Origin of the sequence: Caballeronia telluris, assembly GCF_001544495.1 — a bacterium.
GTDB lineage: Bacteria > Pseudomonadota > Gammaproteobacteria > Burkholderiales > Burkholderiaceae > Caballeronia > Caballeronia telluris.
In genome coordinates this window covers 1-55104 of sequence record NZ_FCNZ02000021.1, presented here as the reverse complement: position 1 = coordinate 55104, position 55104 = coordinate 1, and the positions used below count along the sequence as shown (strand labels likewise).

General features: G+C 64.0%; 58 protein-coding genes, 1 tRNA gene and 1 riboswitch (1 of these 60 only partly in view). Of the genes, 53 read left to right on the top strand and 6 right to left on the bottom strand.

What is annotated here, in order from left to right:
* Positions 1-5, bottom strand: the 5' end (the start) of a protein-coding gene (gene lptM, locus AWB66_RS23720) for an LPS translocon maturation chaperone LptM (RefSeq protein ID WP_087632554.1). It extends 322 nt beyond the left edge of the window; the window shows 5 of its 327 coding nt (coding positions 1-5); it begins with the start codon at positions 3-5; its stop codon lies beyond the left edge, outside the window.
* 35 nt (positions 6-40) lie between these two features.
* Between lptM and cyaY the strand changes: the two genes are divergently transcribed.
* A complete protein-coding gene (cyaY, locus tag AWB66_RS23715) occupies positions 41-358 on the top strand; it encodes an iron donor protein CyaY (RefSeq protein ID WP_087632553.1) in 318 nt (105 codons plus the stop codon).
* Between the two features lie 49 nt (positions 359-407).
* Here cyaY and AWB66_RS23710 read toward each other — a convergent pair whose 3' ends face one another.
* Positions 408-2810: a penicillin-binding protein 1A gene (locus AWB66_RS23710; RefSeq protein WP_087632552.1), complete on the bottom strand. Its 2403-nt coding sequence runs from the start codon at positions 2808-2810 to the stop codon at positions 408-410.
* Between the two features lie 202 nt (positions 2811-3012).
* On the opposite strand from AWB66_RS23710, the gene pilM reads away from it, so the two are divergent.
* The 13 genes from pilM (at position 3013) to ugpQ (ending at position 15470) form a co-directional block, all read left to right on the top strand.
* Positions 3013-4008 (top strand): type IV pilus biogenesis protein PilM, encoded by a 996-nt coding sequence (gene pilM, locus AWB66_RS23705; protein WP_087632551.1) that lies wholly within the window; start codon positions 3013-3015, stop codon positions 4006-4008.
* A complete protein-coding gene (locus AWB66_RS23700) occupies positions 4005-4655 on the top strand; it encodes a PilN domain-containing protein (RefSeq protein ID WP_087632550.1) in 651 nt (216 codons plus the stop codon). Before pilM ends, AWB66_RS23700 begins: the two co-directional genes overlap by 4 nt.
* On the top strand, positions 4652-5521 hold the full coding sequence (gene pilO, locus AWB66_RS23695; protein WP_087632549.1) for a type 4a pilus biogenesis protein PilO: 870 nt from the start codon (positions 4652-4654) through the stop codon (positions 5519-5521). Before AWB66_RS23700 ends, pilO begins: the two co-directional genes overlap by 4 nt.
* A complete protein-coding gene (locus AWB66_RS23690) occupies positions 5518-7104 on the top strand; it encodes a type IV pilus secretin PilQ (RefSeq protein WP_407642310.1) in 1587 nt (528 codons plus the stop codon). The genes pilO and AWB66_RS23690 overlap by 4 nt, the downstream gene beginning before the upstream one ends.
* 98 nt (positions 7105-7202) lie before the next feature.
* Positions 7203-7754 carry a shikimate kinase AroK gene (gene aroK / locus AWB66_RS23685; RefSeq protein ID WP_087632548.1) on the top strand — a complete coding sequence of 184 codons (552 nt, stop codon included), beginning with the start codon at positions 7203-7205 and terminating at the stop codon, positions 7752-7754.
* On the top strand, positions 7754-8839 hold the full coding sequence (gene aroB, locus AWB66_RS23680; protein ID WP_200819051.1) for a 3-dehydroquinate synthase: 1086 nt from the start codon (positions 7754-7756) through the stop codon (positions 8837-8839). Before aroK ends, aroB begins: the two co-directional genes overlap by 1 nt.
* Positions 8840-8905: 66 nt before the next feature.
* Positions 8906-10105, top strand: a complete 1200-nt coding sequence (locus tag AWB66_RS23675; RefSeq protein WP_087632547.1) for a deoxyguanosinetriphosphate triphosphohydrolase — start codon at positions 8906-8908, stop codon at positions 10103-10105.
* 67 nt (positions 10106-10172) lie between these two features.
* Positions 10173-11498 carry a sn-glycerol-3-phosphate ABC transporter substrate-binding protein UgpB gene (gene ugpB / locus AWB66_RS23670; protein ID WP_087632546.1) on the top strand — a complete coding sequence of 442 codons (1326 nt, stop codon included), beginning with the start codon at positions 10173-10175 and terminating at the stop codon, positions 11496-11498.
* A gap of 63 nt (positions 11499-11561) precedes the next feature.
* Positions 11562-12446 (top strand): sn-glycerol-3-phosphate ABC transporter permease UgpA, encoded by an 885-nt coding sequence (ugpA, locus tag AWB66_RS23665; RefSeq protein WP_087632545.1) that lies wholly within the window; start codon positions 11562-11564, stop codon positions 12444-12446.
* Positions 12443-13288 (top strand): sn-glycerol-3-phosphate ABC transporter permease UgpE, encoded by an 846-nt coding sequence (ugpE, locus tag AWB66_RS23660; RefSeq protein ID WP_087632544.1) that lies wholly within the window; start codon positions 12443-12445, stop codon positions 13286-13288. Before ugpA ends, ugpE begins: the two co-directional genes overlap by 4 nt.
* A gap of 17 nt (positions 13289-13305) precedes the next feature.
* Positions 13306-13617, top strand: a complete 312-nt coding sequence (locus tag AWB66_RS23655) for an antibiotic biosynthesis monooxygenase family protein (RefSeq protein ID WP_087632543.1) — start codon at positions 13306-13308, stop codon at positions 13615-13617.
* Between the two features lie 3 nt (positions 13618-13620).
* Positions 13621-14706 (top strand): sn-glycerol-3-phosphate import ATP-binding protein UgpC, encoded by a 1086-nt coding sequence (locus AWB66_RS23650; RefSeq protein WP_087632542.1) that lies wholly within the window; start codon positions 13621-13623, stop codon positions 14704-14706.
* A 20-nt stretch (positions 14707-14726) separates the two neighbouring features.
* The gene (ugpQ, locus tag AWB66_RS23645) at positions 14727-15470 is read left to right on the top strand and encodes a glycerophosphodiester phosphodiesterase (RefSeq protein WP_087632541.1); all 744 of its coding nucleotides are present in this window, start codon (positions 14727-14729) and stop codon (positions 15468-15470) included.
* A 42-nt stretch (positions 15471-15512) separates the two neighbouring features.
* Here the strand turns inward: ugpQ and AWB66_RS23640 are convergent, their stop codons facing one another.
* Together AWB66_RS23640 and AWB66_RS23635 are read right to left on the bottom strand one after the other, a co-directional pair.
* Positions 15513-15890, bottom strand: a complete 378-nt coding sequence (locus AWB66_RS23640) for an ElaB/YgaM/YqjD family protein (RefSeq protein ID WP_087632540.1) — start codon at positions 15888-15890, stop codon at positions 15513-15515.
* 286 nt (positions 15891-16176) lie between these two features.
* Positions 16177-16902 carry an OmpW/AlkL family protein gene (locus AWB66_RS23635; protein WP_087632584.1) on the bottom strand — a complete coding sequence of 242 codons (726 nt, stop codon included), beginning with the start codon at positions 16900-16902 and terminating at the stop codon, positions 16177-16179.
* Between the two features lie 202 nt (positions 16903-17104).
* Here AWB66_RS23635 and AWB66_RS23630 point away from each other — a divergent pair, with 202 nt between their 5' ends.
* From AWB66_RS23630 to AWB66_RS23620, 3 genes are all read left to right on the top strand, one after another.
* Complete coding sequence (locus AWB66_RS23630; protein ID WP_087632539.1) at positions 17105-17812, top strand: transposase; 708 nt, start codon at positions 17105-17107, stop codon at positions 17810-17812.
* 322 nt (positions 17813-18134) lie between these two features.
* Entirely contained in the window at positions 18135-22838 is a 4704-nt protein-coding gene (locus tag AWB66_RS23625) for a glutamate synthase-related protein (RefSeq protein ID WP_087632538.1), read from the top strand.
* Between the two features lie 90 nt (positions 22839-22928).
* A complete protein-coding gene (locus AWB66_RS23620) occupies positions 22929-24395 on the top strand; it encodes a glutamate synthase subunit beta (protein WP_087632537.1) in 1467 nt (488 codons plus the stop codon).
* 88 nt (positions 24396-24483) lie between these two features.
* Here the strand turns inward: AWB66_RS23620 and AWB66_RS23615 are convergent, their stop codons facing one another.
* The gene (locus AWB66_RS23615) at positions 24484-26226 is read right to left on the bottom strand and encodes an ABC transporter ATP-binding protein/permease (RefSeq protein ID WP_087632536.1); all 1743 of its coding nucleotides are present in this window, start codon (positions 26224-26226) and stop codon (positions 24484-24486) included.
* A 305-nt stretch (positions 26227-26531) separates the two neighbouring features.
* Positions 26532-26652: riboswitch (TPP riboswitch) on the top strand.
* Positions 26653-26836: 184 nt separating this feature from the next.
* Between AWB66_RS23615 and AWB66_RS23610 the strand changes: the two genes are divergently transcribed.
* The 29 genes from AWB66_RS23610 to tatC all read left to right on the top strand — a co-directional run bounded on the left by AWB66_RS23610 (position 26837) and on the right by tatC (position 48357).
* Positions 26837-27994, top strand: coding sequence for an FAD-dependent oxidoreductase (locus tag AWB66_RS23610; RefSeq protein WP_087632535.1), 1158 nt, complete (start codon positions 26837-26839; stop codon positions 27992-27994).
* A 16-nt stretch (positions 27995-28010) separates the two neighbouring features.
* Positions 28011-28208: a sulfur carrier protein ThiS gene (gene thiS, locus AWB66_RS23605; RefSeq protein ID WP_087632534.1), complete on the top strand. Its 198-nt coding sequence runs from the start codon at positions 28011-28013 to the stop codon at positions 28206-28208.
* A gap of 19 nt (positions 28209-28227) precedes the next feature.
* The gene (locus tag AWB66_RS23600) at positions 28228-29046 is read left to right on the top strand and encodes a thiazole synthase (protein ID WP_235021214.1); all 819 of its coding nucleotides are present in this window, start codon (positions 28228-28230) and stop codon (positions 29044-29046) included.
* Positions 29043-30122 carry a thiamine phosphate synthase gene (gene thiE / locus AWB66_RS23595; protein ID WP_087632532.1) on the top strand — a complete coding sequence of 360 codons (1080 nt, stop codon included), beginning with the start codon at positions 29043-29045 and terminating at the stop codon, positions 30120-30122. Before AWB66_RS23600 ends, thiE begins: the two co-directional genes overlap by 4 nt.
* A gap of 104 nt (positions 30123-30226) precedes the next feature.
* Positions 30227-31042 (top strand): ABC transporter ATP-binding protein, encoded by an 816-nt coding sequence (locus AWB66_RS23590; RefSeq protein WP_087632531.1) that lies wholly within the window; start codon positions 30227-30229, stop codon positions 31040-31042.
* Entirely contained in the window at positions 31039-31806 is a 768-nt protein-coding gene (mlaE, locus tag AWB66_RS23585) for a lipid asymmetry maintenance ABC transporter permease subunit MlaE (RefSeq protein WP_087632530.1), read from the top strand. Before AWB66_RS23590 ends, mlaE begins: the two co-directional genes overlap by 4 nt.
* Positions 31807-31898: 92 nt before the next feature.
* The gene (gene mlaD, locus AWB66_RS23580) at positions 31899-32468 is read left to right on the top strand and encodes an outer membrane lipid asymmetry maintenance protein MlaD (RefSeq protein WP_087632529.1); all 570 of its coding nucleotides are present in this window, start codon (positions 31899-31901) and stop codon (positions 32466-32468) included.
* Between the two features lie 10 nt (positions 32469-32478).
* Entirely contained in the window at positions 32479-33429 is a 951-nt protein-coding gene (locus AWB66_RS23575) for an MlaA family lipoprotein (protein WP_087632528.1), read from the top strand.
* A 123-nt stretch (positions 33430-33552) separates the two neighbouring features.
* Complete coding sequence (locus tag AWB66_RS23570) at positions 33553-34182, top strand: MlaC/ttg2D family ABC transporter substrate-binding protein (RefSeq protein WP_087632527.1); 630 nt, start codon at positions 33553-33555, stop codon at positions 34180-34182.
* 5 nt (positions 34183-34187) lie between these two features.
* Entirely contained in the window at positions 34188-34505 is a 318-nt protein-coding gene (locus tag AWB66_RS23565; RefSeq protein WP_235021213.1) for an STAS domain-containing protein, read from the top strand.
* 214 nt (positions 34506-34719) lie between these two features.
* A complete protein-coding gene (locus tag AWB66_RS23560) occupies positions 34720-35646 on the top strand; it encodes an ABC transporter ATP-binding protein (protein WP_087632526.1) in 927 nt (308 codons plus the stop codon).
* The gene (locus AWB66_RS23555; RefSeq protein ID WP_087632525.1) at positions 35643-36398 is read left to right on the top strand and encodes an ABC transporter permease; all 756 of its coding nucleotides are present in this window, start codon (positions 35643-35645) and stop codon (positions 36396-36398) included. Before AWB66_RS23560 ends, AWB66_RS23555 begins: the two co-directional genes overlap by 4 nt.
* Positions 36399-36416: 18 nt before the next feature.
* On the top strand, positions 36417-36656 hold the full coding sequence (locus AWB66_RS23550) for a BolA family protein (RefSeq protein ID WP_062638200.1): 240 nt from the start codon (positions 36417-36419) through the stop codon (positions 36654-36656).
* Positions 36657-36758: 102 nt separating this feature from the next.
* Positions 36759-38030, top strand: coding sequence for a UDP-N-acetylglucosamine 1-carboxyvinyltransferase (gene murA / locus AWB66_RS23545; protein ID WP_087632524.1), 1272 nt, complete (start codon positions 36759-36761; stop codon positions 38028-38030).
* On the top strand, positions 38027-38719 hold the full coding sequence (gene hisG, locus AWB66_RS23540; RefSeq protein WP_087632523.1) for an ATP phosphoribosyltransferase: 693 nt from the start codon (positions 38027-38029) through the stop codon (positions 38717-38719). The genes murA and hisG overlap by 4 nt, the downstream gene beginning before the upstream one ends.
* 57 nt (positions 38720-38776) lie before the next feature.
* Positions 38777-40102 carry a histidinol dehydrogenase gene (gene hisD / locus AWB66_RS23535; RefSeq protein ID WP_087632522.1) on the top strand — a complete coding sequence of 442 codons (1326 nt, stop codon included), beginning with the start codon at positions 38777-38779 and terminating at the stop codon, positions 40100-40102.
* A 71-nt stretch (positions 40103-40173) separates the two neighbouring features.
* A complete protein-coding gene (gene hisC / locus AWB66_RS23530; RefSeq protein WP_087632521.1) occupies positions 40174-41244 on the top strand; it encodes a histidinol-phosphate transaminase in 1071 nt (356 codons plus the stop codon).
* Between the two features lie 34 nt (positions 41245-41278).
* Positions 41279-41866: an imidazoleglycerol-phosphate dehydratase HisB gene (gene hisB, locus AWB66_RS23525; protein ID WP_062638205.1), complete on the top strand. Its 588-nt coding sequence runs from the start codon at positions 41279-41281 to the stop codon at positions 41864-41866.
* A gap of 64 nt (positions 41867-41930) precedes the next feature.
* Positions 41931-42551, top strand: coding sequence for a MarC family protein (locus AWB66_RS23520; protein ID WP_087632520.1), 621 nt, complete (start codon positions 41931-41933; stop codon positions 42549-42551).
* Positions 42548-43189, top strand: a complete 642-nt coding sequence (hisH, locus tag AWB66_RS23515) for an imidazole glycerol phosphate synthase subunit HisH (RefSeq protein WP_087632519.1) — start codon at positions 42548-42550, stop codon at positions 43187-43189. Before AWB66_RS23520 ends, hisH begins: the two co-directional genes overlap by 4 nt.
* Before the next feature lie 153 nt (positions 43190-43342).
* Positions 43343-44095: a 1-(5-phosphoribosyl)-5-[(5-phosphoribosylamino)methylideneamino]imidazole-4-carboxamide isomerase gene (hisA, locus tag AWB66_RS23510; protein ID WP_087632518.1), complete on the top strand. Its 753-nt coding sequence runs from the start codon at positions 43343-43345 to the stop codon at positions 44093-44095.
* Positions 44096-44189: 94 nt separating this feature from the next.
* Entirely contained in the window at positions 44190-44963 is a 774-nt protein-coding gene (gene hisF / locus AWB66_RS23505; protein WP_087632517.1) for an imidazole glycerol phosphate synthase subunit HisF, read from the top strand.
* Between the two features lie 3 nt (positions 44964-44966).
* A complete protein-coding gene (hisI, locus tag AWB66_RS23500; protein WP_087632516.1) occupies positions 44967-45371 on the top strand; it encodes a phosphoribosyl-AMP cyclohydrolase in 405 nt (134 codons plus the stop codon).
* Positions 45368-45736, top strand: a complete 369-nt coding sequence (locus tag AWB66_RS23495; protein ID WP_087632515.1) for a phosphoribosyl-ATP diphosphatase — start codon at positions 45368-45370, stop codon at positions 45734-45736. Before hisI ends, AWB66_RS23495 begins: the two co-directional genes overlap by 4 nt.
* A 33-nt stretch (positions 45737-45769) precedes the next feature.
* Positions 45770-46162, top strand: a complete 393-nt coding sequence (locus AWB66_RS23490) for a DUF4870 family protein (RefSeq protein ID WP_087632514.1) — start codon at positions 45770-45772, stop codon at positions 46160-46162.
* A 62-nt stretch (positions 46163-46224) separates the two neighbouring features.
* Positions 46225-46587, top strand: coding sequence for a histidine triad nucleotide-binding protein (locus AWB66_RS23485; protein WP_087632513.1), 363 nt, complete (start codon positions 46225-46227; stop codon positions 46585-46587).
* Positions 46588-46747: 160 nt separating this feature from the next.
* The gene (gene tatA / locus AWB66_RS23480; RefSeq protein WP_062638213.1) at positions 46748-46975 is read left to right on the top strand and encodes a Sec-independent protein translocase subunit TatA; all 228 of its coding nucleotides are present in this window, start codon (positions 46748-46750) and stop codon (positions 46973-46975) included.
* Between the two features lie 36 nt (positions 46976-47011).
* Positions 47012-47533 (top strand): Sec-independent protein translocase protein TatB, encoded by a 522-nt coding sequence (tatB, locus tag AWB66_RS23475; protein WP_087632512.1) that lies wholly within the window; start codon positions 47012-47014, stop codon positions 47531-47533.
* 47 nt (positions 47534-47580) lie between these two features.
* Entirely contained in the window at positions 47581-48357 is a 777-nt protein-coding gene (tatC, locus tag AWB66_RS23470) for a twin-arginine translocase subunit TatC (RefSeq protein WP_087632511.1), read from the top strand.
* Between the two features lie 95 nt (positions 48358-48452).
* Here the strand turns inward: tatC and AWB66_RS23465 are convergent, their stop codons facing one another.
* Positions 48453-49676 (bottom strand): S1C family serine protease, encoded by a 1224-nt coding sequence (locus AWB66_RS23465; protein ID WP_087632510.1) that lies wholly within the window; start codon positions 49674-49676, stop codon positions 48453-48455.
* Between the two features lie 20 nt (positions 49677-49696).
* Here AWB66_RS23465 and AWB66_RS23460 point away from each other — a divergent pair, with 20 nt between their 5' ends.
* The 7 genes from AWB66_RS23460 to AWB66_RS23430 all read left to right on the top strand — a co-directional run bounded on the left by AWB66_RS23460 (position 49697) and on the right by AWB66_RS23430 (position 54791).
* Positions 49697-50443 carry a Nif3-like dinuclear metal center hexameric protein gene (locus AWB66_RS23460; protein WP_087632509.1) on the top strand — a complete coding sequence of 249 codons (747 nt, stop codon included), beginning with the start codon at positions 49697-49699 and terminating at the stop codon, positions 50441-50443.
* Between the two features lie 214 nt (positions 50444-50657).
* Positions 50658-51278: a ubiquinol-cytochrome c reductase iron-sulfur subunit gene (petA, locus tag AWB66_RS23455; RefSeq protein WP_087632508.1), complete on the top strand. Its 621-nt coding sequence runs from the start codon at positions 50658-50660 to the stop codon at positions 51276-51278.
* Positions 51278-52660: a cytochrome b gene (locus AWB66_RS23450; protein ID WP_087632507.1), complete on the top strand. Its 1383-nt coding sequence runs from the start codon at positions 51278-51280 to the stop codon at positions 52658-52660. Before petA ends, AWB66_RS23450 begins: the two co-directional genes overlap by 1 nt.
* A gap of 22 nt (positions 52661-52682) precedes the next feature.
* Positions 52683-53438, top strand: a complete 756-nt coding sequence (locus AWB66_RS23445; RefSeq protein ID WP_087632506.1) for a cytochrome c1 — start codon at positions 52683-52685, stop codon at positions 53436-53438.
* A gap of 99 nt (positions 53439-53537) precedes the next feature.
* A complete protein-coding gene (locus AWB66_RS23440) occupies positions 53538-54149 on the top strand; it encodes a glutathione S-transferase N-terminal domain-containing protein (RefSeq protein WP_031362199.1) in 612 nt (203 codons plus the stop codon).
* A gap of 65 nt (positions 54150-54214) precedes the next feature.
* Positions 54215-54697 carry a ClpXP protease specificity-enhancing factor gene (locus AWB66_RS23435; RefSeq protein ID WP_087632505.1) on the top strand — a complete coding sequence of 161 codons (483 nt, stop codon included), beginning with the start codon at positions 54215-54217 and terminating at the stop codon, positions 54695-54697.
* Positions 54698-54715: 18 nt separating this feature from the next.
* A tRNA-Thr gene (locus AWB66_RS23430) sits at positions 54716-54791 on the top strand.
* Positions 54792-55104 lie beyond the last annotated feature (313 nt).

Sequence of the window (55104 nt, the reverse complement as noted above, 5' to 3'; positions counted from 1 at the left end):
CGCATGACTGTCCCTGAATAAATAATCGCTGGAGTTTAGCATGACCGACCAGGAATACCTGACCCTCGCCGAGGCCGCGCTGACGGCCATCGAACGCTCAGTGGACAAGGCGGAAGCGGATATCGAATTCGAGCGCAGCGGCAATGTTCTGACGCTGGAATTCGAGAATCGCACGAAGCTGATCGTCAATTTGCAGCCGCCGAAACACGAGATCTGGCTGGCCGCGAAGGCGGGCGGATTTCACTACAAATTCGTCGACGGCCAGTGGCGCGACACGCGCGACAACTCCGAATTCTTCGCGACGCTGACGAAATACGCGACGGAACAGGCGGGCGAGCCGGTCAGTTTTTCGGCCTGACCGGCGCGCTCAGGCAAGCGCGCGGTTCGCGCGCCTGCCCGAGGCTGCGTTATTGGCTCTTGAACAGGTTCATGATGTCCTGCTTTTCCTGCTCGCCGACGTCGGGCGTCGGCGCCGCCACGCCCGCGACGCCTCCTTCCGACGGCTGCGCCTGACTCACACCGATCGTCGCGACAAAGCCGTGTCCCGGCGTCATGTCGTCGTAATACAGTTCGCCGCCGAGCGATGTCACGTCGGGCGGCTGCTGTGCGCGCCATTCCGGCACGCCGCGCAACGCGCGCGACATGTAATCCATCCACACCGGCAGCGCGAGCCCGCCGCCCGTTTCCTTGTCGCCGAGCGTGCGCGGATTGTCGTAGCCGATCCACGCAATCGCCACGAGCGAATGCTGGTAGCCCGCGAACCAGGCATCGCGTGAATCGTTCGTCGTGCCCGTCTTGCCGGCGAGATCGCCGCGCTTCAACTCATTCGTCTTCGCGCCCGTGCCGCGCTGCGCGACGCTCTGCAAGAGGCTGTTCATCACATACGCGTTGCGCGGCGGGATCGCGAGCGGCGCACTTTCTTGCGCGACGAGCGGCTGCGGATGCGAAACGACGGCGCCGCGCGGATCGGTGATATCGGCGATCAGGTACGGATTCACGCGATATCCGCCGTTCGCGAACACCGAATATGCGGTCGCCATCTGCAACGGCGTGACGAGACCGGCGCCGAGCGCCATCGGCAGATAGGCCGGATGGCGGTCGGCGTCGAAGCCGAACTTCGTGATGTACTGCTGCGTGTATTTCGTGCCGATCTGGTTCAGGATGCGGATCGACACCAGGTTGCGCGACTTCTGCAGCGCCTGACGCATGCTCATCGGGCCGTCGAAGCCGCCGCCGTAGTTCTTGGGCTCCCACGGCTGGCCGCCGGTTTCGGCGGCGCTGAAGAAAAGCGGCGCGTCGTTGATGATGGTCGCGGGCGACAATCCCTTTTCCAGCGACGCCGAGTACACGAACGGCTTGAAGCTCGACCCCGGCTGGCGCCAGGCCTGCGTGACGTGGTTGAACTTGTTCTTGTTGAAGTCGAACCCGCCGACGAGCGCGCGGATCGCGCCGTCCTGCGGTACCACCGACACGAGCGCGCCTTCCACCTGCGGCAATTGCGTGATGATCCAGGCGCCGTCGTCGTTTTTCATGAGTCGGACGATCGCGCCCGGCCGGATGCGCTGGTTCGGCTGCGCGCGCGTCGAGAGCGCGTTCGACACGAACCGCAGATTGTTGCCTTCGATCGTCGCCACGTTGCCGTCGATGAAGCTCGCCTTCACCTGCTTCGTGCTCGCGGACGTCACCACCGCCGCGACGAGTTCGCCGTTGTCCGGATGCTCGGCGAGCGCGTCGTCGATGGCCTGTTCGCGCTCGTCGGCGTTCGCGGGCAGCTCGATGAAACCCTCCGGCCCGCGATAGCCGTGACGGCGCTCGTAATCCATGAGGCCCTTGCGCACCGCGCGATAGGCGGCGTCCTGGTCGGCGGAATCGATGGTCGTCACGACGTTCAGGCCGCGCGTATAGGCTTCCTCGCGGTACTGCGCGTACATCATCTGCCGGACCATTTCCGCGACGTACTCCGCGTGCACGCTGAACTCGCGGCCGGCGCCCTTCACGACGAGTGGCTGCTTCGCCGCCTGGTCGTACTCGTCCTGCGTGATGTAGCGCAGCTCCAGCATCCGCTGCAGGATGTACTCCTGGCGCACCTTCGCGCGCTTCGGATTGACCACCGGGTTATACGCGGACGGCGCCTTCGGCAGGCCCGCGAGCATCGCCGACTCGGCGAGCGACACGTCCTTCAGGTCCTTGCCGAAATAGACGCGCGCGGCGCTCGCGAAACCGTACGCGCGCTGGCCGAGATAGATCTGATTCATGTAGACCTCGAGAATCTGATCCTTCGTCAGCGCCCGCTCGATCTTGTAAGCGAGCAGCATCTCGTAGATCTTGCGCGTGTAGGTCTTCTCGCTCGACAGGAAGAAATTGCGCGCCACCTGCATCGTGATCGTGCTCGCGCCCTGCGACGCGTGCCCGTTCGTCAGCGCGACGGTGCCCGCGCGAAGGATGCCGGTCAGATCGACGCCGCCGTGGTCGTAGAAGCGCGCGTCCTCGATCGCGAGAATCGCTTTTTTCAGATGATCGGGCACGTCCTGGATGCGCACGACGCTGCGCCGTTCCTCGCCGAATTCGCCGATCAGCACGTGATCGGCCGTATAGATTCGCAGCGGCACCTTGGGCCGGTAGTCGGTGAGCGCGTCGAGCGACGGCAGGTTCGGCTGGGCCACGACGAGCGCATAACCGAGGACGAGCCCCGCACTGATGACCAGCGCGAAAATACAGACGAAAAGTCCCAGAAAAAGCCGCAGCAACAGCGGGCGCTTCTTCCGCTTGGGCGGCTGGGACGGCGGGGTCGACGGGGTAGAGGATTGCATAGCACCACCAAAAAACGGTCCCGCGATTATAGCTGCCTGGCTTTACCGGCTTTGTCATGAAGGGTACGCAGCGCGCGGCGCACGCGACGCGTAACGCTTGCGTTGGCCATTCGGACGAATGTTCGCCGGGCGCTGCCCTCACCACAATTCTCCTACTGCAAGCGGCCGAACGGTTCGGCGCGATGAAACGTAGGAGGCGGGAATGAGCGGGAAAGAAGCGTTGCGCGGATCGGTGCTGGCGGTCACGCGCCGGTACGCAGCGGGAATCGATGTGAGCGAACGGGCGGTGCGCGTGGCGGTGGTGAGCCGGCGGCTGCGGGCGAACGGGCCGGTGTGCGTCGAGCATCTGGAGTCGGTGCCGCTCGAAGCGGGGGCGGTGATCAACGGCGATTTCATCGACCGTCACGCGGTGGCCGCCGCCTTGCGCGAGGCGTTCGGGCGGCTGCCCGCGCGCGGCACGTGGCGCGCGCTGCGTTGCGCGATCGGACTGCCGGCATCCGCGACGCTGATGACGCGCGTGCCGATCTCGCGGCTGATCGAGGCGCACGAGAGCGCGACGGGCGGCCGCGATCCGCTCGGGCTGCTCGAACCGGCGGTGCTCGCCGAAGCCGAGCGCGCCGCGGGCATCGAGCGCGCCGCGCTGGCGGTCGACTGGTCGGTCGAACCGCAGGACGACGGATGCGCGCAGGTGTCGATTGCGGCGACCGCGCGTCAGCACGTGGAATCGCGTGTCGAGACGGCGGCCATGGCGGGCATCTCGCTGTCCGCGATCGACGGCGAACCCGCTGCCGCACTGCGCGCGATGCGTCACGCGGGCACGATCGAAATCGATTCGCGTGACCATTACATCGCGTGCTGGGCGGATGGAACCGGACTCTACGCGTGGCTCGTCGGCGAGGACGGCGTGGAGAACGAACTGCGCTATCCGGCGCCCGAATATTCCTCCGTCATGGACGCGCTGCGCGATCTGGTCGGCGAGAAAGGGCCGCCTGACTGGGTGTTCATCGGCGGCGATGTCGACCTGCTGACGCGTGCCGGTTGCACGCCGGCGCAGCTTGCCGAAATCCTGCGCTGCCCCGTGCTGCCGTTCGAATGCGCGCCGTTCTGCAACGGCGCGAGTGCCATCGACGAAACGCTGCGCCACTCGCCGCGCTTTGCGGTCGCGTTCGGACTTGCGCTCCGCGAGGTGATGCAATGACTGGCCTCGTACTGGTCGATGGATTCAACGTCCTGCCGTACCGGACGAAAAAGCGGCGGGAAGCGCGCAACCGGCGGCTCACGGCGCTCGCCGCCGCTGCGCTCGCGGGCTGCGCGGCCGTCGGCGTGGCGGCGGGCTGGGACGCGTTGGACCGCGCGCGGCTCGACGAGCGGCGCCTGGCGCTCGAAGCGTCCTTGCGCGCGTCGGGCGCGAAAGTGGCCGAGCACGGCCGCCTGACCGAAGCCGAAGCGCAGCGGCGCCGCGCGCGCGATACCGCCGTGCCGCTCGCCGCGCCGGCGGCGCGCTTTCTTGCGTTGCTCGATGCGCTCGCCGAAGCGCAGCAGGGCGGCGTCGCTTTGCAGCGCGTGTCGCAGCAGACGAACGCGGTCGAACTTGCCGCGTTCGCGTCCGATTCGCAGGCGGCGGCGCGCTGGCTCAAGCTTCTCGAGGCCGTGCGCGGCGTGGAGGCGGTCGAAGTCGTCGAAATGAAGCGGCCGGTTCCGGCGCCGCTGCGTGGGAAAGCGGCGCCGACGCCCGGTATCGCGAGCGGCTACGAATTCACCGCGCTCGTGCGATGGACGGTCGAGACGCCGCTCGCGCAACAGAAGAAGGCTCTTATGGCATCGGCCAAAAGGAGTTCGAAATGAGCACGCTCCCGATCAATCTCAACCGACCGATTCGGCGTGACAGCCGTCTCAAGCGACTGATCCTTGAACCGATCGACTTGTGGAGCCGCAGGCGGATGATTCTCAGCGCGGTCGCGATCGGCGTGACGATGGGGGCGCTTGGCCTGTACGCGTACCGGACGTCGGGCGCGAGCGGGCTGGACGCCAGCCGCGCGGCGCTCGATGAAGCGCAACAGCGCACGCAGCGAACCAAAAAAATGCTCGACGCCCTGCCGGAGTTGCGCAGGCGCGCGGCCTTGCCCGAGAACGCGTCCGCGCGCTGGAGCATGGCCGATGCGCTGCACGCGGTCTCGACGATAGCCGGGCAAGGCGGGCTGCGGCTCGGCTCCATCGTGCCCGTCGCGGCTGCGAAGAGCGGCACGCCGGAGGGCGAGCGGGCGCTGAAGCTGCGGGCGGAGGGCACGTTTGGCGAAGTGCGCCGTTTTCTCGACGCGCTCGGCGCGTTGCCGCGCCTCGTCGTCGCCGATGCCGTGCAGTTGAAGCGCGGGCCGGATTCGCTGACGTTCGAGGCGACGTTGCGCGTTTTCGACACGCTGCCCGCGGTCGCGCGCCGTGCGAACGCCGACGCTCGCGATGCCTCGCTCATCGATCCGTTCGGCAAGGAAGGCCCCGGGTCAGGACTGGCGGGCGACATGCTGCTCGTCGGGACGCTGCTCGGCCGCGAGCGCGCGATGGCGCTGATCGAGACGGCGAAGGGCGTCGATGGCTTTGCGATCGGCCAGATGATCGGTGACGAACGGCTCGGTCGCGTCCACGTTCGTTCGATCGACGTTTCGCGCGACGGCGGCGGCTCGCGTTCAGTGTCCTTCGTGGAGGATCGCCCGTGAAAGCGCATGCATCGATCAAGACGCGGCGGCGAACGCTCGCCGTCGCCGCCGTTCTGCTGTGCCGGGCGCTCGCCGCCGAAAGCGCGGTTCCGCCGCTGCCGCCGCTGCCCTCGTTGAACGATACGCTGTCGACCGACCAGTTCGCCGTCGACACGACCGTGCCGCCGGTTCCTGTTGTGGCATCGACGGAACCGGGCGACGCCGACGCGCCGGATTCGGCGTGGCTCGCGCCCGCCGAGAAGCCCGCGGCGCCGGCCTCTCCTGCGGCCGCGAATGCCGCGGCCATCGACGCAGCGCCGCTGGAAGGTCCGCCGGTGCCGCTGCCGCCGCTCCAGCGCTTGAGCCGCGCCGACACATCGCCGGCGAACGCAAGCGGCGACGGCAAGCCGATCACGCTGAACCTGAAAAACGCCGATTTGCCCGCGGTGCTTCAGACGTTCGCGAAGTTCTCGGGGCTCAACATCGTCGCGAGCGAGAAGATTCGCGGGCTGGTCACGATCAATCTGACGAACGTGCCGTGGCGGCGCGCGTTCGACACGCTGCTCGAAGTGAACGGCCTCGCGATGGAGCGCCACGGCGACGTGATCTGGGTCGCGCCACTCACGGAACTGGCGGCGCGCGAAAAGCTGCGCTTCGAGGCGCACGCGCGCGCGGCCGATCTCGAACCACTCGCGAGCCGCACCTTCGCGCTGCGCTATCCGCGCGCCGAGGATGTCAAGAAGCTCCTGACGGGCACGGGTAGCCAGCGCGTGCTGTCCAAGCGCGGCGCGGCGATGGCGGATTCGCGCACCAACCTGCTCTTCGTCACCGACCTCGACGCGCGGATCGCGCAGATCGCGGAACTGATCGCGCGCATCGACAAGCCGACGCCGCAAGTAATGATCGAGGCGCGCATCGTCGAGGGCGACGCCGGCTTTTCGCGCAATCTGGGCGTCAAGCTGTCGATGACGGCGCCCGGCGATTCGCCGCGCGGCGTCGTGGGCGGCAAGGACGGCGCGATCTACGACCTGTCGGCGCGGCCGATTTCCGGTTTCGACGCCGCGACGGCCGGTCTCACTTTGTTCGCCGCGCAGGCGACGCGGCTCCTGAACGTCGAACTGAGCGCGCTGGAGGCGGAGGGGCGCGGGCAGATCGTGTCGAGTTCGCGCGTCATCACGGCGGATCGCGTGAAGGCGCTCGTCGAGCAGGGGACGGAGCTTCCTTATCAGGCGAAGGTCGGAAACGGCGTGTCGGGGGTGCAGTTTCGGCGCGCTGCGCTCAAACTGGAGGTCGAACCACAGATCACGCCGCATGGGCGCGTGATCCTGGACCTGGATGTCTCGAAGGACAGCGTCGGCGAAGAGACCGCCGCCGGGCCCGCGATCAACACGAAACACGTGCAGACGCGCGTCGAAGTGGAAGACGGCGGGACAGTGGCGATCGGAGGCATCTATTCCGCAGACGAGAGAGACGACGTGACGGGCGTGCCGCTGCTGTCGAAAATCCCGGTCGTCGGCTGGCTTTTCAGGCACGACGCGCGACGCAGCTCGAAGAGCGAACTGGTGATCTTCATCACGCCGCACGTCGTGACGCCGCCCGGCTGACGAACCCTGCCGGAAGGGCGCCCAGACTCGACAAAGCGGGCGGTTTGCCCTTAAGCTGCCGCACGAACAAAATTCAGATTCACCTTAAAGGAACCGAGTTGCAGGCCGGGCACGCGAACGCGAACATCTTTTTTGTCGGACTCATGGGGGCGGGAAAAACCACCGTGGGCCGTGCGGTTGCGCGCCGTTTGCAGCGATCGTTCATCGATTCCGACCACGAGATCGAGGCGCGCACCGGCGCGCGGATTCCGGTCATCTGGGAACTGGAAGGCGAGGAAGGATTCCGGCAGCGCGAGGCGAGCGTCATCGACGAACTGTCACAGCGCGACGGCATCGTGCTCGCCACCGGCGGCGGCGCGATACTGCGTCCGGAGAATCGCGAAAATTTGAAAAATCGCGGCATCGTCGTTTATCTGCGTGCAAATCCGCATGATCTCTGGCAGCGCACGCGCCGTGACAAGAATCGCCCGCTTTTGCAGACTGACGATCCGCGCGGAAAGCTCGAAGCGCTCTTCGCGACGCGCGATCCGCTCTATCACGACTGCGCGCATTTCGTCGTCGAGACCGGGCGTCCGACCGTGAACGCACTCGTCAATATGGTCCTGATGCAACTGGAGATGGCCGGCGTCGTCAAACCGGCTGAGTCATAATGTCCGCCATGATTACCGTCAACGTCGAACTGGGCGAGCGCGCCTATCCCATCCATATCGGTGCCGATCTCATCGGGCGGACCGAACTCTTCGCGCCGCACATCGCCGGATCGTCGGTCGCGATCGTCACCAATTCCACCGTCGATCCGCTTTACGGCGAGACGCTGCGCGCCGCGCTCGCGCCGCTCGGCAAGAAAGTGACGACTGTCGTCCTGCCGGACGGCGAGGTGCACAAGAACTGGGAAACGCTCAACCAGATCTTCGATTCGCTGCTGACCGAACGCGCCGACCGCAAGACGACGCTGATCGCGCTCGGCGGCGGGGTCGTCGGCGACATGACGGGTTTTGCCGCGGCGTGCTACATGCGCGGCGTGCCCTTCATTCAGGTGCCGACCACGCTGCTCTCGCAAGTCGATTCGTCGGTCGGCGGCAAGACCGGGATCAACCATCCGCTCGGCAAGAACATGATCGGCGCGTTCTACCAGCCGCAAGCCGTGATCGCCGACATCGGCGTGTTGCGCAGCCTGCCGCAACGCGAACTCGCGGCCGGGCTCGCCGAAGTGATCAAGACGGGCGCGATCGCGGACGCGGAATTCTTCCAGTGGATCGAAGCCAACATCGACGCGCTCAATCGCTGCGACGAGCCAGCGCTCGCGCACGCGGTCAAGCGTTCGTGCGAGATCAAGGCGTCGGTCGTCGCCGCCGACGAACGCGAAGGCGGACTGCGCGCGATCCTCAATTTCGGCCACACGTTCGGCCACGCGATTGAAGCCGGCCTCGGCTACGGCGAATGGCTGCACGGCGAGGCGGTCGGCTGCGGGATGGTGATGGCGGGCGATCTGTCGGTGCGGCTCGGCAAGCTCGACGAAGCGTCGCGCCGGCGTCTCGTCGACGTGATCGCGGCGGCGAAGCTGCCGGTCAAGGCGCCCGTGCTCGGCGCGGACCGTTATATCGACCTGATGAAGGTCGACAAGAAAGCCGAGGCGGGCGAGATCAAATTCATCCTGCTGACGCGCTTCGGCGACACGCAGATCACGAGCGCACCCGACGACGCGGTGCGCGCGACACTCGCGGCCAGCGTCTGAGCGCGCGCGCGGCGGCCGGAACACGATGATGATGCGGAGCAGCCGGTGAGCGAAACAGAACGAAAGATGTCCGTGGGCACGCCCGCAGCGTTCGCGCTGGAAGCGCATCTCGCCGCCTACGCCGCGCATTCCGAGACCTCACGCGGCCGCCGCTTTTCCGAAACTCCGCCTTCGGCTCGCACCGAGTTCCAGCGCGATCGCGATCGCATCGTGCATTCCACCGCGTTTCGTCGGCTCGAATACAAGACGCAGGTCTTCGTGAATCACGAAGGCGACCTGTTCCGCACGCGCCTCACGCACAGTCTCGAAGTCGCGCAGATCGCGCGGTCGGTGGCGCGCAATCTGCGCGTGAACGAAGACCTCGTCGAGGCGATTTCGCTCGCGCACGATCTCGGCCACACGCCGTTCGGCCATGCAGGCCAGGATGCGCTGCACGAATGCATGCGCGATCACGGCGGCTTCGAACACAACTTGCAGAGTCTTGCCGTCGTCGACCAGCTCGAAGAACACTACGGCGCGTTCAACGGCCTCAACCTCTGTTTCGAAACCCGCGAAGGTATCCTCAAGCATTGCTCGCGCGAGAACGCGCGCAAGCTGGGCGAACTCGGCGAGCGCTTTCTGACGGGCAAGCAGCCGTCGATCGAAGCGCAGATCGCAAATGTTGCCGACGAAATCGCGTACAACAATCACGACGTCGACGACGGCCTGCGCTCCGGCTTCATCACGCTCGATCAGCTGGCCGAAGTGAGCCTGTGGCACACGCATCACGAGGCGGCGAAGAGCGAATTTCCGCGCATCGACGGGCGGCGGCTGATCCACGAGACGATTCGCCGCATCATCAACACGCTGATCGTCGATCTGATCGACACAACGAGCCTGCATCTCGCGCGCGTGCGCCCCGAGTCGATCGACGACGTGCGCAATGCGCCGCCGATCGTCGCGCATAGCGACGAAATCGCGTCGCAGGCGGCCGCGCTCAAGCGTTTCCTGTTCAAGAACCTGTACCGTCACTACCGCGTGATGCGCATGGCGAACAAGGCGCAGCGCGTCGTGGCCGGCCTCTTCGAGGCGTTCACCGACGACCCGCGCCTGTTGCCGCCCGCGTATCAGGCGCGCGGCCCGGTGGCGGAGGAATCGGCGAACGATCCTGCCGCGCCCACTTACGACAGCTCGCAGGCGCGCCTGATCGCGCATTACATCGCGGGCATGACCGATCGCTATGCATTGAAGGAATATCAACGCCTGTTTGTCATCGACGATAACTAGAATCGGCGCTTTTTCCATGTTGCTCCTGCCGCATGGGCGTCCGCTTCACCAAAACGGAGACGTATCGATGAGTTTCAAGCCCTTGTTTCGCTCGATTTCCGCCGCCGCCGTGCTTGCTTTCGGCGCCAGCACAGTCGCGCAGGCCGCGACGGAAATCCAGTTCTGGCACGCGATGGAAGCCGCGCTCGGCGAACGCGTGAACGACATCGCGAACGATTTCAACGCGTCGCAGAGCGACTACAAGATCGTACCGGTGTTCAAGGGCACCTACGACCAGACGCTTGCGGCGGGCATCGCCGCGTATCGCAGCGGCAACGCGCCCGCGATCCTGCAGGTCTATGAAGTCGGCACGGCCACGATGATGCAGGCGAAAAAAGCCGTGATTCCCGTATCGGACGTGTTCAAGCAAGCAGGCGTGCCGCTCGACGAGAAGACGTTCGTGCCGACCATCGCCGGCTATTACAGCGACGCAAAAACCGGCCATCTGATCTCGATGCCGTTCAACAGTTCGACGCCCGTTCTCTACTACAACAAGGAAGCGTTCAAGAAGGCCGGCCTTGACCCGAATCAGCCGCCGAAGACCTGGGCCGACGTCGAGGCCGACGCGAAGAAGCTGAAGGCGTCGGGCCTGTCGTGCGGCTATTCCTCGGGATGGCAAAGCTGGATTCAGCTCGAGAACTACAGCGCGTGGCATGCCGCGCCGTTCGCAACGAAGAACAACGGCTTCGACGGCGCGGACGCCAAGCTCGAATTCAACAAGCCGTTGCAGGTCGCGCACATCCAGTTCCTTCAGGACATGGCGAAGGAAGGCACGTTCACCTACGTCGGTCGCAAGGACGAACCCGTCTCGAAGTTCTATAGCGGCGACTGCGGGATCATCACGAACTCGTCGGGCTCGCGCGCCACCATCAAGAAGTACGCGAAGTTCGATTTCGGCGTCGGCATGATGCCCTACGACGCGAGCGTGAAGGGCGCGCCGCAGAACGCGATCATCGGCGGCGCGAGCCTCTGGGTGCTCGCGGGCAAGGACCCGGCGGTCTACAAGGGCGTCGCGAAGTTCCTCGCGTATCTCAGTTCGGCGCCGGTCGCCGCGAAGTGGCATCAGGATACGGGCTACCTGCCGGTCACGACGGCCGCCTACGATCTCACCAAGAGCCAGGGCTTCTACGACAAGAATCCCGGTGCCGACGTCGCGATCAAACAGATGCTGAACAAGCCGCCGCTGCCGTACACGAAGGGCCTGCGCCTTGGCAACATGCCGCAGATCCGCACGGTCGTCGACGAGGAACTCGAACAGGTCTGGGCACAGAAGAAGTCGCCGAAGGATGCGCTCGATTCGTCCGTCTCGCGCGGCGACGACTTGCTGCGCCGTTTCGAGAAAGCCGGCAGCTAGGTTCAGCGCGGCCGGGCTCAGATGAAGCCCGGCCGCTCATCTTTCGCGCTTCAGGAATCGTCGATGGAAAAGCGGTCTCGTTTCAACACGAGCGTGTTGCCGTATCTGCTGGTCGCGCCGCAACTCGCGATCACGGCGCTCTTCTTTCTGTGGCCCGCCGGCGAAGCGCTCTGGCAGGCGACGCAGAGTCAGGACGCATTCGGCACGTCGAGCGAATTCGTCGGGCTTGCCAACTTCAGGCAGCTCTTCAACGATCCGCTCTACTTGTCGTCGTTTAATACGACGCTGATTTTCTGCTCGCTCGTCACCGTGTCCGGGCTCGTGATTTCGCTGCTGCTAGCCGCGTGCGCCGATCGCGTCACGCGCGGCGCGAAGGCGTATCAGACGCTTTTGATCTGGCCGTACGCGGTCGCGCCCGCCATCGCCGCCGTGTTGTGGTCGTTCCTCTTCAACCCGAGCATCGGGCTCGTGACATACGCGCTCTCGAAGTACGGCATCGTGTGGAATCACGCGCTGAACGGCTCGCAGGCGATGTTCCTCGTCGTGCTCGCGTCGGTGTGGAAGCAGGTCAGCTACAACTTCCTGTTCTTCTACGCGGGCTTGCAGGCGATTCCGCGCTCGCTGATCGAAGCCGCCGCCATCGACGGCGCCGGGCCCGTGCGGCGCTTCTTCGGCATCGCGCTGCCGTTGCTTTCGCCGACGAGCTTCTTCCTGCTCGTCGTGAACCTCGTGTATTCGTTCTTCGACACGTTCCCCGTGATCGACGCAGCGACGGGCGGCGGCCCGGCGCAATCGACGAAGACGCTGATCTACAAGATCTTCGCCGAAGGTTTCCAGGGACTCGACATCGGCAGTTCGGGCGCGCAGTCGGTGGTGCTGATGGCGATCGTGGTCGGCTTGACGGTCATCCAGTTCCGCTTCGTCGAGCGCAGGGTGCAATACTCATGATCGAAAATCGACGCGGTTTCGATATCTTCTGCCACGCGGTGCTGATCGTCGGCGTGGTGCTCGTCGTGTTTCCGGTGTACGTCGCGTTCTGCGCGGCCACGATGAACGAGAAGGAAGTGTTCAGCGTGCCGCTTTCGCTGATCCCGAGCACGCATCTGTTCGAGAACATCGCGAACATCTGGACGCACGGCAGCGGCAACGCGGCGGCGCCGTTCGGGCGCATGCTGGTGAACAGCCTCGTGATGGCGCTCGTGATTTCGATCGGGAAGATCGCCGTGTCGATGATCTCGGCTTACGCGATCGTGTTCTTCCGCTTCCCGTTCAAGAACCTGGCGTTCTGGCTGATCTTCGTCACGCTGATGCTGCCCGTCGAAGTGCGCATCTTTCCGACCGTGCAAGTCGTCTCGTCGATGCATCTTTCGAATACCTATGCGGGGCTCACGCTGCCGCTGATCGCATCGGCGACGGCGACGTTCCTGTTCCGCCAGTTTTTCATGACGCTGCCGGACGAACTGATGGAGGCGGCGCGCATCGACGGCGCGGGGCCGCTGCGTTTCTTCTGGGACGTCGTGCTGCCGCTCTCGAAGACGAACATCGCCGCGCTTTTCGTCATCACGTTCATCTACGGCTGGAATCAGTATTTGTGGCCGATCCTGATCACGAGCCAGCAGTCGCTGCAGACGGCGGTGGTCGGCATCAAGAGCATGATCGCTTCCGGCGATACCGCCACCGAATGGCATCTCGTGATGAGCGCGACGCTGCTCGCGATGCTGCCGCCGCTCGTCGTCGTGCTGACGATGCAGCGCTGGTTCGTGCGCGGACTCGTCGACTCGGAAAAATAATCGGAGACCTATCAGACATGATTCTTGAAATCGCGCAGTTGCCCGTCAAGGCGGGCGAAGAAGCCGCGTTCGAAGCGGCATTCGAAAAAGCGCAGAAGATCATCGCGGCGCAACCGGGCTATCGCTCGCACGAACTCGCGCGCGGCGCCGATGCGAACAACGGTTCGCGTTACGTGCTGCTCGTGCGCTGGGATTCGGTCGAGGCGCACGATCCGGGTTTCCGGCAGTCCGCCGACTATCAGACATGGCGCGAGTTGCTGCATCGCTTCTACGAACCCGGCATCGCGGTCGCGCATTTCGCGACGGTCGTGGGCAGGCTCGAGAGCTAGTCGATGGCCGCTCTGACTCTCAACGCCGTCAAGAAAAGCTACGACGGCAAGCAGTTCGTGTTGCACGGCATCGACGTCGCGGTCGAGGACGGCGAGTTCGTCGTGATGGTCGGGCCGTCGGGATGCGGTAAATCGACGCTCTTGCGCATGGTCGCGGGCCTCGAAAGTGTATCGGAAGGCACGATTTCGATCGCCGGCAAGGTCGTGAACAAGCTGGAGCCGAAGGATCGCGACATCGCGATGGTGTTCCAGAACTACGCGCTCTATCCGCACATGAGCGTCGCGCAGAACATGGCGTATGCGCTGAAGATCGGCGGCGTGGACCGTGCGACCATCGACAAGCGCGTCGCGAACGCCGCGCGCATACTCGAACTCGAACCGCTCCTCGCGCGCAAGCCGCGCGAGTTGTCCGGCGGACAGCGGCAACGCGTCGCGATGGGCCGCGCGATTGTGCGCGAACCGGCCGTGTTTCTCTTCGACGAACCGCTCTCGAATCTCGACGCCAAGCTGCGCGTGCAGATGCGCCTCGAAATCCAGCGCCTGCATGCGCGCCTCGCGACGACGAGTCTCTACGTCACGCACGACCAGATCGAAGCGATGACGCTCGCGCAACGCGTGATCGTGATGAATCGCGGCCGCGCCGAGCAGATCGGTCCGCCGACCGAAGTCTACGAACGGCCGGCTACGGTGTTCGTCGCGAGCTTCATCGGCTCGCCGGCGATGAATCTGCTCGAAGGACGCGTGTCGGAAGATGGTTCGGCGTTCGAAGTGGCGGGTAACGGTCCGAAGTTGCCGCTGGCGGGCGCGCAGGGCGTCACGCGCGAGATGAACGGACGCGAATGGATCGTCGGCATTCGGCCCGAACACATGACGCCGGGGCAACCGGGCATCACCCATGTGACGCTCGACGTCGATTCGTGCGAACTGCTCGGCGCCGACAATCTCGCGCACGGCAAGTGGGGCAAGCACGATGTGGCGGCGCGCTTGCCGCACGCGCACCGTCCGGCGCGCGGCGAGGCGTTGCAGGTGGCGCTGCCGGCGCATCGGCTCCATTTCTTCGATCCGGCGACCGGCCTGCGCGCGAACTGAAGCATGACGGAGGCACGATCATGAGAACCTGGCCCTATCCGCGCGTCGTCGCGCATCGTGGCGGCGGCAAGCTCGCGCCGGAGAACACGCTGGAAGCGATCGACACCGGCGCGCGTCTCGGCCTGAAGATGATCGAATTCGACGCGAAGCTTTCCGCCGACGACGTCGTGTTCCTGCTGCACGACGACGACGTCGATCGCACGTCGAATGGGCATGGCGCGGCGAAGTCGATGAGCTACGCGCAGCTTGCGCAACTCGACGCGGGAAGCTGGTTCGACGCGACCTTCGCGAACGCGCGCATGCCGACGCTCGAACAAGTGGCTGCGCGCTGCGCGCAGCATGGACTGGCGGCCAATGTCGAGATCAAGCCGTGCGAGGGGCGCGACGTGGACACGGGGCGTGTCGTCGCGCAGGAGGCGGCGCGCCTGTGGAGCGATCAGGGGCCTGCACCTTTGCTGTCGTCGTTTTCATTCGCGGCGCTGGAGGCCGCTCTAGACGCCGCGCCCGGACTGCCGCGCGGCATGCTCTACGAGGAGATTCCGCACGACTGGCGGTCGCAGACCGCGGCACTCTCCTGCGTGTCGCTGCACGCGGATCACCGCCAGCTTAATGAGGCGCTCGTCGGCGAAATCAAGGATTCGGGGCTGCGGATTCTTGCCTACACGGTCAACGATCCCGGGCGTGCGCGCGAACTTGCGCGATGGGGCGTCGATGCGATCTGCACGGACCGCATCGACATCATTGGCGCGGACTTCCTCGAATAGCCGAAGAAAAGCGCGCGCCCGGTCCGCGTTAGAACGGTCGGGTCAGCGCGCGCGGGCCAGCAGCACGCCCGCCACCAGCGCGAGTCCGCCGACGAGCGCAATCGTCTGCCAGGGTTTCTCGTGGAGGTAGGCGTCGGCGTCCGTGAACGCGGCGTTCACGCGCTCGCGCATCGCGAGATGCGTGTCGTTCAGACGGGTGCGCGCTGTGTCGAGACGGTTCTTGATTTGCGAGCGCAACACGGCGGCATCGGCCGACGCGCCGTTCGTGAGCGTCTGCTCGAGTTCCGAAAGCAGCGTGCGCAGTTCGCTGCCGATATCCTCTGCTGCCTCGCGGCCATGACGAGCCATTCGGCGTGCCCGACGGCTGGTCGAACTCCAGGAATCTCCGATGGCGCCGCGCGTATTGGGAAGTGCGTTCATAGAATCGCTCCGTCGATGGATGAATCGTGGATGGGCCGCACTGTGCGGTGGGAAACCCGTTTAGCAGCAAGTTGGATGCCGGTTGACCGCCGACGTTCAACGGAACGTCGACAAGGGCTGCAATTGCCGCGCGCGTCGCGTGAGCTTGCGCGTCGTGCGTAAGAAATGCAATCGACCGCGCGGCGTCCAGTCACATTTACAAGGTGCGCACGCAATGAAAACGCCGCCATTGCATGCAATGGCGGCGTCGAATGTTGCAGGCCGTCGGCACGGCAAGCACTCTGCTTCAGAACTTGTAGCCGACCTTCAGGTACGTCACGATCGGATTGAGCGTGATCCGCGCTTCCGACTTCACATTGAGCGTGCCCACGGGCGTCTGTGCCTGCGTGCTGAGCTTGGCGGTGGCCTTCATCGGAATGTAGGAGACGGAGAGTCCCGCGAACCAGTGCTCGGTGAACGCGTAATTGAAGCCCACATTAAAAACGGGCGCCCACGAACTATCCGTGTCGACGCTGGTCGGACCATGCAGCACGCCACTCTCGAACGAACTGTTCGTGATCTTGGCGTCCGTGAACCACGTATGGGTCACGCCGATACCGACGTACGGGCGAAACTTCGATTGCGGGCTGAGGAAGGAATACTTGAACAGCAGCGTCGGGCTCCACTGCTTGGCGGTCCCGAGCGTGCCGTAATGTTCGAGGGAGCCGGTGCCTTTCAGATCGAACTTGGGGGGAATCCCCATTTCGAGTTCTGCGGCAATATGGTCGGTGATGAAGTAGCCGACGGTGAAACCGGCGGTGTCGGCGTCAGAGAGTCCGGCGCCCGTGCCCGGTACGCTGATATTGACGGGCGTTCCGCCTACACTTGTTTCTTTGAGCGGACCGCTGCTGTCCTGCGGTGCAAGATGAAACCAGCCTGTCGTAACGTAGATGGACCCTGCGGATTGCGCGTGAGCTGCCGTCGATATGCAAGCCAGCGCCGCCGCTCCTGTTATGACTTGTTTTATTTTCAATTTGTGCTCCTCCAGAAAAAGCACGCTCATTATGAACACATCATTTCAAAGTAACCATAGCGAAGCCGTAGAGCATTTTCCCTAGCAGCAGAGCGGCTTCAGGGCCTGGCGGCGCGCCGTTTGAAGATCTCGATCGACACGCCGGCGCGGCTTGCAGAGCGCCCCTTAAGGGTGAACACCAACGCGACTACGGAAATTCAGCATGGCACGGCTTGCACGACTCTATGTTCCCGAACAGCCGCAGCATGTCATCCTGCGCGGTCTCGACCAGCAGCCCGCTTTCGTCGACGACCAGGACTACGAGCTCTTCCTCGACTGCCTCAGAACGGCTTCACGCGATCATCAACTCGCCATCCACGCTTATGCGCTGATGCCCGGCGCGGTGCATCTGCTCGTCACGCCGCGCGACGAATCCAGTCTGCCCAAGGCGATGCAGGCAGTGGGCCGTCGCTACGTCGCGCACTTCAACCGCCGCTACACGCGACGCGGCACCCTTTGGGAAGGCCGCTACCGCGCGACGGTGATCGAAGGCGAACGCTACTTCCTGCTCGCGAGCCGCGTCGTGGAGATGGCGCCCGTGCGCGCGCAACTCGCCGCCGCTCCCCAGGACTACAAGTGGTCGAGCTATCGGCATCACATCGGTCTGACGCTCGACAGCCTCATCACCGACCATCCGCTCTACTGGTCGCTCGGCAACACGCCTTTCGAACGTCAGCACGCGTACAAGGAGCTGTGCGAACAACCACTCGACGAGCGCGAAGCCAATCGTCTGTTGCAGGCAACACTCAAAGGCTGGGTGCTCGGCAGCGATTCGTACCGCGAATGGGCGGGGCGGGCCGCCAACCGTCGCGTGTCGCCGCTGCCGCGCGGCCGGCCTCGGAAAATCCGCGAAACTCCTCAGACTCAATAACGGCGCGGGCCGCCAAAGCTGAAGCGGTTTACGAAACGGCGTCTCGAATGCGGAGAAGCCGTTTATTTTTTGCGTTTGACTATGTTTCCCCAATTAAATGGGGCATATCTGCACCATAACGATAATAGGTGCCAGATCATCAGGTTTTATTTGCCATCGTCTTGATTCGTCGCGTATATTTCGAATTCCGGCGTTTTTGGTGCGTTGCGGCGCACGGAGCACGACCGGCTTCGCGGCTTCGGTATGCGGTTCGAAGCGCAGGCGCAGGCGACAAGAATATGGTTCAACGGCCCCACGGCCCCTCACAAAAGACGGTGTCCCCATGAACGATCAACAGCAGCCGGTCATCGGTTCGCTTCCCGCCGCGCAGGGCATGTACGACCCCGCCAACGAGCACGACGCCTGCGGCGTCGGCTTCGTCGCGCATATCAAGGGCAAGAAGAGCCACGAGATCATTCAGCAGGGTCTCAAGATCCTCGAAAATCTCGACCACCGGGGCGCCGTCGGCGCCGATCCGCTGATGGGCGACGGCGCGGGCATCCTGATCCAGGTGCCGGACGGCTTCTATCGCGAGGAAATGGCGAAGCAGGGCGTGACGCTGCCGCCCGCGGGCGAATATGGCGTCGGCATGATTTTTCTGCCGAAGGAACATGCGTCGCGGCTCGCGTGCGAGCAGGAGCTGGAGCGCACCGTGAAGGCCGAAGGCCAGACCGTGCTCGGCTGGCGCGACGTGCCGGTCGATTCCACCATGCCGATTTCGCCCACCGTCAAGGCGAGCGAGCCGCTGATCCGCCAGATTTTCATCGGCCGCGGCAAGGACATCGTCGTGACGGACGCGCTCGAGCGCAAGCTGTACGTGATCCGCAAGACCGCGAGTCACCGCATCCAGGCGCTCAAGCTCAAGCACGGCAAGGAATATTTCGTGCCGTCGATGTCGGCGCGCACGGTCGTCTATAAAGGGCTGCTGCTGGCCGGTCAGGTCGGCGTGTATTACCGCGATCTGCAGGATGATCGCGTGGTTTCGGCGCTCGCGCTCGTGCACCAGCGCTTCTCGACGAACACGTTCCCGGCGTGGGAACTGGCTCACCCGTACCGGATGATCGCCCACAACGGCGAAATCAACACGGTGAAGGGCAACGTCAACTGGCTGAACGCGCGCACCGGCGCGATCGCTTCCTACGTGCTCGGCGACGACCTGCCGAAGCTCTGGCCGCTGATCTACCCGGGCCAGTCGGACACGGCGTCGTTCGACAACTGTCTCGAACTGCTCGTGATGGCGGGCTATCCGCTCGTCCACGCGATGATGATGATGATTCCGGAAGCGTGGGAGCAGCACACGCTGATGGACGACAACCGCCGCGCGTTCTACGAATACCACGCCGCGATGATGGAACCGTGGGACGGCCCCGCCGCGATCGCGTTCACGGACGGCCGCCAGATCGGCGCGACGCTCGACCGTAACGGCCTGCGCCCCGCGCGTTTCCTCGTCACCGATGACGATCTCGTGATCCTCGCGTCGGAATCGGGCGTGCTGCCGATTCCCGAATCGAAGATCGTGAAGAAGTGGCGCCTGCAGCCGGGCAAGATGTTCCTGATCGACATGGAGCAGGGCCGCATCATCGAGGACAAGGAACTCAAGGACAATCTCGCGAACGCGAAGCCGTACAAGAGCTGGATCGACGCGGTGCGCATCAAGCTCGACGAAATCGAGCCGAAGGCCGAGGAAGTCGAGACGCAGCGTCGCGAAGCCGCCGCCTTGCTGGATCGCCAGCAGGCGTTCGGCTACACGCAGGAAGACCTCAAGTTCCTGATGGCGCCGATGGCGCAGTCGGGCGAGGAAGCCGTCGGCTCGATGGGCAACGACTCGCCGCTCGCGGTGATGTCGAGCAAGAACAAGACGCTCTATCACTACTTCAAGCAACTGTTCGCGCAAGTGACGAACCCGCCGATCGACCCGATCCGCGAAAACATGGTGATGTCGCTCGTGTCGTTCGTCGGCCCGAAGCCGAACCTGCTCGACACGACCAACATCAACCCGACGATGCGTCTGGAAGTGTCGCAGCCCGTACTCGACTTCAAGGACATCGCGAAGATCCGCGCCATCGACAAGTACACCGGCGGCAAATTCAGCTCGTACGAACTGAACATCTGCTATCCGGTCGCGTGGGGCAAGGAAGGCGTGGAAGCGCGCCTCGCTTCGCTGTGCGCGGAAGCCGTCGACGCCGTGAAGTCCGGCTACAACATGCTGATCGTGTCGGACCGCAAGATGGACCGCGACAACGTCGCGATTCCGGCGCTGCTCGCCACCTCGGCGATTCATACGCACCTCGTGCAGCACGGCCTGCGCACGAGCACGGGCTTGGTCGTGGAAACCGGCTCGGCGCGCGAGACGCACCACTTCGCGCTGCTCGCGGGCTACGGCGCGGAAGCCGTGCACCCGTACCTCGCGCTCGAAACGCTCGCGCAGATGGCCTCCGGCCTGAAGGGCGACCTGTCGGCCGACAAGGCGATCTACAACTACACGAAGGCGGTCGGCAAGGGCTTGCACAAGGTCATGTCGAAGATGGGCATTTCGACCTACATGTCCTACACCGGCGCGCAGATTTTCGAAGCGGTCGGGCTGGCGAGCGATCTCGTCGAGCAATATTTCAAGGGCACGGCGTCGAAGGTCGGCGGCATCGGCATCTTCGAGGTCGCGGAAGAAGCGATTCGCCTGCATCGCGACGCGTTCGGCGACAACCCGGTCCTCGCGACGATGCTCGACGCAGGCGGTGAATATGCCTATCGCGTGCGCGGCGAAGAACACATGTGGACGCCGGACGCCATCGCGAAGCTCCAGCATTCGGCGCGCAGCAACTCGTACCAGACGTACAAGGAATACGCGCACCTCATCAACGACCAGACGAAGCGTCACATGACGTTCCGCGGCCTCTTCGAGTTCAAGGTCGATCCGCACAAGGCGATCGCGCTCGACGAAGTGGAGTCGGCGAAGGAAATCGTCAAGCGTTTCGCGACGGGCGCGATGTCGCTCGGCTCGATCAGCACGGAAGCGCACGCGACGCTCGCGGTCGCGATGAACCGCATCGGCGGCAAGTCGAACACGGGCGAGGGCGGCGAGGACGAGAAGCGCTATCGGAACGAACTGCGCGGCATTCCGATCAAGAACGGCGACACGATGAAGTCCGTGATCGGCGACGAAGTCGTCTCCGACATCCCGCTGAAAGACGGCGATTCGCTGCGCTCGAAGATCAAGCAAGTGGCGTCCGGACGCTTCGGCGTGACCGCGGAATATCTGTCGTCGGCCGATCAGATCCAGATCAAGATGGCGCAGGGCGCGAAGCCAGGCGAAGGCGGCCAACTGCCGGGCCACAAGGTGTCCGAGTACATCGGCAAGCTGCGTTACTCGGTGCCGGGCGTCGGCCTGATTTCGCCGCCGCCGCACCACGACATCTATTCGATCGAAGACCTGGCGCAGTTGATTCATGACCTGAAGAACGCGAATTCGTCGGCGAGCATTTCGGTGAAGCTCGTGTCGGAAGTGGGCGTCGGCACGGTCGCGGCGGGCGTCGCGAAGGCGAAGGCCGATCACGTCGTGATCGCGGGCCACGACGGCGGCACGGGCGCTTCGCCCCTGTCGTCGCTCAAGCACGCGGGCACGCCGTGGGAACTCGGTCTCGCGGAGACGCAGCAGACGCTCGTGCTGAACCGCCTGCGCGGACGCATCCGCGTGCAGGCCGACGGCCAGATGAAGACCGGCCGCGACGTCGTCATCGGCGCGCTGCTCGGCGCGGATGAATTCGGCTTCGCGACGGCGCCGCTCGTCGTCGAAGGCTGCATCATGATGCGCAAGTGCCACCTGAACACGTGCCCGGTCGGCGTCGCGACGCAAGATCCGGTGCTGCGCGCCAAGTTCACCGGCCAGCCGGAACACGTCGTGAACTTCTTCTTCTTCATCGCGGAAGAAGTGCGCGAGATCATGGCGCAACTGGGCATCCGCAAGTTCGACGACCTGATCGGTCACGCAGAACTGCTCGACATGAAGAAGGGCATCGAGCACTGGAAAGCGAAGGGACTCGACTTCTCGCGCGTCTTCTATCAGGTGCCGCAGCAGGGCGAAATCCCGACGCGTCATGTCGACGTGCAGGATCACGGTCTCGATAAGGCACTCGACCATGTTCTCATCGAGAAGTCGAAGGCGGCGATCGAGAAGGGCGAGCACGTTTCGTTCATCCAGCCGGTGCGCAACGTGAACCGCACGGTCGGCGCGATGCTTTCGGGTTTGATCGCGAAGAAGTACGGCCACGACGGACTGCCGGACGACACGATCCACATCCAGCTGAAGGGCACGGCAGGCCAGAGCTTCGGCGCGTTCCTCGCGAAAGGCGTGACGCTCGATCTCGTCGGCGACGGCAACGACTACGTCGGCAAGGGCCTGTCGGGCGGGCGCATCATCATTCGCCCGACCAACGACTTCCGCGGCAAGTCCGAGGAAAACATCATCTGCGGCAACACGGTGATGTACGGCGCGATCGAAGGCGAATCGTATTTCCGCGGCGTCGCGGGCGAGCGTTTCTGCGTGCGCAACTCGGGCGCGACGGCGGTCGTCGAAGGCACGGGCGACCACGGCTGCGAATACATGACGGGCGGCACGGTCGTCGTGCTCGGCGAAACCGGGCGCAACTTCGCGGCGGGCATGTCGGGCGGCGTGGCCTTCGTCTACGACCCGGACGGCTCGTTTGCCGGCAAGTGCAACAAGTCGATGGTCTCGCTCGATCCGGTTTTGCAACAGGCCGAACAGGAACGCACGATCGACCGCGCGCTGTGGCACGCGGGTCAGACCGACGAAGCGCTGTTGAAGGGCCTGATCGAGCGTCACTTCCAGTTCACTGGTTCGCCGCGCGCGAAGGCGCTGCTGGAGAACTGGGATGCGTCGCGCCGGCAGTTCGTGAAGGTGTTCCCGACCGAATACAAGCGCGCGCTCGGCGAACTCGGCGCGAAGAAGGCCAATCAGGCGATGGCGGCCTGAGCGGCTGCTTCGAATAGACAGAAGGGCTCTCCGGCGCACGACGCCGGAGAGCCACGTTCCTCACCAAATACAGAGAAAGAAGAGAACCATATGGGCAAGGCAACCGGTTTTCTCGAGTTCGAACGCCGCCACGAGGCGTACGAAGCACCGCTGACCCGCGTCAAGCACTACAAGGAATTCGTCCACGCGCTCACCGACGAGGACGCGAAGATCCAGGGCGCGCGCTGCATGGACTGCGGCATTCCGTTTTGCAATAACGGCTGTCCGGTGAACAACATCATCCCGGACTTCAACGACCTCGTGTTCCAGCAGGACTGGAAGAACGCGATCGAAGTGCTGCATTCGACCAACAACTTCCCCGAGTTCACCGGCCGGATTTGTCCCGCGCCGTGTGAGGCCGCTTGCACGCTCGGGATCAACGACGATCCGGTCGGCATCAAGTCGATCGAACACGCGATCATCGACAAGGCCTGGGCGCAGGGTTGGGTCGAGCCGCAGCCGCCGAAGCACAAGACGGGCAAGAAGGTGGCCGTCGTCGGTTCGGGGCCGGCCGGGCTCGCCGTCGCGCAGCAACTCGCGCGCGCGGGGCACGACGTGACGGTGTTCGAAAAGAATGATCGGATCGGCGGATTGCTGCGCTATGGCATCCCCGACTTCAAGCTCGAAAAGTGGCTGATCGACCGCCGGATGCGCCAGATGGAAGCCGAAGGCGTGAGCTTCCGCACGAACGCGTTCGTCGGCAAGGACGCGCTGCCCGCGCACATCGCCAACACGGCGAAGGAAACCATCACGCCGGACGAACTGCGCGAGCAGTTCGACGCGATCGTGCTGACGGGCGGCTCGGAAATGCCGCGCGATCTGCCGGTGCCGGGGCGCGAACTGGCCGGCATCCATTACGCGATGGAATTCCTGCCGCAGCAGAACAAGGTCAACGCGGGCGACAAGGTTGCCGAGCAACTGACGGCGAAAGGCAAGCATGTCGTCGTGATCGGTGGCGGCGACACGGGCTCGGACTGCGTCGGCACGTCGAACCGGCATGGCGCGAAGGACGTCACGCAGTTCGAACTGCTCGCGCAGCCGCCCGAGGAAGAGAACAAGCCGCTCGTGTGGCCGTATTGGCCGATCAAGCTGCGCACGTCGTCGTCGCACGAGGAAGGCTGCGAGCGCGACTGGTCGGTCGCGACCAAGCGCTTCGAAGGCAAGAACGGCAAGGTCGAGAAGCTGATCGCGGTGCGCGTCGAGTGGAAGGGCGGCAAGATGCAGGAAGTGCCGAACAGCGAGTTCGAACTGAAGGCCGATCTCGTGCTGCTCGCGATGGGCTTCACGCAGCCGCTGTCGCCGGTGCTGGACGCGTTCGGCGTCGAGAAGGACGCGCGCGGCAACGTGCGCGCTGCGACGGAAGGCGAGAAGTCGTATTACACGTCGGAGGAGAAGGTGTTCACGGCGGGCGATATGCGTCGCGGACAGTCGCTCGTGGTATGGGCGATTCGCGAAGGCCGCCAGTGTGCGCGGTCAGTCGATGCGTTCCTGATGGGGCATAGCGAGTTGCCGCGGTAGGTTCTTATCGCTGCTCGCTGAAATGGAAAAAGCCGGATCGCTCGATGAGCGGTCCGGCTTTTTTGTATCGAATCAAAGGCGATCAGCCTCAAGCCTCCGCCATCGCCCGCTCGATCTCGATCTTGTAGTCATGAAACATCGCGACGGATTCGCGATGCGCGACACTCAGCATCGCCGCATTCGGCAGCCGTTCGACGAGCGTGTTGTACACATGAAGCTCGTTGGCCGCGTCCAGCGCGCTCGTGGCTTCGTCGAGGAACAGGAAGTCCGGCTTGTGCAGCAGCACTCGTGCGGCGGCAAGCCGCTGTTGCTCGCCCGGCGACATCATCTTCGCCCAGTGCCCGGATTCTTCCAGCCGCCCGACGTAATCCTCCAGCTTGCACGCGCGCAGCGCCTCGCGCGATTCCTCGTCGCTGAACGTGCCGCCCGGCGACGGATAGCTCAACGCCGCCTTCAGCGTGCCGATCGGCAGATAGCTCTGCTGCGGGATGAACATCATCTTCGCATCGACGGGCGCGTCGATCGTGCCGTCGCCGAACGGCCACAGGCCCGCGAGCGCCCGCATCAGCGTGCTCTTGCCCGACCCGGACGGCCCGTGGACCAGCCAGCGCGAGCCTGGCTCGATCGACACGTCCGCGACGCGCGCGAGCGGCGTGCCGTTCGGCAGCGCGAGCGAGAGGCCAGTCGTCGTGAGCGCGTTCGTGCTCGTGTAGTGCAGGTTGATGCCGCCGTGCACGGTCGCGGGCGAGATCGCTTCGCGGATATGCGTGGAGCGCATCACGCGCTTGAATTCACGCAGACGATTCACCGTGGCGCGCCATTCGACCAGCGTCGAGTAACTGTTGATGAACCATGAGAACGAATCGCTGACCGTGCCGAACGCGGATGAAATCTGCATGAGCACGCCGAACGAGAACGCGCCCGCGAAGTAGCGCGGCGCGGCAACCATGATCGGGAAGATGATCGCGATCTGCCCGTAGAAGCTCAGCACGAAGGTCATGCGCTTCGTGTACTTCATGATCATCCACCAGTTGTCGCGGATACGACCGAAGATGGTCTTCGCGTTGGCGGTTTCGGTCGCGATGCCGTCGTAGAACGCGATCTGCTCGGCGTTCTCGCGCACGCGGATCAGGCCGAAACGGAAGTCGGCTTCGACCTTCTGCTGCTGATAATTGATCGACACGAGCGGATGGCCGACCTTCTGGATGATGAGCGACCCGAGCACCGCATACAGCGCCGCGGCCCAGACCATGTAGCCCGGAATCACGAGCGGCGTGCCGAAGGCGGTCAGCGTGAGCGCGCCGGCGATCGTCCACAGAATTGTGATGAAGGTGACGAGCGTGACGAGCGTCGAAAGCAGGTCGAGCGAGAGGCTCAACGTGGTGGTGGCGAACGATTGCAGGTCGTCGCTGATCCGCTGGTCGGGGTTGTCGGCGAGGCGGTCGCGCTCGATCCGGTAGAACGCGCGGTCGCCGAGCCATTGTTCCAGATACTTGTTGGTGAGCCACTGGCGCCAGCGAAAACCGAGCATCTGTCGCAGATACCGCCCGTACACCGCGAGCAGGATGTACGCGAACGCGAGTCCGGTGAAGATCAGCAGCAGGTGCGGGAAATCGTGGACGTTCTTGGTTTGCAGCGCGTTGTAGAAGTCGGCGTTCCAGCGGTTGAGCCGGACATTGATCCACACGACCGTCATGTTGATCGCGATGATCGCGGCCAGCAGCCCCCACGCGATGCCGCGTTCTTCCGAGAACCAGTAGGGCTTGATCAGGCTCCAGGCCGATACGTTGTCGGCCTCTTGCTGAGCGTTGTCGGGCGTGATGTTGGTCATGAGCTTCCTGATGATGAGCCGGCGTCACGGCCGGATGTAACGTCGCGCACGAGGCGGCGCGTAGTCGGGCCCGCTGCGGTGAAATGCGAAAGCACGGGCCCCGCAGATTGTTTCGGCTTTCCCTTAACTGCGGCTTAATTGAACCCGGCGCGACACGGGCGAGCCCCCCCGCGCGGCGGAGCCGACGCCCTCGGGCCAGTTTCGCGCACAGGGGTTCGCGGCATTGTGCCAGAGTGCCGGATCGCGTGAAAAAACGCGGGAATCCCCGGTTTGCGGCGGCTTCGCCTTTCATGCTTTAATGATCGTCGACGAAACAGGGGTGCTTTGCGCGCGTTTCCCGCAACACGAAACGCGCGACGAGGCTGAGAGAAACCCTTTGCACCCGATCCGGGTAATACCGGCGAGGGAAGTTTCCGGAAAACGCCATCGTTTTTCCAGTCTCTTCCAGCATTCCATCCGCTTTGGGGCCTTGGCATTGCGCCACCCCGCCGGTCTCGCCGCTGATTTCGTCCTTTGATTGTGCGTCTGCCGCACTCGACAGAGGGCTCGGGACCGATTTCCCCGTCACTTCCTCGCGTGCCGCAGCTCGTCGCTGAGGAGGCATCGCATCGTGAATACTTTTGTCGACCGGAGTGCCGGCGCGCCGCGGACAGCGCATCGGCCGGACTTTGCCGTCGTCGGCGGCGGGCTGTGCGGCCGGCTCGTCGCGTGGCAACTGGCGGGCGCCGGGCATCGGGTCGTGCTCTACGAACGCGGCGACGCGGCCGGCACGCAGTCGGCGGCGTGGGTCGCGGCGGCGATGCTCGCGCCGCTCGCCGAAGCGGCAAGCGCCGAGCTGCTGATCACGGAACTCGGCGTGGCGTCGCTCGAACGCTGGCCGTCGCTCATCGCGCAACTGCCCGAGCCGGTCTTTTTCCAGCGCAACGGCACGCTCGTCGTCTGGCATGCCGGCGACCGCGCCGAAGCACCGCTCTTCGAGCGCCGCCTGCGCGCGAATGCGCCCGCCGCGCTCTTCGACGACGGCTTCGTGAAGCTGTCCGGCGCGCAGGTCGCGGCGGCGGAGCCGTCGCTCGGAAGCCGCTTCGCGCAAGGCTGGCTGCTGCCGCACGAAGGGCAACTCGACAACCGTCAGGTCCTGTCGGCGCTGGCGGCGGGGCTCGCTGCGCGCGGCGTCGATACGCACTGGAACACGCCGCTCGACACGATGCCCGACGCGCGGGTCGTGATCGACTGCCGCGGACTCGGCGGCAAGCCCGCGTGGCCCGCGTTGCGGGGCATCCGCGGCGAGGTCGCGCGCGTGCATGCGCCGGGCATCGGGCTCACGCGGCCGGTGCGCCTGCTGCATCCGCGTTATCCGCTCTACATCGCGCCGAAGGAGCACGATCTCTATGTGATCGGCGCGACGGAAGTGGAGGGCGAGGACATGTCGCCCGTCACCGTGCGCTCCGCGCTCGAACTGCTGAGCGCCGCGTTCGCGGTGCATCCGGGCTTCGGCGAGGCGCGCATCCTCGAACTCAACGCCCACTGCCGCCCGACGCTGCCGGATCATCGGCCGGCCATCGTCTGGGACGGGGCGCGGACCTTGCGGGTGAACGGCCTGTACCGGCACGGTTTCATGATCGCGCCGGAAGTCGCCGATACCGCCGCGCAGCTCGCCGAAGCGCTTCTCGCGCGGGACGTGAGCGCCTCAGATTCCTTCGACGACTTCCGCCGCCAGGCGCGCTGGGCCGACCTGCTCCACAGCGAGCACGCGGTGCCCGCACTGTAAAACCATCGATATCGCCATGAACATCCACATCAATCAGCGGCCGTTCGACCTTCCCGACTCGGCCACCGTCACCGACGCGCTCGCCGCGTTCGGCGCGAAGCCGCCGTTCGCCGTCGCGCTGAACGGCCAGTTCGTCGCGCGCGCGGAACACGCGTCGAAGGCGCTCGCCACGGGCGACAAGCTCGATGTCGTCGCGCCCGTCGCGGGCGGCTGACTCACACAGGATCGCAACCATGACCACCACTACCAAAATGACGACCGCCGACGCGCTCGTGCTCTACGGCGAGACATTCCCGAGCCGCGTGTTGCTCGGCACGTCGCGCTATCCGTCGCTGCAGTCGCTCTCGGATTCCATCGATGCCGCGAAGCCCGGCATGGTCACGGTCGCGCTGCGCCGCCAGTCGGCGACCGGCGAGGCGGGCTTCTTCGACGTGTTGAAGCGCCACGGCGTCGCGTTGCTGCCGAACACGGCGGGCTGCCAGAGCGTCGACGAAGTGCTGACCACCGCGCACATGGCGCGCGAAGTCTTCGAAACGCCGTGGATCAAGCTCGAACTGATCGGCGACGACTACACGCTGCAGCCCGATCCGATCGGCCTCGTGGAAGCGGCGGGCAAGCTGGTCCGCGACGGCTTCAAGGTGCTGCCGTATTGCACCGAGGATCTCGTGATCGGGCGGCGGCTGCTCGATGCCGGCTGCGAGGCGCTGATGCCCTGGGGTGCGCCGATCGGCACCGGCAAAGGCGTGACGAATCCTTACGGCTTGCGCACATTGCGCGAGCGCCTGCCGGACGTGCCGCTGATCGTCGATGCGGGGCTCGGCGTGCCGTCGCATGCATGCCAGGTGATGGAATGGGGCTTCGACGGCGTGCTGCTCAACACGGCCGTCTCGCAGGCGACCTTTCCGCCGCAGATGGCGCGCGCGTTCGCGCTCGGCGTCGAGGCGGGACGCACCGCGTATCTCGCCGGCCCGATGGCCGAGCGCGACAGCGCCGAGGCGAGCACGCCGGTCGTCGGCATGCCGTTCTGGCATCAGGACGGGAGCGCCGCATGAGCTTGCTGAATCGCGAGATTTTCTGGCCGCCGGCGGACGAACTGACGGAAGTCGCCGAGCGCATCCGCGCGCGTCTCGGCGAGTGGCCGGCGGCGTCGAAGCCTTGGCGCATCTGCCTGACCGCGCCCGACGCGCACGGCGCGAACGATCTGATCGTCTTCACCGAGCAACATGACGCGGACGTCGGTCGCCTGCTCGCCGATGGCGCCGCCGTGCTCGAAGCGCACGGCGAACGTGCGGTTCTGCGACGCGGCGACGAGCGCTTCGTGCTCGAAGGCGAGCGTTCCGACGACTGGCTCGCGGCGCTCGCCGCGTTCCTCGACTGCGACTTCGAGCCGCACGACGCGCTCGTGCTCGCGCTCGCGTGGCGCGCGGGCGACGAGAGCAAGACAGACGCATGGCCCGTCGATTTCGCTACGTTTCCGCGCGTCGGCGACCTGAGCGACGCGCCTGCGACGCCGTTTCCCGAATGCCCGCTGCGGCTCGGCCTGTATCCTGTGCTGCCGTCCGCGCAATGGGTCGAACGCGTGCTCGATCTCGGCGTGCTGACGGCGCAACTGCGCCGCAAATCGACCGACGCCGACGACCTGAAACGCGAGATCGAATGGTCGGTGAATGCCGGGCGAAAGCACCAGGCGCAGTTGTTCATCAACGATCACTGGCGCGAGGCGATTGCGGCAGGCGCGTATGGCGTCCATCTGGGACAGGAAGACGTCCAGACCGCCGATCTCGACGCGATCGCGAAGGCCGGCGTGCGGCTCGGTCTTTCGACGCACGGCTATTACGAAATGCTGCGCGCGCTGCATTTCAGGCCGAGCTATCTGGCGCTCGGCGCCGTCTTCCCGACGACGACCAAAGTCATGCCGACCGCGCCGCAAGGGCTCGCGCGGCTGGCACGCTACGTGCGCCTGCTCGACGGCCGCGTACCGCTCGTGGCGATCGGCGGCGTCAATGGCGACGTGCTTCGCGACGTGCTGGCGACCGGCGTAGGCAGCGCGGCGGTCGTGCGCGCCGTGACCGAGGCGCAGGACGTCGCGGCGGCGGTTTCTGCGTTGCAACATGAGTTCGCGAGATAATGTTGAAAATTCGGAAAAATTCACTAGTCGAAAGGTAGGCCAAGGCATCGTTTACGCACAGGCCCTATAATTCGGCCTCTTTGCGTAAAGGATTGCCTGCCTCCGTGTCTGTTTCCCCCGAGACCCTGCTAGAGCTTCGCGACGTCGACTTCGGTTACGGCGACCGGCTCGTTTTGTCGAACCTGAACATGCGTTTCACGCGTGGTCAGGTGGTCGCGGTCATGGGCGGCTCCGGCTGCGGCAAGACGACCATCCTGCGTTTGATCGGCGGTCTCGTGAAGGCGAACCGCGGCCAGGTACGCTTCGGCGGCACCGACGTCGGTGCACAAAGCCGCGACGGCCTCTACGCGCTGCGCCGCAAGATGGGCATGCTGTTCCAGTTCGGCGCGCTGTTTACCGATCAGACCGTCTTCGAAAACGTCGCCTTCCCGCTGCGCGAGCACACCGACCTGCCCGAAGAACTCCTGCGCGATCTCGTGCTGATGAAGCTGAACGCGGTCGGCCTGCGCGGCGCGCGCGATCTGGCGCCGTCGGAGATTTCGGGCGGCATGGCGCGCCGCGTGGCGCTTGCCCGCGCGATCGCGCTCGATCCCGAACTCATGATGTACGACGAGCCGTTCGCCGGGCTCGACCCGATTTCGCTCGGCATCACCGCGAACCTGATCCGCACGCTGAACAGCGCGCTCGGTGCAACGTCGATTCTCGTGACGCACGACGTGCCCGAATCGTTCGCGATCGCCGATTACGTGTACTTCATCGCGAACGGCGGCATTCTCGCCGAGGGCACGCCGGCCCAGTTGCGCGCGTCGACGGACCCGTCGGTACGCCAGTTCATCGACGGCGCGCCGGACGGCCCGTTCAAGTTCCACTACGCCGCCTCGCCACTCGCGGCGGACTTCGGTATCGGAGGCAAGGCATGATCAGCGCGCTCGGACGCTGGGTGCTCGACGGCTTCGGCACCGCCGGTTACGCGACGCGCATGTTCGTGCGCCTCGTGCTCGAATTCTGCCCGCTGCTGCGCCGTCCGCGTCTTGTCACGAAACAGATCCATTTCGTCGGCAATTATTCGCTGGTGATCATCGCGGTGTCGGGGTTGTTCGTCGGCTTCGTGCTCGGCTTGCAGGGTTATTACACACTCAATCGCTATGGTTCCGAACAGGCGCTCGGGCTGCTGGTTGCGCTGTCGCTCGTGCGCGAACTCGGGCCGGTCGTGACCGCGCTCCTGTTCGCGGGGCGCGCGGGCACGTCGCTCACCGCCGAAATCGGCCTGATGAAAGCCGGCGAGCAGCTCACGGCAATGGAAATGATGGCGGTCGATCCGCTCAAGGTCGTCGTCGCGCCGCGCATGTGGGCCGGGATCATCTCGATGCCGATCCTCGCCGCGATCTTTTCCGCGGTCGGCGTGATCGGCGGGTACGTGGTCGGCGTGCTGATGATCGGCGTCGATGCCGGCGCGTTCTGGTCGCAGATGCAAGGCGGCGTGGACGTCTGGCGCGACGTCGGCAACGGCGTGATCAAGAGCGTCGTGTTCGGTTTCGCGGTGACGTTCATCGCGTTGTTTCAGGGCTATGAAGCGAAGCCGACGCCGGAAGGCGTATCGCGCGCGACGACCAAGACCGTCGTGTACGCATCGCTTGCCGTGCTCGGCCTCGATTTCCTGCTGACTGCGCTGATGTTCAGCTAGGTCGCATGTTGAACGGCGTCCGCGCGTGGCGGGCGCGGCGAAGGGCACAGTCCTTCGCGCCGTTCTACGACAAGATTCTCTTTGGATAGACGATGAAAAAGACTGCTCTCGACTTCTGGGTCGGCCTGTTCGTGGTGCTGGGTTTCGTGGCGCTGCTGTTTCTTGCGCTCAAAGCCGGCAACATGAGCTCGCTTTCCTTCCAGCCGACCTACGCGGTGAAGCTGAAATTCGACAACATCGGCGGCCTGAAGGCGCGCGCACCGGTGAAGAGCGCGGGCGTGACGGTCGGCCGGGTCGGTGCGATCGGGTTCGACCGGAACACGTACCAGGCCGTCGTCACCATCGACATCGACAAGCAATTCGAATTTCCGAAAGATACGTCGGCGAAGATCCTGACGTCCGGACTGCTCGGCGAGCAGTACATCGGCCTCGAACCGGGCGGCGACGACCAGATGCTCAAGAACGGCGACACGATTTCCATGACGCAATCGGCCGTGGTGCTCGAAAACCTGATCGGCCAGTTCCTGTACAACAAGGCGGCGGATTCCGGCGCATCGAAACCGGGCGGCGCGCCCGCTGCGCCGGCTGCGCCTGCGCCCGCTTTTCCGGGCGCGGCGAGCGCGATGGGTTCGGCAGGCGCCTCGGGCGCGGCAGGTCAATAAGGAGAAGGGCATGCAGGCGATGCGCTTGAAAAGCGCGGGAATCGTGATGGCGGCGGCACTGGTCGCCGGCTGCGCGACCGTGACGACGCCGACGAAGGGCGATCCGCTCGAAAGCTATAACCGGACGATGTTCACGATCAACGACACGCTCGACCAGGTTGCGCTTAAGCCCGTGGCGAAGGCGTACGTCTGGGCGATCCCGGAGCCGGTGCGTAACAGTGTCACGAACTTCTTTTCCAATATCGGCGACGTCTACATCGCGGCGAACAACCTGCTGCAACTGAAGATCGCCGATGGCGTGTCGGACATCGTGCGCGTCGCGATGAACACGGTATTCGGCGTCGGCGGCCTGTTCGACGTCGCGACCATCGCGAAGCTGCCGAAGCACCAGGCCGACTTCGGCCTGACGCTTGGCCACTACGGCGTGCCGCCGGGACCGTACCTCGTGCTGCCGCTGCTCGGGCCGAGCACGGTGCGCGACACGGGCGGTACGGTCGTCGATTATTTCGGCAATCCGCTCACCTACGTGAAGCCGGATTCGGTGAGCTGGGCGCTGTACGGCGTGAATCTCATCGACGTGCGCGCGAACCTGCTCGGCGCGAGCGATGTGCTCGCGGATGCCGCGCTCGACAAATATTCGTTCGTCCGCAATGCATACTTGCAGCGTCGGCAGTACCTGATCTCGGGCGGCGACGGCGCGGCGCCGGATTACGACGACGCGGCGCCGCCGACTTACGACGACACCGCCGCTGGCGCGGCCCCGGTCACCGGGGCGTCCGCGACGGCGACGCCGCTGGCTCCGGCCTCGGCGACCGCTGTTCCGGCAACCGGGGCTTCGGCGCCGGAAGCGGCGTCCGGCACGGCGGAAGCGCCGAAGCCGGCGAGTGCTACCAACACGATTCCGGGCAACCAGTACGTGCCGCCGCGCGTGCCATCGTTCCCTTCGATTCGCTTACGTTGATTCGCCGGCATCTAACGAGCGGTAACATTTTTGACAGGTATTACGACGGTTTGGACGAGGTGGCGGGTGAACTCGGAAACGGTGCCACGTTCAAACCCAAGCCACTTTCACGCAGGGTCTGAGATGAAAAAATTATTGTTGCTTCCCCTTTTCGCGGTCTTCATGGCGTTTTGCAATGGCGCATCCGCGCAGGCCGTCGATACGAGCAATCCGGACGTGATGATGAAGACCGTCACGCAGCAGGTGCTCGACCAGATCAAGGCGGACAAGCAGATCCAGTCGGGCAGCATCACGCGCATCACGGAACTCGTGAACGAGAAGATCCTGCCGTACACGGACTTCACGCGCACCACGCGTCTCGTGATGGGCCGCAACTGGAACACCGCCACGCCGCAGCAGCAAAAGGAGATCGTCGAGCAGTTCAAAATGCTCCTGATCCGTACGTATTCGGGCGCGCTCGCGCAGGTGCGTGACCAGCAGGTCCAGTACAAGCCGTTCCGCGCGGCGCCGGAAGATACGGACGTCGTGGTGCGCTCGGTCGTCATCAACAACGGCTCGCCCATCGAGCTCGACTATCGTCTCTACAAGACGCAGCAGGGCTGGAAGGTCTACGACATCAACGTGCTCGGCGCGTGGCTGATCCAGGCCTACCAGCAGCAGTTCAACGAGCAGATTTCGCAGCATGGCGTCGACGGGCTGCTGCAGTTCCTCACGCAGCGCAACCAGCAACTCGCGAGCGGCAAGGCATCGTGAGCAGCGTGAATTCCGCTGGCCTGTCTGCCGCCGGCGTAGCGGCCAGCCCGTCCGCTGGCCGCTTCCAGACCGCCGCGTCGCTGACGCACGAAAGCGCAAAGGCGGCGCTCGAAGCGGGTTTGTCGCGGATCGCGGCCGGCGCGACCGAAGTCGATTGCGCGCCGCTGCGCCAGTTCGATTCGTCCGCGCTTGCCGTGCTGCTCGCATGGCAGCGCGCGGCGTCGTCGCGTGGCGGCGCGCTCGCCGTCGTGAACCTTCCCACCGGGCTTGCCAGTCTCGCGCAAGCCTATGGCGTCGATACGCTCCTCACCTTCCGACATTGATCCTGCACTGACGCAGCCAGCGGCGCGGGGCGGGATCGTCCGTCGGCTGCGCAACGCCGGGCAGGACCTCGCTCGGGTCGGCCAAAGCCGGTTTGCCCTATAATCAAACGTTTTTTCGGCACGTCACCCGGCCCTTTTTCGGCCTGAAACGATGCCGGCCACGTTCCAGTACCGCACAATTCGAGGCGCCGCCCCCTCCGGCGCGCGCACTGTCATGCCAGCCATAGAAATCCGAAACGTCAGAAAGCGCTACAAAGAGCTGCAAGCGCTCAAAGGCGTGAGTTTCTCGGTGGAAGAAGGCGAATTCTTCGGCCTGCTCGGTCCCAACGGAGCGGGCAAAACCACCCTCATCAGCATTCTCGCGGGCCTAGCACGCGCCGACAGCGGCACGATCTCGGTCCGCGGGCATGACGTCGTCAGCGATTTCCGCGCCGCGCGCCGCGCGCTCGGCATCGTGCCGCAGGAACTCGTCTTCGATCCGTTCTTCACCGTGCGCGAGTCGCTGCGCATCCAGTCGGGCTACTTCGGCTTGCGCCACAACGACGACTGGATCGACGAAGTCATGGCGAATCTCGATCTCACCGAGAAGGCCGACGTCAACACGCGCGCGCTGTCGGGCGGGATGAAGCGGCGCGTGTTGGTCGCGCAGGCGCTGGTGCACCGCCCGCCCGTGATCGTGCTCGACGAGCCGACCGCCGGCGTCGACGTCGAATTGCGCCAGACGCTGTGGAAGTTCATCTCGCGCCTGAATCGCGAAGGCCACACGATTGTGCTCACCACGCACTATCTGGAAGAAGCCGAGTCGCTGTGCGACCGGCTCGCGATGCTGCGGCGCGGGGAAGTCGTCGCGCTCGAACGCACGAGCGCGCTGTTGCAGCGTTTCGCGGGCATGCAGTTGTTTCTGCGCCTCAAGCGGGGCGTGCTGCCGGCCGACCTGCGTCCGCTGGAAGTCGATCCGCACGCGGTGTCCGGCGCGCAACACCTGCTGCGGCTCACGAGCTACGACGAAGTCGAGCCGATTCTCGCGAAATGCCGCGCGGCCGGTTGCACGTTCGACGAAATCGACGTGCGCAAGGCCGATCTGGAAGATGTGTTCGTGCAGGTCATGAACGAACCCGAAGTCGTCGAGGGGCTTTCATGAGCGGTTTCAGGACACTGTTTTACAAGGAAATCCTGCGTTTCTGGAAAGTCGCTTTCCAGACGGTGCTCGCGCCGGTGATCACCGCGCTCCTTTATCTGATGATCTTCGGCCACGCGCTGTCGAGCCACGTGCAGGTGTATCCGGGCGTCGCGTACACGAGCTTTCTCGTGCCCGGCCTCGTGATGATGAGCGTGCTGCAGAATTCGTTCGCGAACAGTTCGTCGTCGCTGATCCAGTCGAAGATCACGGGCAATCTCGTGTTCGTCCTGCTGCCGCCGATCGCGCACTGGGAAATGTATTTCGCCTACGTGCTGGCGTCGGTGGTGCGCGGGCTGACCGTAGGATTCGGCGTATTTATCGTCACGGTGTGGTTCATTCCGATGTCATTTTCCGCGCCCATCTACATCATTGCGTTCGCGGTGCTCGGATCGGCGATTCTCGGCACGCTCGGGCTGATCGCCGGCATCTGGGCCGACAAGTTCGATCAGCTCGCCGCGTTTCAGAATTTCCTGATCATGCCGCTCACGTTCCTGTCGGGCGTGTTCTACTCGACGCATACGCTGCCGCCTGTCTGGCGCGAGGTGTCGCGGCTGAATCCGTTTTTCTACATGATCGACGGCTTCCGCTACGGCTTTTTCGGCATGTCCGACGTGAGTCCGCTCGCGAGCCTCGGGATCGTCGCCGCGTTCTTCGCGGTGCTGGCGGTGATCTGTGTGCGCCTGCTGGCAAGCGGCTACAAGCTGCGTCACTGAATTTTTGAGGAGACTTCCATGTTGCCGACCCCGGAACAAGTGAAGGATTACATCGCTGGCGGCCTCGCCTGCCAGCATCTGGAAGTGGAAGGCGACGGCCAGCATTTTTTCGCGACCATCGTGAGCGATGCGTTCGAAGGCAAGCGCCTGATCGCGCGTCATCAGCTGGTTTATGCGGCGCTCGGCGACCGTATGCGCGCGGAAATCCACGCGCTCAGCATGAAGACGCTCACGCCCGCGGAATGGAAATCGGCGTAAGCCGACCCGCGTCGCCGGAAGAGTCCGGCGCGCGTATTCAAGTCAATCGCGACGCCGATGCCGGCGCCGCAGCAGCAAGCACGGTAGAAGGACACTTCAAGCATGGACAAACTGGTCATCACTGGGGGCACGAAGCTCTCGGGCGAAATCGTCGTATCGGGTGCGAAGAACGCGGCGCTGCCGATTCTCTGCGCAAGCCTGCTCACCGCCGACGACGTCCATCTCGAAAACGTTCCGAATCTGCAGGACGTGCGCACCATGCTCAAGCTGCTGCGCCAGATGGGCGTGAATTCGGAAGTGAGCGGCGACGGACGCGTGACGCTGAACGCGTCGAAAGTCGACAACCTCGTCGCGCCGTATGAGATGGTGAAGACGATGCGCGCCTCGATCCTCGTGCTCGGGCCGCTCGTTGCGCGCTTCGGCGAGGCGAAGGTGTCGCTGCCGGGCGGCTGCGCGATCGGCGCGCGTCCGGTCGACCAGCACATCAAGGGCCTGCAGGCGATGGGCGCCGAGATCAACATCGAGCACGGCTTCATCGAAGCGCGCGCGAAGCGCCTGAAGGGCGCGCGCATCATCACCGACATGATTACCGTCACGGGTACGGAAAATCTGCTGATGGCGGCTGTTCTCGCCGATGGCGAAACGGTGATCGAAAACGCGGCGCGCGAGCCGGAAGTCAGCGATCTCGCGCATCTGCTCGTGAAGATGGGCGCGAAGATCGACGGCATCGGTTCGGACCGGCTCGTCATTCACGGCGTCGAGAAACTGCATGGCGCGCGCCATTCGGTCGTGCCGGACCGTATCGAAGCGGGCACGTTCCTGTGCGCGGTCGCGGCCGCAGGCGGCGACGTGACGCTGCGTCACGTGAATCCGTCGCTGCTGGATGCCGTGACGGCGAAGCTGCGCGAAGCGGGCGTGTCGATCGAGGAAAGCGGCGACTCGATGCGCGTAAAGATGGCGAAGCGCCCCGAAGCGGTGAGCTTCCGCACGTCGGAATATCCGGCATTCCCGACCGACATGCAGGCGCAGTTCATGGCGCTCAATTCGATGGCGAAGGGCACGTCGCAGGTCGTCGAGACGATCTTCGAGAACCGTTTCATGCACGTTCAGGAACTGAACCGGCTCGGCGCGCGCATCACGATCGACGGCAATACGGCGCTGGTCGCCGGCGTCGAAAAACTGTCGGGCGCGAAGGTGATGGCGACCGACCTGCGCGCGTCGGCGAGCCTCGTGATCGCGGCGATGTGCGCGGACGGCGACACGCTGATCGACCGCATCTATCACCTCGACCGCGGCTACGACCGCATGGAAGCGAAGCTGACGGCAGTCGGCGCGAAGGTGAGCCGCATCAAGGGAACCGGGAGCGAACAATGAGTTCGGTGCCGCAGACATCGGCGTCGGTCGGCGCGAGCGCGCCGCTGACGCTGGCGTTGTCGAAAGGGCGTATCTTCGAAGAGACGCTGCCGCTGCTCGCCGCCGCCGGCGTAGAGGTGGCCGAGGACCCGGAAACGTCGCGCAAGCTGATCCTGCCGACCACGAATCCGAACCTGCGCGTAATCATCGTGCGCGCCACCGATGTGCCGACTTACGTCGAGTACGGCGCCGCGGATTTCGGCGTCGCGGGCAAGGACGTGCTGATCGAGCACGGCGGCGGCGGGCTGTATCAGCCGGTCGATTTGAATATCGCGCGCTGCCGGATGTCGGTGGCGGTCGCGGCCGGCTTCGACTACGCGAGTGCGGTGCGCCAGGGCGCGCGTCTCAGAGTCGCGACGAAATACGTCGAAGTGGCGCGCGAGCATTTCGCGTCGAAGGGCGTGCACGTCGACCTGATCAAGCTGTACGGCTCGATGGAACTGGCGCCGCTCGTCGGCCTGGCCGATGCGATCGTCGATCTGGTCAGCTCGGGCGGAACGCTTCGGGCGAACAATCTCGTCGAGGTGGAGGAGATCATGCAGATTTCGTCGCGCCTCGTCGTCAATCAGGCGGCGCTCAAGCTCAAGCGCGAAGCGCTGCGGCCGTTCCTCGATGCGTTCGAACGCGCGTCGGTGCCGGAAGGACACTGAGCGGCAACCGGGCGTGAGACTGTCGCGCTGCACGCCATACTGAAACGGAAAACCAGCATGTCTATCAAGATTCGCAAACTCGATTCCAGCGCCAACGGTTTTCATCAGGCGCTGCACGCGGTGCTCGCGTTCGAGGCGAGCGAGGACGAAGCCATCGAACGCTCCGTCGCGCAGATTCTCGCCGACGTGAAGGCGCGCGGCGACGCAGCCGTGCTCGACTACACGAACAAGTTCGACCGGCTGAAGGCGGAAAGCGTCGCGGCGCTCGAACTGCCGCAGACGGAACTCGAAGCGGCGCTCGAAGCGCTCGAACCGAAGCGCCGCGCGGCGCTCGAAGCGGCGGCGGCGCGCGTGCGTGGCTATCACGAGAAGCAGCGCATCGAGTGCGGCAGCCATAGCTGGCAGTACACCGAGGCCGACGGCACCGTCCTCGGCCAGAAAGTCACGCCGCTCGACCGCGCGGGCATCTACGTGCCGGGCGGCAAGGCGGCGTATCCGTCGTCGGTGCTGATGAACGCGATTCCCGCGCGCGTCGCGGGCGTGAAGGAAATCGTGATGGTCGTGCCGACGCCCGACGGCGTGAAGAACCAGCTCGTGCTCGCGGCGGCGTTGCTCGGCGGCGTGGACCGCGTGTTCACGATCGGCGGCGCGCAGGCGGTCGGCGCGCTGGCCTATGGCACGGAAAGCATTCCGGCCGTCGACAAGATCTGCGGCCCGGGTAATGCGTACGTGGCGTCGGCGAAGCGCCGCGTGTTCGGCACTGTCGGCATCGACATGATCGCGGGGCCGTCCGAAATCCTCGTGATCTGCGACGCCACCACCGACCCGCGCTGGGTCGCGATGGACCTCTTCTCGCAGGCCGAACACGACGAACTCGCGCAGTCCATTCTGCTGTGCCCGGACGCGACGTTCATCCAGCGCGTGGAAGACGCGATCGTCGAACTGCTTCCTTCGCTGCCGCGCCGCGACGTGATCCAGCGCTCGCTCGAAGACCGTGGCGCGCTGATCAAGGTGAAGGACATGGCCGAAGCCTGCGCGATCGCCAACGACATCGCGCCGGAACACCTCGAAATCTCAGCGCTCGACCCGCACCACTGGGCCGCGCAGATCCGCCACGCCGGCGCGATCTTCCTTGGCCGTTACACGAGCGAGAGTCTCGGCGACTATTGCGCCGGCCCGAACCACGTGCTGCCGACCTCGCGCACGGCGCGTTTTTCGTCGCCGCTCGGCGTCTACGATTTCATGAAGCGTTCGAGCGTGATCGAAGTCAGCGCGGAAGGCGCGCAGACGCTCGGCGAGATCGCCGCCGAACTCGCCTACGGCGAAGGCTTGCAGGCGCACGCGCGCAGCGCCGAATACCGGATGAAAAACACGGGCCAGTAAGCGGCCCGATATCCCAAGACCGAGGCGGCCCGAGAGCCGCCGTTCGGCCGACGAGAGCGGCCGCCGAGACCATGACGACACCACAAGACATCATCCGCCCCGACGTCCTTGCGATGACGAGCTACCCCGTGCCCGACTCGACCGGCCTCGTGAAGCTCGACGCGATGGAAAATCCCTACCGCCTCCCCGCCGATCTCGCCGCGAAGCTCGGCGAGCATCTCGCGGGCGTCGCGTTGAATCGCTATCCGGCGCCGCGTCCGGCGAACCTGATTGCGAAGATCAAGCGCGCGATGAACGTGCCGCCTGCCTGCGAAGTGCTGCTCGGCAACGGCTCGGACGAACTGATCAGCATGCTGTCGATGGCGTGCGCCAAGCCCGGCGCGAAGGTCGTCGCGCCCGTGCCGGGCTTCGTGATGTACCAGATGTCGGCGGCGTTCGCGCATCTCGACTTCATCGGCGTGCCGCTGAACGCGGACTTCACGCTCGACGCCGACGCGCTCATCGCCGTCATCGGGGAGCACGCGCCCGCGCTGGTCTACCTCGCGTATCCGAACAACCCGACCGGCACGCTCTACGACGACGCCGACATCGAACGCGTGATCGCGGCGGCGAACAAGAGCCTCGTCGTGATCGACGAGGCGTATCAGCCGTTCGCGGAAAAGACGTGGATGCCACGCGCCGCGGAATTCGACAACGTCGTCGTGATGCGCACGGTGTCGAAACTCGGTCTGGCCGGCATTCGTCTCGGCTACATGGCCGGCACGGCGAAGTGGATCGCCGAATTCGACAAGGTGCGCCCGCCGTACAACATCAACGTGCTGACGCAGGCGACGGCCGAGTTCCTGCTCGACCACCTCGACGTGCTCGACGCGCAGGCGGCCCAACTGCGCACCGAACGCGCGAAGCTCGCGAAGGAAGTCGCGGCGCTGCCCGGCGCGACGGTTTTCCCAAGCGCGGCCAACTTCCTGCTCGTGCGCGTGCCGGATGCGGCAGTGACCTTTGAAACCCTGCTGACATCGCGGGTTTTGGTCAAAAACGTGAGTAAAATGCACCCATTGCTCGCAAATTGCGTGCGTTTGACGGTCGGATCGGCTGACGAGAACGCGCAGATGATCGCGGCTCTCAAGCTCGCGCTGCACTAAAACCCCGCTTTCTTAAAAGTCTCAAGGAATCACCATGCGCATTGCGGAAGTCGTTCGCAACACCAGCGAAACGCAGATCCGTGTGAAGCTCGATCTGGACGGCACCGGCAAGCAGAAGCTCGCCACCGGCGTGCCGTTCCTCGACCATATGCTCGACCAGATCGCGCGCCACGGCCTTTTCGACCTTGAAGTCGAAGCGCACGGCGACCTCCATATCGACGACCACCACACGGTCGAAGACACCGGCATCACGCTCGGGCAGGCGGTGGCGAAGGCCATCGGCGATCGCAAGGGCATTCGCCGCTACGGCCATTCCTATGTGCCGCTCGACGAAGCGCTGTCGCGCGTCGTAATCGATTTCTCCGGCCGGCCGGGACTCGAATTCCATGTGCCGTTCACGCGCGCGCGCATCGGCACCTTCGACGTCGATCTCACCATCGAATTCTTCCGCGGCTTCGTGAATCACGCCGGCGTGACGCTGCATATCGACAACCTGCGCGGCATCAACGCGCACCATCAGGTCGAGACCGTGTTCAAGGCGTTCGGGCGCGCGCTGCGCATGGCCGTCGAATTCGACGAGCGCGCCGCGGGCCAGATTCCGTCGACCAAGGGCAGCCTTTAATTTCCCCGGACGGTCCGGACTCTGCGGGCGGCATGCCCGCGCGACAACGCACTGACGGCCCTCGATGGACTGGCTCAAATCGTTTATTTCCCTGCTCGCGCTGATCAACCCGGTCGGCGCGATCCCGTTCTTTCTGAGCCTGACCGCACAACAGTCGGACTTCGAAAAGCGCAACACGATCCGCATCGCATCGATCTCGGTGTTCTGCGTGATCGCGGTGACGGCGCTCCTCGGGCAGCAGATCATCGCGTTTTTCGGGATCTCGGTCGGATCGCTTGAAGTCGGCGGCGGCATCATCATGTTGTTGATGGCGATCAACATGCTGAATGCGCAGATCGGCAACACGCGCTCCACGCCGGAAGAGCGCCACGAGGCGGAGCTGAAGAACAGCGTCGCCGTCGTGCCGCTTGCGATTCCGCTTTTGACCGGCCCCGGCTCGATCAGCACGGTGATCGTCTATTCTGCCAATGCGCATCACTGGTACGACCGCATCGGTCTGATCGTGATCGGCGCGGTGCTCGCCGGCCTCTGTTTCGGCGCGCTGAACCTGGCCGAGCCGATCGCGCGCTGGGTCGGGCGCACCGGTATCAATATCGGGACGCGCCTGATGGGTTTGATGTTGTCGGCTTTGGCGGTGGAATTCATCGTCGACGGATTGAAGGCCTTGCTGCCTACCTTGAAATGAAAACTTCGATAGCGATTGTTGATTACGGAATGGGCAACCTGCGCTCGGTGTATCAGGCGCTGAAAAAGGCGGCGCCCGAAGCCGACGTGGCGATCGTCGAGCGGCCCGAAGCGATCCGCGCAGCGGACCGGATCGTGCTGCCGGGCCAGGGCGCGATGCGCGACTGCATGGCGCATCTGTCGGCTTCCGGCCTGCAGGACGCCGTGATGGAAGCCGCGCGTGAAAAGCCGATGCTCGGCGTGTGCGTCGGCGAGCAGATGCTCTTCGACTGGAGCGAGGAAGGCGACACGAAGGGCCTCGGACTGCTGCCGGGCAAGGTGGTGCGCTTTCAGCTCGACGGCCAGTTGCAGGACGACGGCTCGCGCTTCAAGGTTCCGCAGATGGGCTGGAACCGCGTGCGGCAGGCACAACGGCATGCGCTGTGGGACGGCGTCGCGGATGGTGCCTTCTTCTACTTCGTGCACAGCTATTACGTGGTGCCGGCGGATCCGGCGCACACGTCCGGCGAAACGGTGTACGGCGCGCCGTTCACCTCGGCGGTCGCGCGCGACAATATCTTCGCGACCCAGTTTCACCCGGAAAAGAGCGCCGACGCGGGCCTGCGGCTGTATCGGAATTTCGTGCACTGGAATCCGTGATTCGCGCGTCGAATCCGGCCTTCCGGCTTATCCCGAATGCATCCGTGTGCGCCGCGAGACTTGTACTACACTAGCGAGACGGTCGCGAGCAGGCGTGGCGCCTGATGCACCCGACCGTTTTGACCAACCCTCAACTGATAACACGCGATTTCTATGTTGCTCATTCCGGCCATCGATCTTAAAGACGGTCAGTGCGTACGCCTCAAGCAAGGCGATATGGACCAGGCGACCATTTTTTCCGAAGATCCGGCGGCAATGGCCCGGCACTGGGTCGACCGGGGCGCACGACGGCTGCATCTCGTCGACCTGAACGGCGCATTTGCCGGCAAGCCGAAGAACGAAGATGCGATTCGCGCGATCATCGAGGAAGTCGGCAACGACATTCCGGTGCAACTGGGCGGCGGCATCCGCGACCTGAACACGATCGAGCGTTATCTCGACGACGGTCTCGAATACGTGATCATCGGCACGGCGGCGGTCAAGAATCCGGGCTTCCTGAAGGATGCCTGCACGGCGTTCGCGGGCCATATCATCGTCGGGCTGGACGCGAAAGACGGCAAGGTGGCAACCGACGGCTGGAGCAAGCTGACGGGCCATGAAGTCGTCGACCTCGGCCGCAAGTTCGAGGATTACGGCTGCGAAGCGATCATTTACACCGACATCGGCCGCGACGGCATGCTCCAGGGCATCAACATCGAAGCGACGGTACGGCTCGCGCAGGCGGTGAAGATTCCGGTGATCGCGAGCGGCGGGCTGTCGAACCTGAACGACATCGCTTCGCTTTGCGAGGTCGAAGACGAGGGTATCGAAGGCGTGATCTGCGGCCGCGCGATCTATTCGGGCGATCTCGATTTCGCCGCCGCGCAAACGCGCGCCGACATGCTGCGCGAAGCCGACGACGCCTGATCCACGCGGCGCTCGCGGTCTGGGCGCGGCACTCGGCCGGCGCACGCGCCGGTATCAACGGCGCTGCACCCGCAGCAACCCTATCTGCAAGAACATGGCTCTCGCTAAACGCATCATCCCCTGTCTCGACGTCACCGCCGGCCGCGTGGTGAAGGGCGTCAACTTCCTCGAATTGCGCGATGCGGGCGATCCGGTCGAAATCGCGCGCCGCTACGACGATCAGGGCGCCGACGAACTCACCTTCCTCGACATTACCGCGACGTCGGACCAGCGCGACCTGATCCTGCCGATCATCGAAGCGGTCGCGTCGCAGGTGTTCATTCCGTTGACGGTCGGCGGCGGCGTGCGCGCCGTCGAAGACGTGCGGCGGCTTCTGAACGCGGGCGCGGACAAGATCAGCATGAACTCGTCGGCGGTCGCGAATCCGCAGCTCGTGCGCGACGCGTCGGACAAGCACGGCTCGCAATGCATCGTCGTCGCGATCGATGCGAAGCGCGTGTCGGCGGAAGGCGAAACGCTGCGCTGGGAAGTGTTCACGCACGGCGGCCGCAAGGGAACCGGGCTCGACGCGGTCGAGTGGGCGCGCAAGATGGCCAAATTCGGTGCGGGCGAGATCCTGCTCACCAGCATGGACCGCGACGGCACCAAGTCCGGCTTCGACCTCGCGCTCACGCGCGCCGTGTCGGATGCGGTGCCGGTGCCGGTGATCGCGTCAGGCGGCGTCGGGTCGTTGCAGCATCTGGCGGACGGCATCGTCGACGGTCACGCAGACGCCGTGCTCGCCGCGAGCATCTTCCACTATGGCGAACACACGGTCGGCGAAGCGAAGCGCTTCATGGCCGACCAGGGCATTTCGGTGAGGATCTGAGCCATGAGCACGCAGAACGAGTGGCTCGACAAGATCAAATGGGACGCGAACGGCCTCGTGCCGGTGATCGCGCAGGAAGCCGCGACAGGCGACGTCCTGATGTTCGCGTGGATGGACCGCGAAGCGCTCGTCAAGACGATCGAGCTGAAGCGCGCCGTCTATTATTCGCGTTCGCGCAAGCGCCTGTGGTTCAAGGGCGAGGAATCGGGGCACGTTCAACATGTGCACGACGTCCGGCTGGATTGCGATGAGGACGTCGTGCTGCTCAAGGTCGAGCAGCTATCGGGCATCGCGTGCCATACCGGCCGCCATTCGTGTTTTTTCCAGAAATTCGAAGGATCGGCGGACAACGGCGACTGGATCGCCGTCGAGCCGGTCCTGAAAGACCCCGAACACATCTACAAATGACGCAAATCAACACGCAGGACACGCTGCTGCGCCTCGCCGCGGTCATCGACAGCCGAAAGGGCGGCGACCCGGAACAATCCTACGTTTCGCGACTCTTTCATAAAGGTGACGACGCCGTTCTGAAGAAGATCGGCGAGGAAGCGACCGAAGTGGTGCTCGCCGCGAAGGACTCGCGGCACGGCGGCGCGCCGAAGGCGCTCGTCGGCGAGGTCGCCGATTTGTGGTTTCACTGTCTCGTGATGCTGTCGCACTTCGACTTGAACCCGGCCGACGTGATCGCTGAACTGGAACGGCGCGAAGGCTTGTCGGGCATCGAAGAAAAGGCGCTGCGCAAATCGCGCGAGCGCGAGCAAAACGGCGGCTGACGAGCATTTTTGCCGGATGAAGGAGGGATCGACATGAACCAACCGTATGAACCCTATCCACCGCCCGCCTATCAGAATTCGGCCGAAGCCGAACGCCAGCGCGGCCTGCGCACGCTGACCCACGTCCTGTACGGCCTCTACGCCGCCTACTGGCTGACGGGCGGCATCACGGTGCTGATCGCGATCATCATCAACTACATCAAGCGCGACGATGTTGCCGGCACGCCTTATCAGGCGCACTTCGAATGGCAGATCCGCACGTTCTGGTGGGCGGTGCTCGGGCATCTGATCGGCGTTGCGCTGCTGTTCGTGCTGATCGGCTTTCCGATTCTTTTTGCGGTCGGCATCTGGACGCTCTATCGCGTGATCAAGGGCTGGCTGTATCTTTATGAAGAGAAGCCGATCGAGCCGCGCGCCTGGTTCTGACGCGCGCCCGGCTTCCGGCAATGAGCCTTCGACAATAACCTGCGGGACGAACCGGGACATTCATGAGCCACGAAAACTGCATCTTCTGCAAAATCGCCGCGGGAGAGCTTCCGAGCAAGAAACTCTACGAAGACGACGAGTTCGTTGCCTTCAATGACATCAATCCCGCGGCGCCGGTTCATGTTCTGGTGATCCCGCGAAAACATATCGAGACACTTTCGCACTGCACCGAAAGCGACGCGCCGCTGCTTGGTAGAATGGTAAGTCTGGTAGGGCGTCTCGCCGACGAACTGGGCGTGGCGTACACCGGCGGCGACACGGGTTTTCGCACCGTGATCAATACCGGGCCCGGCGGCGGGCAGGAGGTTTATCACATTCATGCGCATCTGCTGGCTGGCGCTCGTCCGTGGCGCCGCATGGGTTAATCGCGCAATTAAGACGCAACTTACGCCTTTCCAATGAAATATTGGACGCGCAAAATGAAAGATTCCGGGCGGCACATTTTCGCTCTCGCCCGGGGCCGGAAGGCCTGAATTCACCGACGCGGCCAACTGGGCACGGCGGAATCAAGGAGAGTTTTCATTCATGGGTTCTTTAAGCATTTGGCATTGGCTGATCGTGTTGCTCATCGTGGCACTCGTATTCGGCACGAAAAAACTGCGCAACATCGGCGGCGACCTGGGCGGCGCGGTGAAAGGCTTCAAGGAAGGCATGCGCGAGGGCGAAACGCCCGCCGATCAACGCGAATTGCCGCGCAACGGAGCAGTTGACGTCGAAGCGAAGGAAAAGTCGCGCTCGAACGACTTTCGCTGATTCCAACCCGCACCGATTTCAGGAAACCTCGACTCCATGCTCGACCTCGGTCTGACGAAAATGGCGCTGATCGGCGTCGTCGCGCTGGTGGTGCTCGGGCCGGAGCGGCTGCCCGGCGTCGCGCGAACGGCCGGCGCGCTGTTCGGCCGGGCGCAGCGCTACATCAACGACGTCAAGTCGGAAGTCGCGCGCGAGATGGAACTCGACGAACTGAAAAAGATGCGCACGCAGTTCGAAACGGCGGCGTCGAATGTAGAAACGTCGATTCAGGACAATCTGCGCAAGCACGAAGCCGAACTCAACGACGCGTGGAGTCAGGGTTCGTCCGAATCGTCCAGCATCGCGGGCGGGGGCACGGCCGAGACCGCGTCGGCGAGTTACGACGGTTGGCGCAACGGCGCGTCGTCGGGCAAACGCAAGAAGTGGCGCGTCAAGCAGACCGCCGTGCCTGACTGGTACAAGCGCACGACGGCCCGGCGCACTCGCGTGCAGTCGGGCGCGGCGCGCGTCGCCCGCCACACGCCGGCCACCATCCGCCGTCCGACGAAGTTTTTCTGACCCGCATGGATTTTCCTTCCATTGATGATCCCCAACCGAGGGCCGGCGTGAGCGACCCGCAACAAAACAAAGACGAGGCCGTTGAAGAGACGTTCATCTCGCATCTGGTCGAATTGCGCGACCGCATCATTCGTGCAGGCGCTTCGGTCATCGTCGTTTTCATCGGGCTCGTGTACTGGGCGCCGGACATCTTCAAGCTGCTCGCGCGGCCCTTGATGCAGAACTTGCCAAAGGACGGCAAGATGATCGTGACGGACGTCACCGGGTCGTTTTTCGTCCCGATGAAAGTGACGATGCTGGTCGCGTTCGTGATCGCGCTGCCGTTGGTGCTCTACCAGATATGGGCGTTTGTCGCGCCGGGGCTGTACCAGCACGAGAAGAAACTGGTCGCGCCGCTGGTCGGCAGCAGCTATACGCTGTTCCTGTGCGGCATGGCATTCGCGTACTTCGTCGTGTTTCCGACGATCTTTCGCGTGATGGCGCACTACAACGCGCCGCTCGGCGCGGAAATGACCACCGATATCGACAATTACCTGAGCTTCGTGCTGACGATGTTCATCGCGTTCGGCGTGACGTTCGAGGTGCCGATCGTCGTCGTGCTGCTCGCGCGCATGGGCGTCGTGTCGATCAAGAAGCTGAAGGAGATCCGACCGTATGTGATCGTCGGCGCGTTCGTCATTTCGGCCGTCGTGACGCCGCCGGACGTCTTCTCGCAGCTGATTCTCGCGATTCCGCTCGTCATCCTCTACGAGGCCGGCATCATCGCGGCGCGGATGATCGTCGGGAAGGAAGGCGCGAAGAAGGAAGAGGCGACCGCGGAATAGTCCACACGCGGCGTCAGAAATAAAAAAGGGCAGCTTCGCGAGAAGCTGCCCTTTGCTTTTTCAATCTGCGACAAATCGACGCAGCCATGAAAGCGTCATTCGTCGCCCTGACTCTGATCGTCCTGACCGTCCTCGGGCAGTTGCGGCGCGCGCGGCTGCGCCGGCCGCTTGCCGATCATCACGTTGACGTCGAGTTCCTTGTTCTTGCGCATCAGGTGCACTTTCACCGATGTCCCCGGCTTGATCTGCGCGACGACGTTCAACAGGCGCGTGGTATCGGTGATCGTGTCGTCGTTGATGCTGACCAGAATGTCGCCCGGCTTGATGCCCGCCTTGTCGGCCGGGCCGCCTTGCAGCACGCCCGCCACGATCGCGCCCGACTTCTGGTCCAGCCCGAACGATTCCGCGATCTCCGGCGTCACGTCTTGCGGCTCGACGCCGATCCAGCCGCGCGTCACCATGCCCGTCGTGATGATGCTCTCCAGCACGCTGCGCGCAGTCGACACCGGAATCGCGAAGCCGATGCCGAGCGAGCCGCCGCTTCGCGAGTAGATCGCCGTGTTGATGCCGAGCAGGTTGCCGTTCACGTCGATGAGCGCACCGCCCGAATTGCCCGGGTTGATCGCGGCGTCGGTCTGGATGAAGTTCTCGAACGTGTTGATGCCGAGGTGATTGCGCCCGAGCGCGCTCACGATGCCCATCGTCACGGTCTGGCCGACGCCGAACGGATTGCCGATCGCGAGCACCACGTCGCCGACGCGCGTCTGGTCCATGCGCCCGAGCGTGATGGTCGGCAGGTTCGTCATGTTGATCTTGAGCACGGCCAGGTCCGTTTCCGGATCGACGCCGATCACTTTCGCGCTCGACGTGCGCCCGTCGGCGAGCGCGACTTCGATCTGATCCGCACCGTCGACGACATGCTGGTTCGTTAGAATGTACCCTTCCGAGCTGACGATCACGCCCGAGCCCAGGTTCGACGCCGGCGGCTCGTCGCTCTTGCGCTTGTTCTTGTCGCCGAAAAAGTAGCGGAAGAGCGGATCTTTCGCGCGCGGGTCGGGCGGCAGGCTGCCGTCCTTGCTGGAGAACACGTTGACGACCGCGGGCATCGCCTTTTGGGCGCCGTCCGCATACGACGATTGCACGGGCCGCGTGCCGATGCTCGGCGCCACTTCCTGCAATGCGACGATAGGTTCGGCGAGTTGCTTGCCGAACTGGCCCTGGCGTTGCAGCCACTGCGGTTTTAAGGTCGCGACGATGAACATCAGCGCCAAAAGCACGGTCACCGCTTGGGCAAAAAAGAGCCAGAAGCGTCTAAGCATTTGATGGAATAGAGGAATTCATGGATCGGATCGAACTCGAATTGTATCTGAACAATCTGCTGGAAATCGGCCGCTTCCGGGACTATTGCCCCAATGGGCTGCAGGTCGAAGGCGCGCGGCGGATTCGGAAACTCGCGACCGGCGTGACGGCCTCGCTGGCGTTTCTGGAGGCCGCAGTCGAATGGGGCGCCGACGCCGTGCTCGTGCATCACGGCTATTTCTGGAAGAACGAAGCGCCCCAGATCACGGGACGCAAGTATCAGCGCGTGCGCACGCTGATCGCGAACGATCTCAGTCTTTTCGCCTATCACCTGCCGCTTGATTCGCATCCGGAACTCGGCAACAACGCGCAGATCGGCGCGCGGCTCGGGCTGATCGCGGACGGCCGTTTCGGCGATCAGGATCTCGGCTGGATCGCGCCGCTGCCGATGCCGCTGTCGCTGGAGCACTTCACGGCGTCGGTGGAGAACGCGCTCGGCCGCAAGCCGCTCGTTCTCGGCGACGCGAATCGCGAGTTGCGGCGCGTCGCGTGGTGCACGGGCGGCGCGCAAGGGTATTTCGACGACGCCATCGCGGCCGGCGCCGACGTCTATCTGAGCGGCGAAGTCTCCGAGCAGACGATGCATATCGCGATGGAAAGCGGCGTCGCGTACCTCGCGGCCGGGCATCACGCGACCGAACGCTACGGCGTCCAGGCGGTCGGTGCGCACCTGTCCGAGCAATTCGACATCGAACATCTCTTTATTGATATCGATAATCCTGTTTGAATAAGCGCGCGTCGCGGTTAATTGCGGCGCCGCAATAAGCGTAAATAAGCGCTTCGTCGAGAACGCGCAAAAACGTGCGGGGAAACCCTGAAGCATCAAGGACTTCGAGTGATTTCTGCTATTCGGGCCTTGTAAATGACGGCTCCATTCGCGCACACTAGCGGCGGAAGAACTGATGTGACGGTATAAATCCAACTCAGAATTGGGGCGTGTAATGCGAGACAAGGAAGAGAAGCGCGTCGACGGCGGCCGGCGAAACTGGCTGATTGCGACGACCGTAGCGGGTGGCTTTGGAGGCGTTGCCACTGTCGTGCCCTTTGTTAGTTCGTTTGCTCCCTCGGAAAAGGCCAAGGCGGCGGGCGCGCCCGTCGAAGTCGATATCAGCAGTCTCAAGCCCGGTGACATGATGACGGTCGCCTGGCGCGGCAAGCCGGTCTGGATCATCAACCGCACCGACGAGCAGCTCGCCGACGTCAAGAAAGCCGACAACGAAGTCGCCGATCCCAAGTCGAAGCTCGAATTCTCGATGCCGTTGCCGGAATACTGCAACAACGAGTTCCGTTCGCGCGCCGATCACAAGAACATCTTCGTCGCGGTCGCCGTGTGCACGCATCTGGGCTGCACGCCGACACCGCGCTTTCAGGAAGGCCCCCAACCCAATCTCCCCGACAACTGGCCCGGCGGCTTTCTCTGCCCGTGCCACGGCTCGACCTACGACCTGGCCGGCCGCGTCTTCAAGAACAAGCCTGCGCCGCAGAACCTGGATGTGCCGCCATATATGTTCACGTCGGCGACGCAACTCGTGATCGGCAAGGACGAAAAGGGAGAGGCTTAATGGCGCTCGCAGACAACGAAGTTGAAACAACCGGGCTGGTCGGCTGGATCGACCGCCGTTTTCCGCTGACGTCGACGTGGAAGAAGCACGTCTCCGAGTACTACGCGCCGAAGAATTTCAACTTCTGGTACTTCTTCGGCTCGCTCGCGCTCCTGGTGCTGGTGCTGCAGATCGTCACCGGCATCTTCCTCGTCATGAACTACAAGCCCGACGCGACGCTCGCGTTCGCATCGGTCGAGTACATCATGCGCGAGGTGCCGTGGGGCTGGCTCATCCGCTACATGCATTCCACGGGCGCGTCGATGTTCTTCGTCGTCGTGTATCTGCACATGTTCCGCGGACTGATGTACGGCTCGTACCGCAAGCCGCGCGAACTCGTGTGGATCTTCGGCTGCGCGATCTTCCTGTGCCTGATGGCCGAAGCGTTCTTCGGCTATCTGCTGCCGTGGGGACAGATGTCGTTCTGGGGCGCGCAGGTGATCGTGAACCTGTTCTCGGCGATTCCGTTCATCGGCCCGGATCTGTCGCTGTGGATTCGTGGCGACTACGTCGTGTCGGATGTGACGCTGAACCGTTTCTTCGCGTTTCACGTGATCGCGATTCCGCTCGTGCTGATCGGGCTCGTGGTCGCGCATCTGGTTGCGCTGCACGAAGTCGGCTCGAACAATCCGGACGGCATCGAGATCAAGGCGAAGAAAGACGCGAACGGCATCCCGATCGACGGAATCCCGTTCCATCCGTACTACTCGGTGCACGATTTCATGGGCGTGTGCGTGTTTCTGTTCATCTTTTCGGCGATCATTTTCTTCGCCCCGGAAATGGGCGGCTACTTCCTCGAAGCGAACAACTTCGTGCCGGCGAATCCGCTGCAGACGCCGCCGGAAATCGCGCCGGTCTGGTATTTCACCGCGTTCTACGCGATGCTCCGCGCGACCACCGATCCGTTCAAGATCGTGCTGATGGTCGTGATCGGCCTGCTCGGCGTGTTCGCGCTGTTGCGCGCGCGTGGCAAGTGGCGGCTCGCGCTGCCCGCCCTGGCGATCGCGGTGATCGTGTTCATGGCGCTGACGGAATCGAAGTTCTGGGGTGTCGTGGTGATGGGCACGGCGGTTGTTTCGCTGTTCTTCCTGCCGTGGCTGGATCGCAGCCCGGTGAAATCGATTCGCTATCGTCCGTTCTTCCACAAGGTTTTCTACGGCATCTTCGTGTTCGCTTTCCTGCTGCTCGGCTATCTCGGGACCCGGCCGCCATCGCCCGCCGCCACGCTGATCGCGCAAATCTGCGCGCTGATCTACTTCGCGTTCTTCCTGGGCATGCCGTTCTGGACGCCGCGCGGGCGCTTCAAACAGCCGCCTGAGCGCGTGCGCTTCAAATCCCATTGACGCTGCGCCCGGAGACAACACGATGAAAAAATGGCTCTCTACACTGGCGTTGATCGGGGCGGCGCTCGTCGCGTTCGGCACGGCGCCGGCCTACGCCGAAGGCGAAGTCCCGCTCGATCACGCGCCCGACAGCGCCGACAATTTTGCGTCCCTGCAGCACGGCGCCCAATTGTTTGTAAACTATTGCCTGAACTGCCATAGTGCGAACCTGATGCGCTATAACCGGCTGACGGATCTCGGCATCGACCCGAAGGAAATCCAGCAGAACCTGCTCTTCACGACCGACAAGATCGGCAACACGATGTCGATCGCGATGCGCCCCGAGGACGCGAAAACGTGGTTCGGGGCGTCGCCGCCGGATTTGTCGGTGGAAGCGCGGGCGCGCGGCAAGGACTGGCTCTATACGTACTTGCGGAGTTTTTATCGCGACGAAACGCGGCCGACGGGCTGGAACAACCGCGTGTATGAAAACGTCGGGATGCCGCACGTGCTCTGGACCTTGCAGGGTATCCGCACGGCGAAATTCGTCACCGAAACCGACGAAAAAACCGGCGAAAAGGCAAAACATTTCGCGGGTTACACGCAAGTCACACCGGGGTCGATGTCGTCCGTAGATTATGATTCTGCTATGGCCGATCTGGTTTCGTACCTTTCGTGGATGTCGGAGCCCGCCCAGCAGACCCGCAAGCAGTTGGGTGTCTGGGTGCTGATGTTCCTCGGTATTTTGAGCTTTCTCGCGTGGCGCCTGAACGCGTCATACTGGAAGGACATTAAATAAACACGCCGCGAACGGTGTGGGCCAGCGTGACCGAAGCGCCTCCTCGAAGGCGCTTTTCGTGCGTTGGCCCGTCAAGTTTTCTGAAGGGACCTTAAAAACATGATGGTTTTGTACTCCGGCACTACTTGCCCGTTCTCCCAGCGCTGCCGGCTGGTGTTGTTCGAAAAGGGCATGGATTTCGAAATCCGCGACGTCGACCTGTTCAACAAACCGGAAGACATCGCGGTGATGAACCCGTACGGACAGGTTCCGATTCTGGTCGAGCGCGACCTGATCCTGTATGAGTCGAACATCATCAACGAATATATCGACGAGCGTTTCCCGCACCCGCAACTGATGCCGGCCGACCCGGTGCAGCGCGCCCGCGCTCGTCTGTTCCTGCTTAACTTCGAGAAGGAACTGTTCGTTCACGTCGGCACGCTCGAGAACGAAAAGGGCAAGGCCGCGGAAAAGAATCACGAGAAAGCGCGCAACGCGATCCGCGATCGCCTGACGCAGCTCGCCCCGATCTTCCTGAAGAACAAGTACATGCTCGGCGAAGAATTTTCGATGCTCGACGTTGCGATCGCGCCGCTCTTGTGGCGTCTGGATCACTACGGCATCGAGCTGTCGAAGAATGCTGCGCCGTTGATGAAGTACGCCGAGCGGATTTTCAGCCGCCCGGCTTATATCGAAGCGCTGACGCCTTCGGAAAAGGTGATGCGCCGCTGAGTTTTGCGAGTGCGGACGCGGGCGTCGCGGGCTTCGCGACGTCGCGTTCCGGTAAAGGACAGTTGATGCAAGAGATTTCCACCAAACCTTACTTGCTGCGCGCGCTCTACGAGTGGTGCACGGATAACGGTTTCACGCCGCATATCGCGGTCCGGGTCGACAACTCCACGCGCGTGCCGCGTCAGTTCGTGCGCAACGACGAGATCGTGTTGAACGTCAGCTTCGAGGCGACGAGCCAGTTGCAGATGGGCAATGAGTGGATCGAGTTCAGCGCGCGCTTCTCGGGCAAGTCGCACAAGATTGAGGTGCAGGTCGCGAACGTGCTCGCCATTTATGCGCGAGAGAACGGCCAGGGCATGGCATTTCCGGTCGAGCCGGCGACGCTCGCTTCGGCGTCGGATGCGTCCGGGGCGCCGCGTTCGTCAGAGCTCGATCAGGCCGAGATCGATGAAGCGGCGGCAGCGGGATCGGCGGCGGGCGAGCGTGCTTCCGCCGACGAGGAGACGTCGAAATCGGTCGGCCGCTCTCACCTCAAAGTGATCAAATGAAGTAGAATCCTGTGCTTCGCCGGCTTAGCTCATCTGGTAGAGCGCTTGACTTGTAATCATGAGGTGGCGGGTTCGAGTCCTGCAGCCGGCACCAGACAAGCGCCGACGGGTCGCGTGATGTTCGCGTGACCCGTTTGCTTTCTGGGCAGAAGATGCGAAGTGGTCCGATGCTTTAAGCGAGCATCGCGGTCGACAGAAAAAAGTTTTCCAGACCTGTTGACGAAAAGCGAAGCGTTGTTCATAATCTCGTTTCTCTGCTGCTGATGCAGCGACGCAGAACGGAAGGGGTGGCGGCGGTAGTTAAGCGGCTGAACTTCGAAGGCGACTGAGGGTTGGGACGCCGGTTCTTGCGAATGTTCTTTAAAAACTAACAGCCGATAAGTGTGGGCGCTTGATGGCGACGCGCC

Bases quoted from the DNA above. Each gene is read 5' to 3' on its own strand.
- cyaY (WP_087632553.1), top strand. From the start codon at position 41: ATGACCGACCAGGAATACCTGACCCTCGCCGAGGCCGCGCTGACGGCC.
- AWB66_RS23710 (WP_087632552.1), bottom strand. From the start codon at position 2,810: ATGCAATCCTCTACCCCGTCGACCCCGCCGTCCCAGCCGCCCAAGCGG.
- pilM (WP_087632551.1), top strand. From the start codon at position 3,013: ATGAGCGGGAAAGAAGCGTTGCGCGGATCGGTGCTGGCGGTCACGCGC.
- AWB66_RS23700 (WP_087632550.1), top strand. From the start codon at position 4,005: ATGACTGGCCTCGTACTGGTCGATGGATTCAACGTCCTGCCGTACCGG.
- pilO (WP_087632549.1), top strand. From the start codon at position 4,652: ATGAGCACGCTCCCGATCAATCTCAACCGACCGATTCGGCGTGACAGC.
- aroB (WP_200819051.1), top strand. From the start codon at position 7,754: ATGTCCGCCATGATTACCGTCAACGTCGAACTGGGCGAGCGCGCCTAT.
- AWB66_RS23675 (WP_087632547.1), top strand. From the start codon at position 8,906: ATGTCCGTGGGCACGCCCGCAGCGTTCGCGCTGGAAGCGCATCTCGCC.
- ugpB (WP_087632546.1), top strand. From the start codon at position 10,173: ATGAGTTTCAAGCCCTTGTTTCGCTCGATTTCCGCCGCCGCCGTGCTT.
- ugpA (WP_087632545.1), top strand. From the start codon at position 11,562: ATGGAAAAGCGGTCTCGTTTCAACACGAGCGTGTTGCCGTATCTGCTG.
- ugpE (WP_087632544.1), top strand. From the start codon at position 12,443: ATGATCGAAAATCGACGCGGTTTCGATATCTTCTGCCACGCGGTGCTG.
- AWB66_RS23655 (WP_087632543.1), top strand. From the start codon at position 13,306: ATGATTCTTGAAATCGCGCAGTTGCCCGTCAAGGCGGGCGAAGAAGCC.
- AWB66_RS23650 (WP_087632542.1), top strand. From the start codon at position 13,621: ATGGCCGCTCTGACTCTCAACGCCGTCAAGAAAAGCTACGACGGCAAG.
- ugpQ (WP_087632541.1), top strand. From the start codon at position 14,727: ATGAGAACCTGGCCCTATCCGCGCGTCGTCGCGCATCGTGGCGGCGGC.
- AWB66_RS23640 (WP_087632540.1), bottom strand. From the start codon at position 15,890: ATGAACGCACTTCCCAATACGCGCGGCGCCATCGGAGATTCCTGGAGT.
- AWB66_RS23630 (WP_087632539.1), top strand. From the start codon at position 17,105: ATGGCACGGCTTGCACGACTCTATGTTCCCGAACAGCCGCAGCATGTC.
- AWB66_RS23625 (WP_087632538.1), top strand. From the start codon at position 18,135: ATGAACGATCAACAGCAGCCGGTCATCGGTTCGCTTCCCGCCGCGCAG.
- AWB66_RS23620 (WP_087632537.1), top strand. From the start codon at position 22,929: ATGGGCAAGGCAACCGGTTTTCTCGAGTTCGAACGCCGCCACGAGGCG.
- AWB66_RS23615 (WP_087632536.1), bottom strand. From the start codon at position 26,226: ATGACCAACATCACGCCCGACAACGCTCAGCAAGAGGCCGACAACGTA.
- thiS (WP_087632534.1), top strand. From the start codon at position 28,011: ATGAACATCCACATCAATCAGCGGCCGTTCGACCTTCCCGACTCGGCC.
- AWB66_RS23600 (WP_235021214.1), top strand. From the start codon at position 28,228: ATGACCACCACTACCAAAATGACGACCGCCGACGCGCTCGTGCTCTAC.
- thiE (WP_087632532.1), top strand. From the start codon at position 29,043: ATGAGCTTGCTGAATCGCGAGATTTTCTGGCCGCCGGCGGACGAACTG.
- mlaE (WP_087632530.1), top strand. From the start codon at position 31,039: ATGATCAGCGCGCTCGGACGCTGGGTGCTCGACGGCTTCGGCACCGCC.
- mlaD (WP_087632529.1), top strand. From the start codon at position 31,899: ATGAAAAAGACTGCTCTCGACTTCTGGGTCGGCCTGTTCGTGGTGCTG.
- AWB66_RS23575 (WP_087632528.1), top strand. From the start codon at position 32,479: ATGCAGGCGATGCGCTTGAAAAGCGCGGGAATCGTGATGGCGGCGGCA.
- AWB66_RS23570 (WP_087632527.1), top strand. From the start codon at position 33,553: ATGAAAAAATTATTGTTGCTTCCCCTTTTCGCGGTCTTCATGGCGTTT.
- AWB66_RS23560 (WP_087632526.1), top strand. From the start codon at position 34,720: ATGCCAGCCATAGAAATCCGAAACGTCAGAAAGCGCTACAAAGAGCTG.
- AWB66_RS23555 (WP_087632525.1), top strand. From the start codon at position 35,643: ATGAGCGGTTTCAGGACACTGTTTTACAAGGAAATCCTGCGTTTCTGG.
- AWB66_RS23550 (WP_062638200.1), top strand. From the start codon at position 36,417: ATGTTGCCGACCCCGGAACAAGTGAAGGATTACATCGCTGGCGGCCTC.
- murA (WP_087632524.1), top strand. From the start codon at position 36,759: ATGGACAAACTGGTCATCACTGGGGGCACGAAGCTCTCGGGCGAAATC.
- hisG (WP_087632523.1), top strand. From the start codon at position 38,027: ATGAGTTCGGTGCCGCAGACATCGGCGTCGGTCGGCGCGAGCGCGCCG.
- hisD (WP_087632522.1), top strand. From the start codon at position 38,777: ATGTCTATCAAGATTCGCAAACTCGATTCCAGCGCCAACGGTTTTCAT.
- hisC (WP_087632521.1), top strand. From the start codon at position 40,174: ATGACGACACCACAAGACATCATCCGCCCCGACGTCCTTGCGATGACG.
- hisB (WP_062638205.1), top strand. From the start codon at position 41,279: ATGCGCATTGCGGAAGTCGTTCGCAACACCAGCGAAACGCAGATCCGT.
- AWB66_RS23520 (WP_087632520.1), top strand. From the start codon at position 41,931: ATGGACTGGCTCAAATCGTTTATTTCCCTGCTCGCGCTGATCAACCCG.
- hisH (WP_087632519.1), top strand. From the start codon at position 42,548: ATGAAAACTTCGATAGCGATTGTTGATTACGGAATGGGCAACCTGCGC.
- hisA (WP_087632518.1), top strand. From the start codon at position 43,343: ATGTTGCTCATTCCGGCCATCGATCTTAAAGACGGTCAGTGCGTACGC.
- hisF (WP_087632517.1), top strand. From the start codon at position 44,190: ATGGCTCTCGCTAAACGCATCATCCCCTGTCTCGACGTCACCGCCGGC.
- hisI (WP_087632516.1), top strand. From the start codon at position 44,967: ATGAGCACGCAGAACGAGTGGCTCGACAAGATCAAATGGGACGCGAAC.
- AWB66_RS23495 (WP_087632515.1), top strand. From the start codon at position 45,368: ATGACGCAAATCAACACGCAGGACACGCTGCTGCGCCTCGCCGCGGTC.
- AWB66_RS23490 (WP_087632514.1), top strand. From the start codon at position 45,770: ATGAACCAACCGTATGAACCCTATCCACCGCCCGCCTATCAGAATTCG.
- AWB66_RS23485 (WP_087632513.1), top strand. From the start codon at position 46,225: ATGAGCCACGAAAACTGCATCTTCTGCAAAATCGCCGCGGGAGAGCTT.
- tatA (WP_062638213.1), top strand. From the start codon at position 46,748: ATGGGTTCTTTAAGCATTTGGCATTGGCTGATCGTGTTGCTCATCGTG.
- tatB (WP_087632512.1), top strand. From the start codon at position 47,012: ATGCTCGACCTCGGTCTGACGAAAATGGCGCTGATCGGCGTCGTCGCG.
- AWB66_RS23465 (WP_087632510.1), bottom strand. From the start codon at position 49,676: ATGCTTAGACGCTTCTGGCTCTTTTTTGCCCAAGCGGTGACCGTGCTT.
- AWB66_RS23460 (WP_087632509.1), top strand. From the start codon at position 49,697: ATGGATCGGATCGAACTCGAATTGTATCTGAACAATCTGCTGGAAATC.
- petA (WP_087632508.1), top strand. From the start codon at position 50,658: ATGCGAGACAAGGAAGAGAAGCGCGTCGACGGCGGCCGGCGAAACTGG.
- AWB66_RS23450 (WP_087632507.1), top strand. From the start codon at position 51,278: ATGGCGCTCGCAGACAACGAAGTTGAAACAACCGGGCTGGTCGGCTGG.
- AWB66_RS23445 (WP_087632506.1), top strand. From the start codon at position 52,683: ATGAAAAAATGGCTCTCTACACTGGCGTTGATCGGGGCGGCGCTCGTC.
- AWB66_RS23440 (WP_031362199.1), top strand. From the start codon at position 53,538: ATGATGGTTTTGTACTCCGGCACTACTTGCCCGTTCTCCCAGCGCTGC.
- AWB66_RS23435 (WP_087632505.1), top strand. From the start codon at position 54,215: ATGCAAGAGATTTCCACCAAACCTTACTTGCTGCGCGCGCTCTACGAG.